Consider the following 57671-nt stretch of genomic DNA (forward strand, 5'->3'; position numbering starts at 1 on the left):
CCTTGAAGATATCGAGGATGTCTTTGACGTAGGGTTTGGCAGCCTCCCTCAGATTTCCCAATCCCACTGCTGCACCGGAACGAACAATTGAGTCAACGGTTTTATCCTTGAAGATGTCGAGGATGTCTTTGACGTAGGGTTTGGCAGCCTCCCCCAGATTTCCCAATCCCACTGCTGCACCGGAACGAACAATTGAGTCAACGGTTTTATCCTTGAAGATGTCGAGGATGTCTTTGACGTAGGGTTTGGCAGCCTCCCCCAGATTTCCCAATCCCACTGCTGCACCGTAACGAACATTTGAATTAACGGATTTATCTTTGAGAATTTTGGCAGCTTTTTGAGCAATATCTTCCGGTTTCTTCCCCAAAGATTTTAAATCTTTGAGATCGTATTCAGCTAATTTGTTGAATGCATATCCCTTAACTCTGTTATATCCATCATCAAGGGCAGCAACGATACCGTTAATCTGCCACGCTTCCGGCTTTGGCTTAGGCAGTTCTTTCGCGCTTACCCAAGGCAGGGCGAGGAGGAGTGTCAACAGCAAGATAAAGGGAAAAAGGAAAAAGGGCGACGATCGCTTTTTAATTATGTGCAAATACATTTGTATAATTCGTAATTCGTAATTCGTAATTCGTAATTTTTTTAGATATAAAGGCTCTTTCTGCCCTTTTTTTAGTAGGGAAAGAGAAGGGAGTTAAGTTTTTTACTAGTAAATCAGGAACCGCTACAGTTATCTTTTTATCGTCTGATAACTCAACCTAGCTAGAAATGGAATATTAATGTAATTATTACAGGTACAGGAATTTAAAAAGATACGCCCAAAGTATAATAATGAGCTTCCTTGAGCGATGGTGCGACGCCGAATAGCCCAGCCCGCACTTCTCTACGAGAGGCTGTGCCAACGACAAGCTACTTCGGCTGCGCTCAGTACAAGTCAGTGACCGTCGTAGACATCGCCTACTCAAACCACTGCACGAGATAATAACAATACCTCGTTTGATTGTTAGCGATCGCTAATGTCTTTTGATAACCTCTGCAAACTCCTGTCCGAAAAACATCCTGCTACCTTTGCCAGTTGGGTATTAGGTACACCGCAAACTTCCGTCACAGTACTCAAAACCGAATTGAGTATCGAACCAATTCGCGCTGATTATGTCACTTTTTTACAATTACAAGGACGCATTCTCCACCTGGAATTTCAAACCAAACTAGAATCTACGCCACCCCTACCCTTGCGGATGCTAGATTATTGGGTACGCTTGTATCGTTTGTATCGTCTACCAATAACGCAAGTTGTCGTATTATTGCTTCCCCCTGCACCAGGAACAGTAATTGAAACTGTCTTCTGTGTCGAAACTACCCGTCATGAATATCGCGTGATTCGCTTATGGGAAGAAAATCCCGAACCATTCCTCAACGATCCTGCTTTGTTACCGTTAGCACCACTGACAGCAACCACGCAACCCCAAACATTATTGCAACAAGTTGTGAGCAAAGTTAATCAACTTGAGCCAAGACAACGACCAGAAATTTCCGCTTATACCCAAATCTTAGCGGGGTTAAAATACAATCAAGACTTGATTCGACAATTATTTCGGGAGGGTATGATGCGCGAGTCAGTAATTTATCAAGAAATTCTCGCTGAAGGCGAACAACGCGGCGAACAACGCGGCGAACAACGAGGACGGGAAGAAGGACGAAAAGCAGAAGGGCAATTGCTCATTCTCCGTCAACTTACTCGACGGGTGGGAGAATTACCCCAAGAGGTGCTAGACCGGATTGAAACTCTCTCTTTAGAACAATTAGAAAATCTCGGTGAAGCATTATTGGATTTTCAGGCGATCGCAGATCTACAAGCCTGGTTTGATACATTAGAGTTCAATTAACTTGAAGCCCCAAGGTTTGAGAGCCGCTAAAGCTATTTCTTCACTTACACCTTCATAAGCTTCCCATTCCAATGGGTGTTCTTTGGGATGTCCGTCGCCGACATTACCTGCAACTTTAATTATTGGACAGTTGGCAATGCGATCGCGCTCTAGCCCTTTTGGAACTACTAATTGGATTTTGTGCCCGATAAACTTCGCTGTACTATCATTAGCTACAGATTCACGGATTAAACAAATATCACCAGCAGTCCCCCAAGTCGTTTGGTAGATGTGGAGGAATGATATATAAGTTGCAGGTTTGATCGCTCTTTTTATAACGTGCATTATCTGTAATCCTTACACTATGAGTCAAAAATCATAAATCCTATAAGTATTTTCTATCACGTTCGTAGGGAAGAATGTTCTTAACTCACATTTTCCACCTAGCCCAGGCGATTAAAAACCGCCTGGTGGAAGATGTAAAGCTCAAAAGACGATAATTGCCCACATACTAACTCCCAAAGCGATCGCTGCTAGGTGTTGCAGTATGAGCGATCGCACTGGTTGCTTGGCAATTTTTTGTGTTAATACCATAGTCATTAACACGGAGAAAATTATTGTTGCACCTTGCAAAAAGGCAATCACAGCAGGGTGAGCAACCAATATTGGCAATTGTTCGCCACTCAAACCAAGTGTCGCAAAGGTTACGGGTAAAATCCGTCCGCCTTCGCTTAAGCCCAAACGCAGATAGTGAGCTAAGTTTCCTCCTAAAACTAATGGGAGATAGCTATATGCAAGCTCTACAAATTTTCGAGGCTTACGGTTAGCGTTGAACAGTTGGAACAAGCTATAAGCGCCAAAGGTAAAAGCTGCTGGAATAATTAACACTAGCAGCGATAATCCCAAGTGCTGCCAAAAATCAGTTAAATCCAGTTGTAAGCCTAACCAAGATTGCAATTCTGGCAAGCGATGTAAATATATACCACCCAACAGCAATAACAATAATGCTACTTCATAAGTACGGGGTACATGAGTTGTCCACAATTCAATTCCAGGGGGACGCAAGTTGAACTCAACGGAACGATGGGGACAAGCTTTCAGGCAAGTCATGCACAGTACGCAATCTCGGTTATCTTCTAATTGGGCTGGATGTGAGTATAAAGGACATCCATTCGTTTCCATACCTTCGCCCTTTTGCGGCCCGCCTTTATAACACTGATAAGTGGTGCAACTGGCAGAACATATCCCTTGCTGTGCCCGGAGTTCCGTCATTGAGAGTTTGGCAAATAAACCATTCATCCCGCCGATGGGACAGAGATAGCGACACCAAAACCGCCGCTCAAAAATAGCCGAGAAAATCATCGCCCCAGCAGTAATTAATAGCAGCAAACAAGCGCTGAGGTAAGCTGTATTTTCTAAATGCCAGAGTTCTTCCCATAAGAAAATTAGGGTAAATAAACCAAAGAGGAACCATCCGCCCCATTTTTCAGCTTGTTCTCTCGGCCAGCGCTTGAGTTTTCGAGGCCACAGCCATAAAGAGAGCTTTTGGGTGATTTCTCCATAAATCATGAAGGGACAAACAGAACACCAAATACGACCCAAAAAGGGAAAGAGAAACAAGAAGAAAGGCCACCACCAAGCCCAAAATAGATTTAAGACGAAATTGCGATCGCGGGTTTGCGGCCCAATAAATAATATTGCCACAATAATCGCAAAAGCCGTTGCAGTAAAACCATAATTAATGCGATCGGGCCACCAGTCACTACGTAAAAATCGCCGCAAATTAGGATAGGCATTTAACAAATTTACCCGAAATCGTTTTTTCTTAGTTTCGGCTTGCCAGAAAATTTCTTCTGTTAATTCATTTGCACCCTCAGCTTGGGCAATCGCTCTTTCTACCAGATTTTTCAATTCCCTGAGATTGCCAGGAAAATCATAAGACTGGAGGCGACGCAAAGCTTCTGGGGTAATGTGCGGTTTAGAAATCCCTCTAGAGCGTGTATAAAGACTGGTATAATATTCGACCTGTGTCTGAATATCAGCTTTCCGCACCCGTAGCGGTGGCACTTTAATAATGTGACCAACAAAACGTTCAACTGTCGGCTGAGTTTTTTCTGAAACAATCAGAATTCTGGCTTGACTGGGACGAGGTTCGGGTGTTGAATCTCCAGAACGACTGACGGGGGTATATTTACCAGTTTTGAGCAGCTCCGTCACCGCAGGTAATAATTCTTCGGGCAATTCTTGGATATTGTTGAGAACTAGAGTACCTTCTCCCAACCATTCCAACAACCCTGGTTTGCCGCCAGCACGACCAAATAAATCTGCACCGCTAGTTTGGAGAATACCACAATTTACTTTAATAATTGGTTCTCGCCGTTTGGGAGAACCAAAGTGGATGAGAGCTGCTATATTGTCTTTTTCTAACCCTGGTTCTCCGAAAATATCTACTGATTTGCGATCGGCAGCTGCTTCTCGAATTTGCTCCCGCAACCGCACAGCATAGCGACTTGTACCGACAATTCCGCGTTGTGCTTTGGTGACTAGATATGGACGCAAGGCAATAGAACGTTCTTGTTCATAGCCAAGTGCAGATGTTACCTGAGCTAATTCTTGAGCCAATTGACGCGAAAAAGCCTGAGTAATTTCGGGGTATTGAGTGACTAATTCCCGAAATTTAGCAGCAGGTACAACCCACAAGTGACATTCGGTTACTGTCGTAATTGTGAATGGAGTTGATTCATCCAACAGCAATTCTTTGAGTTCAATCACTGCACCGGGGAGAAATCCACAAGCTAAAGCTGGGTTGTTTTGATTGGTGGTATTGCTTTCGAGTTGACCTTCTACAAGAATATAAAGGGCTTCTGGAGAATTGCCTTCACTAACTAAGTCAGTTTCGCCTGGTACAACTCGTTCTTCAATTACTTGAGCGATCGCATTTAATACTTCAGGCGAGAGAATTCCTAAAGACGTGCGTTTTTGTAGCCATGTAACCGTTTCTGGAGATGTCATATTTAGTTCTCCCTGTAGGCTGCTGTATAACAAGAATTATCCCTGAAAGGGTATGTCAAAATATCTATATTCAGTGGTTGTGCATTAATACACAATGTGCAATAGACTTATTGTCTAATATTATGTCCGGGTAATTAGTTATGATTTCCATAATCACTGCACCCCACCCCCAGCCCCTCTTTGCAGGCGGGGCTACGAACTGACTTTAACTCGTCCCAATTTCGGGTCATTTACTTCCAAGACAGATGCTGCTTCACCCCATGTAGAGGCTTCATTTAGTTTAAATTTTGCACCATGTTTTCGAGGACGACCCGAACCTTTATAAGCTGGTGGTGCACCCCATAAACACAGATTTGAACGCAACCGTACTCTTATTATCTGTGGCAATCTCAGATGTTTTCAGGATAAACGGGGCACAACCATATTCACTGTCCCAAACAGAAATCGGTCTAGAAGGCATTAGCTCGCATACTTTTTTCAGTTGTCCAACTGCTTTCTCAATCGGACTGTCTCAACTGGTGATTCGCTCATGCCTCAAAGGTAGTGCCCAACTTCCAGAATCTTCTGGAATCCAAGCTATCGTACTGTATCCCTGTCCAATCGTAATTGGTTTATTTCCTGCGATCGCATCCAACCACCAAAAAAAAACCCGTGCTACGCGGGGGTGCTACGGGGTCAAATTGCTGAAAGTATTGATAGAGGCTGCTTTTAGCTTACTTTTAGCTTACAACTATTGGCGGTGACACCCGGTGGTCGCCCGTTGTCTCTTTGTCCACTTTTTTACAAAATCCCACTACTACCCCCTACATTTGTTATATTTGGGACAGCATTTCAAATTAAACCTTCCTGTAGTACTGACTACTCTTCTTCCTCCGTTGCTAGGAACATTTACCCGTTGATCGCTACCGTTAGCTATATCAACTTTTATAGTAACTGTATAAGGACAGCGATTAGTTAGAACAGCTCCATTATCAACATAATCTGCTTGAACACATGGTGGCAATGGGACTCGATCGGTTACTGAACAATTATCAGCTAAAGCAGGTAATGCGCTAAATGTCAAAAAGAAAAATACTAAAGGTGTTGAGAAACGTTTTGAAAAATTCATAACATCTTTCTCTATTCTAGAACTTACGCGTTGACAAATTTTTGATTGTGTGGGAGTTATCACAGCAGACATAAATCACCTTAATAAAGTCGGGGTTTTGTATTAGCGAGGACATAAGCCTTGCTTCTACTTCTTATATCGGGGTAATGAAATCAATTTATGCACACTGCGGAAAATGAACGTGGATTGTAGATAGAGTCAAGCATTTTGCCGTCGCAGTACAATTGATCCGCAAATACAGACAATGTTTCCACGCGATCAAGTGTCAAATCGTTGTAGGCTGTGGATCGCAGGGTCTACAGTCTAGCGATGAAAATAAATCGGCACGGACGCGCCAAAGTTCTAACGCAGTCAGAGATACAGCTAATCTTCAGTCATGGCTTTGACATGATATAACGCCTTCTCGATTGCGTTTCTCAGCTATTTGTCTTTTTAGTAAACGATATATCCCTTGTCCAAGTAGACTCTACTTCAGTCCACTAAACAACGAATGGGCAAACAAAGCGGCTTGAGTGCGATCGCGTAAACTCAAGCGACTGAGAATATTAGTAACATAATTTTTAACAGTGTTTTCTGAAAGAAACAGCGATTCGGCAATTTCTCGGTTATTGGCTCCACAAGCAATTAACCGCAATACATCTAATTCTCTGGCTGTAAGTTGCGCTAATTCTGGAGGAGTTTGCAAAGACTGGACAGGTGCGGTAATCGGCGTGAGTGCTTTCTCAAACAATCCCGGGCCGAGTAGGGTTTGTCCCTTGTAGACGGATCGAATTGCCAACATTAATTCATCTGGTTCGGTGTCCTTGAGCAAATAGCCCTTTGCACCCAGCCGCATCGCCTGGAAAACATACTCATCATCATCGAAGGTGGTGAGGACGAGAACTTTAATGTCAGGATATTGTTGAGCGATCGCTTTTGTGGTGGCAACTCCATCCATTACAGGCATTCGGATATCCATTAGTACAATATCGGGTTTCAATGCGGCAATCTGTTCGAGTGCCCGTTGTCCATTCTCCGCCTCACCAATTACCTCCATCTCTGCATTCGACTCAAGCATACTCTTAAGTCCCTGGCGAATAAGATGCTGATCGTCAACTAATAAAATCCGAATCATAAGCTAAAACACCAACAGCTTTGAGAGTGGTAAAGAAACAGAAATACAGCAACCTGTTCCTAGTTGACTGTGGAGATTTAACTGACCGCCCAGTGCAATCGACCGTTCTCGCATCCCTTGTAATCCAAACCCGGTTGTATTTTGAGTGGGGTTAAAACCTTTTCCATTGTCTTCGATTGACAGATGAATCATCCCAGCGTGAGCCAGAAGTTTAACGGTGACACTTGTTGCCTCAGCGTGTTTGCAAATATTTGTCAGCGATTCTTGCACAATGCGGAATAAAGCCGTGTTTACTTCTGTTGGTAGGGTGTGCGGGAGATCGATTTTACAAGATGGTTCAATACTTGTGGTTTGCTGAAAATCTATCAGCAGTTTTTCAATCGCTGATTTGAGAGATTGCCCTTGCAAAGGATTTGAACGCAAAACCGAAAGCGATCGCCGAATTTCTAACAGCGCTTCAGCCCCCAGTTCTTTTGCCTGTTTGAGAAATGTTAATGCTTTGTCATTATTTGATTGCCAAAACAACAGAGTGTTATTAATCTGAATGGTTTGGGCAGCGAGAGTGTGTCCTAAGCCATCATGAATTTCGCGGGCAATTCGGTTGCGTTCTTGCAAGGTTGCCTGATCTTCAATCCGCAGGGCATACTGGCACAGTTGTTGATTGATGATTTCTAATTGCTGATGGGCAATTTCTAACTGCTCTCGACTTTGGCGCTCTGCAAGCAGGGCGTTAATTAACAATAAAGCGAATACTAACGTTAAGCTAAACAATAATATATTACTTAATCGCCAATCCCAAGACATGAGGATCAGCTTATCTGGCAGAAAATTCTCAGGTACAATCGGTTTTGATAAAAGTAGTGTTCCATAAGTAAGCAGAGATAAAATTAAGACGACCAACTGTCCCGATCGCTTAAATATGAGACAACTCCGCATCACCAATACCAGACACAGCAGGAAAACGGAGCGAGTCGATAAAGTATGTTGAGTGGCTGGTAGCAAAATTAAACCGAATTCCAGGACTGTATAAATTAATTTGCTTTCCAGCTTCACCATTGGTAGTCTCAAACCCATCAAGCTGAAAGTTGCGATCGCCAGAACTCCTAGCGGCAAAGACCAGGACAACTGAAACGGCAGCAGCACTTCCATGAACACTGCCGTGGCTAATAACAGCCACTCTAGGTAAAGCAACAGACGAAAAGATGGGTAGGTCAAGCTAACCATAGAATTCCAACTCAATGGTCTTTGTAACAAAACCATAGGTATTTTCACTATTTTAGAGGGAAATATTGAACTGGGGACTGGGGATTAGGGACTAGGGACTGGGGATTGGGAAGATTTGAATCGGAATTCAGACTCCAACCAAATCTTACTCATAATTTCTTCCCCAGTACCCAGTACCCAGTCCCTAGCACCTAGTACCCATTCTTCTATATAACGAATCTGTCTCTACTATCGATAGAGCCGTTCCGACTAATTAATTATTTCTAAATTAGGAAAAAAGTCACAATAATTTGAGTACTTTTTTACTGGTCAGGTTAGGAATTCTAGCTCATGTGCAAACTCATTTCAACTTCTAAGATTAGCTGGTGTGAGTAAAGCAGCAACTTTTCAAACATCTTCTAAACAGTCATAAACGGAAATTGAGTCAGAACAGTTCTATTACACACAACAAAAACCAGAGAAGTAAATGATTAAAAAACAGATAATTTTACCAACCCTGCTATTTGCATCTATTTTAATTGGAGGAATGACAGGTTGCAGCAGTTCTAAATCTCCAGATGTGTCTCAAGGGAATGATTCTGGCACAAAGGTATCTGATACTTCTACGACAAACTCTCCGGCATCGAATACATCAGAACGCGCTCAAAAGCGCGAAGAAATTCGCAAGCAAGTTGAGGCAGTTCTTACCCCAGATCAGGTAAAGGAATTGTCAACGAAATTACAAAAAGGCGAAAAGATGCGTAAAGCAGTGTTCAGCCTAAATCTTACTGCTGAACAAAAGACTAAAATTCAGGATATTTTTAAGACTGCCTATCCCCACCGTAAAGGAAAATCTCAAGATAATTCGTAATTTGTCATTGGTCATTGGTCACTTGTACTGAGCGTAGTCGAAGTATTTGTCATTTGTCACTCGTAATTATGATTGCATAATGGTTCTATACTTTCCAAATCAATCGTTATTCTCTACCGTTTTGTACAGTTTTATCAAAACAGAATTCAGGAGTAATCTGTGAGAATTTAGAAGAAATTATCTGCAACTATAAGACTCATATTTGATTTTTGAAAAAAACTTAGTACACCTTTATTCCTTCTTCCCAGTCCCCATTACCCCTTATCCCCAGAGCAGGGTGGTTTCATACAACGAGAGAAAAACTAAAAATGGGTTTCAAAGCCTCTCTCCGCTTCGGGGAGAGGTTTGGAGAGGGGTCAAAATCTATCGTTATACATGAAAAATCAAGACTTATATATTTTTCTTTTTTCGTATGAAACCACCCTGATTACCCCTTATCCCCAGAGGGGGCCCCACCATCTCCAGTCCCCAGTCCCTAGTCCCTACGATTAATTCAGAAATCAAATCGGATTGCTATATGAGTTTCAGTCCTTTATGGATTACATTCTGAATTCTGTATTATTCTTCAAAAAATAAAGTATGTTTAAACAAAAATTGCTCGTCAAGATAGAACTGGCTGTTATAGCCACAATCTTTGTAGGAACTAGTCTCTACACTTCCAAAGCTCTAGGTAAACCACAACCTAGCTCTCAAAAACTGGTGGATGAGGTGTGGCAAATCTTAGATAAAAACTATGTTGATGTCAGCTTTAATCATCAAGATTGGCAAGCAATTCGTCAGCAGTATATTAGCCGTTCCTATAGTTCTAAGAAAGAGGCTTATGGAGCAATTGAAGAAATGGTGGCGAAATTAGGCGATCGCTACACCGAATTTTTCGACCCACAAGAATTTAAAGCCCTAAATAACGACATTTCTGGCAACCTCAGTGGCGTAGGGCTGGAACTGGCACAGAATGAAAAAACTAAAGCTTTAACCGTTGTCGCCCCAATTCAAGGAACCCCTGCATTTAAAGCGGGTATTTTGCCGGACGATGTAATTGTCCAAATTAACGGTCAAAAAACTCAGGGGATGAAAATTGACGATGCCGTGAAGCGGATTCTCGGCCCAGTGGGAACCAAGGTAGTACTCATGATTCAACGGGGCAATCAATCGCAAACTTTCAAACTTACCCGCGCCAATATTGCTATCCATCCTGTAACTTATAACACGCAAACAACAGCAGCAGGTAAGATTGGTTACATCCGTTTGCCAGAGTTTACGCAAACTGCTCCCGTAGAGATGCATCGGGCAATTCAAGCATTAGAAAAACAACAGGTACAAGGCTACGTTTTAGATTTGCGTTCCGATCCAGGTGGACTGCTGGATGCGAGTTTGCAAATTGCTAGTATGTGGTTGAAGCAAGGAGCGATCGTGTCTTTGGTAAATCGAGACCAAGTGAAAGAAAGCTACGATGCATCGGGACATCCTCTCACCGACAAACCCTTAGTGATACTGGTTGATAAGGGATCTGCTAGCGCCAGCGAAATTCTATCGGGAGCGCTACAAGACGACAATCGCGCCACCTTAGTAGGAACTCGCACCTTCGGTAAAGGTTTAGTTCAAGCTGTAGAGCCACTAGAAGATGGTTCGGGGCTGAAACTAACGATCGCTAAATACTACACACCGAAAGGTCGAGATATCAATCATGTCGGCATTGCCCCAGATATTAACGTGGCATTAACCGAGGCACAACAGAAAGCCTTAGTGCAAAACCGAACCTTGGGGACATTAGCCGATCCTCAGTATGCTAGCGCTGTTGCTGACCTAAGCAAATTGATTCAGTCTGGGGCTAATCATGTGAGTTTGCAGCGTGGGAAATGAAGCCGGCATGGTAAGTGGTCACTGAGCGTAGTCGAAGTGACCACCTACCTACTTGCAGACTCGCTAACGCTGCGCTATCTGCCTCCTGCCTTCCTTAACAAGCTAGGAACTGTATCTTTTTATCATGTCAACTCGCAAAGCCCAACGACTTCAAATTTGCGAACCAGTCCCAGGTTTGCAAATCCTGGTTAAACTCAGCAACACTCCTTTAATGCGGACAATCATAGCTATTGTTACCCACCATCAGCTAGCAATTGTTGGGTTTGTATTTGTTGCCACCTTGGTTTTTGCTATGCGGGAAAACGCCCCTTGGCTGACAGTACCTAAACAGGTAGCAATTGAATTCTTTTCTGCTGTATCCCAGTCCCTAGCTGCTTTATTGGGTGTGTTAATTGTTTTCCTTACTTTTACTAGTCAGTTGATCGCTCAAAGGAGATATGAGGACTACTATACACTCCAGATTCAGATTGACCAACTGATTCGTCTAACTCAGTCTCTTCCCCCCGAACTCAGTAATTTCGATCAAACTCTGATCGCTCTGATTAACTATTTAGTTCCCTTACATTTAAAGGATTTCCCAATTTGGTCAACTAGCTCTCAGGTCTTACCTTGGGACAAGCTTTTAGATGATTTCAAGAATGAACATGAATTGACGCAAGTGCAGCAAAAATGCTTCTTAGCTACCCATCTGCACCAACAACAAATTTTACTTGTCATCAATAACATGGAAGAAATCCTAGAGAGATTTTCCCGGCTTTACAATCGCATCCTAGAAATGAGTCGGTTCATTCTCGCGATTGTCAAGCTGTCATTTCTTCTAGGAGTTTCGCTGGTATTTTTGCTGCTATTTGGCATTATCGATTTGCAAAGGAAATTTCCCGATCTCAGCCTACCTGTAATTGTTTCATTAGCAATTTGGGTATTGATTGCTCTTTTGGAATTAGTACTTGATACCTGGTTTTTTTATAAAAACCTCTATGGTTCATCAAGTCATTATTTACACTTTTTCCCGAATAAAAAATACCCCAATTAATCGGCAGAGGCTAACTTAAAATGAGTAACTTAACATCATTCCCAGATACTAAAGCTGCTAACACAAGCAAAGCATCTCAATTTACAACTGATACGGTACGTGTTTATCTTCAAGAAATTGGGCGGATACCTCTGTTAACCCAAGAGCAAGAAGTTTTTTTTGCCCAACAAGTTCAGCAAATGATAAAAATACTTGCTGAATCCGAAAAACTGACTGTTGAATTAAATCGTACCCCCACACTGTCAGAATGGGCTGCTCGGATGCAGTTAAGCGAACAGGAACTACTTCAAAAGCTAAATCAAGGGAAAAAAGCCAAGCAGAAAATGATGGCATCTAATCTCCGGCTCGTGGTGTCAATTGCCAAGCAATATCAGAGACGGAACTTAGAACTGATGGACTTAATTCAAGAAGGTACTTTAGGTTTGGAAAGAGGGATTGAAAAATTCAATCCGGCTTTAGGATACAGATTTTCAACCTACGTTTACTGGTGGATTCGTCAAGGAATTACCAGAGCGATCGCTCAACAAGGACGCGCAATTAGATTACCGATTCACATTAATGATAAGTTAAACAAAATTAAGCGCGTTCAGCGAGAGTTATCTCAAAAACTTGGTCGCGTTCCTACCACTACGGAAATTGCTCATGCACTTGCTTTGGAGCCTAATCAGATTCGACAATATCTAACTTTGGCTCGTCAAACTATCTCTCTCGATCTTCAAGTTGGTTCAGAAAAAGATGTTAAGTTAGAAGATTTAATCGAAGATTATAGATATTCTCAAAATGGTTATACTACTGAGCAATCTCTCAATCAGGAACTTGAAGACTTATTGTCAAGTTTATCTAGACAACAACAAGAAATATTAAACTTACACTTTGGTTTAATAGATGGAAATGAACTTTCTCTAGAACAGATTGGTCAGCGCATGGGTATTAGTCGGGAACGAGTCAGACAAATAGAAAAACAAGCTCTCCACCTTCTATATCGGCAGCTAAGAAATAATAAGTAAACGCAAGTGAAAAAGTATCCCTTAAAATAATGAAATATTTTAAATATGATTACTTAAGACGTATTTAAAAATAGATTTGTTTGATTTATAATAAACAAAATCATCATGATTTGACAAGGCACATCGAGCAAACCGGAAAAAACGAATTATTTAGATGTGCCGCCTCAAATGAAATTGGGATCGGCGGCAGTTGAGGTAGTAAAGGATTTCACGGTTTTTAATATTAATTAAAATGCATTGGAGGTTCTGATGAACCATGAAATTTCTAACGATTTGACTGAAAACAGTATACAACCAGAGCTACCGCGATCGCCAAAAAAGAAAAAGATTACTTTGATAATTTTGGGCGTGCTATTACTGGCAGGACTAGGTTTTTTTGGCATCTATGCAGGTGCAGCCAAGTCAGACAAAAGTGAAAAATCGGGGCGTAATAAGCAACAAGTTACACCTGTAACTGTGGCAATGGTGACACAAAAAACGGTTCCGATACAATTGCAGGCGATCGGTAATGTGCAAGCGGGTTCTACAGTATCGATTACACCCCAAGCTAGCGGACGGATTATTGGAGTTTATTTCAAGAAAGGTCAAGATGTAAAAAAGGGACAACTTTTGTTTACCCTAGATGACCGATCGCAAGCTGCTGCAATCCAGCAAGCTCAAGGAACTGTAGCAAAAGATCAAGCCTCGGTACAACAAGCCAGAGATGCATTAACTAGAGATTTAGGTCAGGTAGACCAAGCTAGAGCCACTTTAGTCAAAGACCAAGCTTTAGTGCGACAAGCCCAGGCGAATTTGGCTAAGGATCAAGCGCAAGCAGAATTTGCTCAGGGACAGAGCGATCGCTATACTTCGTTATATAAAAAGGGCGCGATTAGTTTAGATCAAGCACAGCAATACCTTTCCAATAGCAAATCGGCTACAGCAACACTTCAGGCAGATCGAGAAGCGATCGCTAATGCTGAAGCAGTTTTGAAAAGCGATCGCGTGGCGCTGACTAATGCTGGCGCAGTTGTCAAAGGGGATCAAGCTGCGATCGCTAATGCTCAAGCTGTTGTCACTTCCGACCAAGGAGCATTAGAAAATACCAAAGTGCAATTATCTTACGCCAAAATTTATGCGCCGATTGATGGTCGCGCTGGCAATATTCTCGTGACTCAGGGGAATGTGGTACAAGCCAACAGCACCACTCCACTTGTTACCATCACCCAAATTCGCCCGATTCAAGTTGCTTTTTCCATTCCTGAAACAAATCTGCCCCAGGTACAAAAGTATATGCAGAATGGCAAGCTGAAGGTAGATGTAACGTTCCCCGATAATCCATCTCATTCAATACCAGGTACTTTGACGTTTGTCAATAACACAGTTGATAATACCACGGGGACAATTCAACTAATTGGCGACTTTGATAACACTCAGGGACACTTATTTCCCGGTCAATTTGTCAACGCAACCCTAACGCTAACTGAACAACCAAATGCAACGGTTGTTCCTTCCCAAGCCGTGCAGAATGGGCCCGATGGACAGTTTGTCTTTGTAGTTAAGCCAGACATGACGGTAGAAAATGTTCCAGTTACAGTTAGCAGCAGCATTCAGGGGCTAGATGTGATTCAGAAAGGGCCGCAACCAGGCGATAAAATTGTCACCGATGGTCAAGCGAATCTCGTTTCCGGGAGCAAAGTTCGCGTTAAAACAGCCGGCAATTCCCAAGGCGGTGATGACTCAAATCAGCCAAGAAGACATCATTCCCGTAGCTCAGGCGGAGGTGAATCATGAACCTCTCAGAACCATTTATCCGCCGCCCGATCATGACAACTCTGGTGATGGCGGCGATTTTGATTTTCGGTTTCATGAGTTATCGCCTGCTGCCCATCAGCGATTTACCAAGTGTGGATTATCCCACAATTCAGGTAAGTGCTTCCCGACCGGGAGCCAGCCCGGAAACGATGGCAGCATCAGTTGCGCGTCCTCTAGAAAAGCAATTTTCCAGTATTGCGGGACTCGATTCGCTTAACTCAACTAGCACTCTGGGACAGACTCAAATTACCCTGCAATTTAACCTGAGTCGGAATATTGATGATGCGGCACAGGATGTGCAAGCCGCGATATCGGGATCGTCGGGGCAAATTGCGACGGATTTACCTAATCCTCCTACCTATAGCAAAGTTAACCCCGCAGACCAACCAATTCTTTACCTTTACTTAGACTCTCCCACTCTGCCGCTTTCCCAGGTAGATAATTATGCCGAGACTTATCTGGCGCAAAAGCTATCCACAATCAATGGTGTGGCACAGGTAGCCGTCTATGGTTCCCAAAAGTACTCGGCTCGAATTCAACTCGATCCGCAGCAATTGGCAGCGCGGCAAATTGGGCTAGATCAGGTGGCGACGGCGATTCAACAAGGTAACGTCAATTTGCCTACCGGCAGTCTTTCGGGAAATCACAAGAATTTTACAGTTCAAACTAACGGGCAACTTGAGGATGCGGCTGCTTATCGCCAATTGATTGTGTCTTATAAAGATGGAATGCCTATCTATCTCAATCAACTGGGTAGGATTGTTGACAGTGTAGAAAATGACAATGTGGCAAGCTGGTACAACAATACTCGCGCCATTATTCTCACCATTCAAAGACAGCCTGGAACCAATACGGTGCAGGTCGTAGACACGATTAAGAAATTGCTCCCGGATTTGCGATCGCAGATTCCGGCATCCGTGGAAATTGGTATTCTCTATGATGCGTCTCAATCAATTCGAGATTCAGTAGATGATGTCAGATTTACGTTGATTCTGACGATCGCTCTAGTTATCTTAGTGATCTTCATCTTTTTACGGAACCTTTCGGCGACGGTGATTCCCAGTTTGGCATTACCCGTTTCGCTGATTGGTACTTTTGCAGTGATGTATTTGCTGCACTACTCACTAGATAACCTATCGCTGATGGCGTTGACCCTTTCAGTGGGTTTCGTCGTGGATGATGCGATCGTCATGCTAGAAAATATCGTCCGTCACATGGAAATGGGGGAACGTCCTCTAGAAGCGGCGTTGAATGGGTCGAGAGAAATTGGTTTCACAATTTTATCGATGACCCTTTCTTTGGTTGCAGTGTTCATTCCCATGTTGTTCATGAGTGAAGTGCTAGGACGATTATTTCATGAATTTGCTGTAACGATCGCAGTGGCAATTCTCGTCTCTGGTTTTGTGTCTTTGACTTTGACACCGATGTTGTGCAGCCGTTTTCTGCGTCCTGTAGACCATGCTAATCAAAGTCGGTTATATCAAGCTTCCGAATATGTCTTCGATCGCTTCCTCGGTTTGTACGATTGGAGTCTCAAAAAAGTCTTAAAATATCACCGCACCACGATGATTTTATCTGCCTTTCTATTGGCGGTGACAGTTGGGCTGTTAGTGATAGTTCCCAAAGGCTTTATTCCTAGCGAAGATACCGGACAAATTACAGGTATTACCCAAGCAGCCCAAGATGCATCCTTTGATAATCTTGTCCAGCATCAACAGACAGTTGCTAACCTGATTCGTCAAGATCCGAATGTAGATGCAGTCAACTCCAATATTGGCGCAGGAGCGAGTGCTAATGGCAGTGGGGCAGCAGTTGCAGCCAATTCGGGTAGTTTGTTTATTCGATTAAAACCGCGATCGCAGCGCCAGCTAGGAGCCGACGAAATCGTGCAAAATTTGCGAACCAAACTTGCCACAGTTCCAGGCATCCAAGTATTCTTGCAAAATCCTCCAGCGATTCCTATTGGCGCTCAACAAAGCACAGGACTTTATCAGGTTGCACTTCAGAGTTCTGATGTCAAACCCTTGCAGGAATATGTTCCCCAACTTGTTCTCAAGATGAAGAACTTGTCAGAACTCCAGGATGTCAACAGCGATTTACAGTTTGCTTCCCAGATTCAAATTGACATTGACCGCGATAAAGCCTCAACTTATGGGATTACCGCCGAGCAAATCGAAAATACCCTCAGAAGTGCTTACGGTTCCTACCAAGTGTCAACCATCTATGCAGCGACCAATGAGTATCAGGTGATTTTGGAATTAGCACCGCAATATCAGCAAGATATTAATGCTCTGTTGACCTTATACATTAACTCCAGCACAGGAGTAGCAGTTCCTCTGAAGACATTCGCCAAACTATCTCAGGGAGTCAGCCCGTTAATGGTCAATCATAACGGTAGAATGAACGCCGCCACCATTTCCTTTAACCTCGCCCCAGGTGCGTCCTTGGGAAATGCCAACCAAAAAATTGAAGAACTGATTAATCAGGTGATTCCTAAGAGCATTAGCACCAGCTTTCAGGGCGCAAGCCAGGTATTTCAAAGTTCACTGCCGAGTTTAGGTTTACTGTTAGCGATCGCTATCTTAGTAATTTATCTAATCCTGGGTATTCTCTATGAGGATTTCATTCACCCAATTACGATTCTTTCCGGTTTGCCTTCAGCAGGTTTTGGGGCATTGTTAACGCTAATAATATTCCATGTCGAACTTAATGTATACTCCTTTATCGGCATCATTCTCTTGGTGGGCATCGTCAAGAAAAACGGGATCATGATGGTGGACTTTGCTATTGTTGCCCAGCGAGAAGAATTGAAAAAACCGTCTGAGGCAATTTATCAAGCCTGTTTAGTGCGCTTCCGTCCAATTATGATGACGACGATGGCAGCATTAATGGGAACCTTACCCATAGCGATCGGATTTGGGGCTGGTTCAGAATCCCGCCGTCCTTTAGGGATTGCAGTTGTGGGTGGACTGGTGTTTTCTCAGATATTGACTTTGTATTTAACGCCCGTGTTCTATATATATATGGAATCGTGGCGGAAGAAACTCAATCAAGTTAAGTTTCGGCGGGTGTTCTCATTTACAGGGGAGCGATCGTGATATTTAACAATTCAAAATTCAAAACTCAAAATTAAAGACAACACAGACTAAGTACAACATCTCATTAATTCATAGCGAAATCTCTGCGTGCCTCTGCGCTTACCTCTGCGCCCCTTTGCGTTTAAATTTCAACCCTCAATTCGCCATAATTTTACGCAAAGCTGTACTAAGCGATCGCATCGCCACCACATTTCTGGGAGAACAAAACTCATGAACCTTTCAGAACTCTTCATTCGTCGTCCAGTCATGACCACCTTGGTAATGATGGGTATCCTCATTTTCGGTCTCATGAGTTATCTACTGTTACCCATCAGCGCCCTACCCAACGTTGAATATCCTTTTATATCTGTCTCCGCTAGTCTCCCTGGTGCTACCCCGGAAACAATGGCATCTTCGGTCGCCGCACCCCTCGAAAGACAGTTTACCGAAATTGCCGGACTCAATTCATTCAATTCCACCAGTTCCACAGGCAGCACCAACATTTCCCTACAATTTGACTTTAGCCGCAGAGTGGAAGATGCCGCCAAAGATGTACAAGCAGCCATCTCAGCCGCAGCCGGACAGCTACCCGCCGGAATGCCTCACCCCCCTACATACCGCAAAGTTAACCCATCTGTCTCGCCAATTCTCTTCCTCTATATGTATTCCGAGACACAGCCAATCTCGACAGTTGATGAATACGCAGAGGTAACAGTTGGTCAACCAATTTCGATGATTGATGGTGTTGCTCAGGTACAAGTTTTTGGTCAACAGCAATATGCAGTCCGCGTCCAGCTTGACCCGCGAGAGTTGGCATCGCGGGGAATTGGTCTAAATCAGGTAAAAACTGCAATTCAACAGGGAAATGTCAACTTGCCAACTGGTAGTCTTTCTAATACTTACAAAAGTTATACGATTCAGGCGAACGGTCAACTCACCGATGCTGCCAGCTATCGCCAGCTAATTGTAACTTACAAAAATGGTGCGCCCGTGCGGCTCCAAGATTTGGGAGAGGTAATTGACAGCGAACAAAACGTCAAAGTCTCGAATTTGTATAGCGATCGCAAAGTAACAAATCGCCATTCTGTTGTTCTCGCTGTGCAGCCGCAGCCGGGAGCTAATACTGTAAAAATTGTTGATGCTATCCAAGAACTTTTACCTACACTCCGCGAACAAGTTCCCAAATCCATTGAAATGGGGATTATGTACGATCGCTCCCAAACCATCCGAGCCTCTGTTAATGATGTGAAATTTACCTTGGTTCTCTCGGTTTGTCTAGTTGTCTTAGTTATTTTCTTATTTTTACGCGATCTAACAGCTACCCTAATTCCCAGTTTGGCGTTACCTGTAGCAATTATTGGCACTTTTGCTGTAATGTATCTGTCGGGTTTCTCCCTAGACAACCTTTCACTCATGGCTTTGACCCTTTCTGTGGGCTTTGTTGTGGATGATGCGATCGTTGTGTTAGAAAATATTGTCCGTTATCGAGAAATGGGCGAATCTCCGCTAAACGCGGCATTGAAGGGATCGAGGGAAATCAGCTTCACAATTTTGTCAATGACCCTTTCCCTAGTGGCGGTGTTCATCCCGATTATGTTCATGAGTGGAATAATCGGGAAATTATTTCATGAATTTGCCGTGACGATCGCTGTGGCAATTTTGGTTTCGGGTTTTGTTTCCCTCAGTCTCACCCCCATGTTATGCAGTCGCTTTCTGCGTTCGCATCAGCAAAGACCAAATCTGCTGTATCGAGTTTCAGAACGGGCATTTGATTTACTACTGCGGGGATATGATTGGACGCTCAAACCTGTCTTAAAATACCGCTTAATGACACTGATTGGTTCTGGTATTCTGCTGGTAATGACCGTCTATCTATTCGTCATCGTTCCCAAAGGATTTATTCCTACAGAAGACACCGGACAACTGACGGCTAACACCAAAGGAGCGCAAGATATTTCTTTTGATGATATGCGCCGTCATCAGCAAAAAGTTGTTGATATCATTCGTCAAGACCCTAACATTGAAGCAGTTGACTCAATTGTGGGTGCAAGTGGGCCGAATGCCTCGGTGAACTCCGGGCGAATTACGATTCGGCTCAAGCCACGTTCTCAACGTCAACTGAGTGCTGACGAAATCATTCAAGAGTTAACCCCCAAGTTGAGACGTGTAGTTGGGGTTAAGACATTCCTCCGTTCTCCGCCAGCTATTCCCATCGGGGGGCAACAAACCAATTCTACTTATCAGTTCACATTGCAGAGTTTGAATTTACAAGACCTGCGCCAATACGTTCCTAAACTTGTAGATAAGGTCAAAACCCTACCAGGACTCCAGAACGTTGACAGCGATTTACAACTCAGTACTCCCCAAATCCAAGTTAAATTTGACCACAACAAAGCTGCAACCCTTGGGATTACCGCTCAACAAGTTGAACAAACTCTCAGCGCGGCCTATGGTTCTAGCCAGGTGTCAACTATTTATACGCCAAATGACCAATTCTATGTAATCTTGGAAGTAAAACCGGAATTTCAACGAGATCCTAGCGCCCTATCGATGCTCTATGTGCAATCAAGTACTGGGAAACTTGTTCCCTTAAGTGCGATCGCTAATATTACCCAGAGTGTCGGGCCGCTCACGGTTACTCACGTTGCTCAACTCCCCTCTGCAACTATCTCTTTTGACACCCTCCCAGGAACGTCTCTAAGTCAGGCTACAGATGCTATCAAGCAAGCAGCCAGTGAGCTATTACCCTCAACAATTACCCCCAGCTTTCAGGGTTCAGCCCAGACTTTTCAACAGTCCTTCAACGATTTAGGCGTGCTGTTGTTGGTGTCTATTGTAGTCATCTATTTGATTCTCGGTATCCTCTATGAGGATTTCATTCACCCAATCACCATTCTTTCCGGTCTGCCTTCGGCGGGTTTTGGCGCATTATTGACGCTGCTAATTTTCCAGGTTGATTTAAATCTTTACTCTTTCATCGGCATTATCCTGTTAGTGGGCATCGTCAAGAAAAACGGGATTATGCTGGTGGATTTTGCCATTGAATCCCAGCGAAAGGAAGGTAAAAATTCCTTTGATGCCATCTATGCCGCTTGTTTGATTCGCTTCCGTCCGATTATGATGACGACAATGGCAGCTTTAATTGGCACACTTCCCATTGCTTTGGGCACAGGAGTAGGTTCAGAAGCGCGTCGTCCTTTAGGGATTGCGATCGTTGGTGGATTGGTGTTTTCTCAGATATTAACTCTCTATCTGACTCCAGTGTTTTACATTTATATGGAGACATGGCGGAAAAAGCTGAGTATGCAGAGTAGGAAAACTGAAAAAAAACATCTGCCAGCAGTTAAAAGTTAATGATAGTTTTTAGTAAAATCAAGCATGAGTAAAGCGATCGCTTAGAGTCAATAACCATTGAACAAAGTCAGAAACTCTGAACAACTACAACTTCCGTTTCAATAAACTCAGCTTCTCTGCACAATACGCTGCTGAAAAAGCACGACCAAAAGTAAGAAGGCCCCACGAAGTACGAGTTGCCACCAAGGAGTAATGGTTCCCTCAAGATTTAAAAGATTGTACATCATTCCTAGTAAAAGTACACCGACTAGCGTCGGAAACACGCTTCCTTGACCCCCTGCGAGAAACGTTCCTCCCATAACGGTGGCGGCGATCGCATCTGTCTCCCAGCCAAAGGCGGCCACTGGCTGACCCGCTCCTAGACGACCTGCGAGAATAATACCAGCAAGCCCTGAAAGCAACCCGCTAAATGTGTAGACTGCCAGCTTCACTCGGTTTGGGTTCACGCCCATGAGCCGAGAAGCCTCCTCGTTATTGCCAATAGCGAATATGTGCAAACCTAATCGGCTTCTGTGCAGCATAAACCAAGCTGCAAAATATAAGAGTGCAACTATCAGCACAGGTACAGGAATCCAACCAATGAATCCCCTACCCAGCCAAATAAATCCCGATGCTGTCGATGATACTGCAATGGACTTTTCCTCGGTGATGCTCAACGCCAGTCCACGTGCAGCGCTGGCAGTGAATAAGGTAACAACGAACGGCTGAAGCCGTGCGCGAGACACGAGAAGACCATTGACCACACCCAGCAACGTGGTACTAGCAATGCCGGCGGCGATCGCTACGAAGCTTCCTTGTCCGGCAAGCATTGCTGTAACAACACCGCCTAGAGCAACGAGGGAACCCACAGACAGATCGATTCCTCCACTCAAGATGACGACAGTCATGCCTAGCGCCACGATCGCCAGCATACTATTCTGTCGCATGATGTTCATGAGATTGACAGGTGTCAGGAACGTTTCATAACGAAAGGATGCGAAAACAGCCAAACTAAGGAGTATGAGTAGCACGCCCTGGGAGGTGAGGAGCTTGGCAAGATGCCGCAAACCCGTAAGCGCAAGAAACCTTGTAGCAGCCATAACGCGTTAAACCTCCCTCGGACGCTGCAAAAAAATGGCGAAAAGAATGATTACGGATTTCAAAACCAATGACCAGGTAAAGGGAATCAGCAGCATATTGAAACTTGTGGAAATCACCTGCATGAGAAGGGCCCCGACAACAGTGCCGAGGATATTTGCCCGGCCACCGGAGAAGGGCGTACCGCCAACAACAACGGCGGCGATCGCATCAAATTCTGCGTTGACACCGACCTTACTCGGATCGCCCATGCCCAGCCTCGCTGTTTCGATAAGTCCGGCTAACCCAGCAAGCAGGGCGCTAATTATATAGACTATATATTTCACGCGCTCCGCACGGATACCCGCAAGCCGTGCAGCCTCCTCATTGCCGCCAACTGCAACGATATGACGGCCGAAAAGCGTAGAGCGAATACAGAAAAAAGCTGCCGCGATCGCTACTGCCGCAATGACAACTTGAATTGGTATAGAACCGAGATAGCCCTTTCCCAGCGCTTCAAATGTCGGATTGACGAAAGGAACGAGCTTACCGTCCCCGATAACCTGAGCAATCCCACGCCATAAGATCAGAGCCGCCAAGGTGACGATCAAGGCATCAAGTTTCAGACGTGAGATCAGAAAGCCATTGATCGAACCAACCAATAGAGCAGCGCTGAAAGCGAACAAGATGGCAACAGTCATCCCATACTTAATCAGCAATGCGACAATGACTGAAACCAATGCCATAGTAGAGCCAACCGTCAGGTCGATGCCACGGGAGGCAATGACAAAGGTCATACCAACGGCAACCAACATTGTTGTGGATACTTGGAGCAACATATTCAATGTGTTGCTAATTGTTGCAAAACGCGGTGTAAAGATGGCGTTCGCAACATAGAGAATTAAGAGTGCCGCAAATGCACCGAAGTTTGGATTCCACAGGGTTCCCCAACCCAGATCAGACTTCTTGCTCTTCATTTGGGTTTTGCTCTGTTTGGGATTGTCCACCGACGACTTCCTGACGATCTGCGCCTTCCGCCATTGCGTGCAGAATTGCCTTGATATTCTTCTGCTCGCCGCCCAGTTCCGCGATTGACTGCCCGTCACGCAGGACGACGACACGTTGCGAACCTTCAACTAATTCTTCCACTTCCGAGGAAATCATCAGAACTCCCAGCCCTTGCTGTGCTAGTTCGGCAATCAGCTGCTGGATCTCTCGCTTTGCACCAACATCAATACCACGAGTTGGCTCATCGAGGAGAAGAAGTTTTGTATTCTTGCACAGCCATCGCGCCAGAAGCACCTTCTGCTGATTACCGCCCGATAGTTCGTGGATCTTCTGCTCGGCGCTGGCAGCTTTGATATCAAGACGCTGCATGAAACGCTCTACAAGCTTGTTCTGTTGTTTTCTGGAAACGATGCCCCATCGCGTCAGGTTCGGCAGGGCAGCAAGCGTGAGGTTTTCGCGCACCGAAAGCTCAGGGATGATGCCGTCTGCCTTGCGATCCTCGGAAAGGAAAGCGATTCCAGCATCGATCGCATCATGAGGATCGCGCAGAGATAAAAGACTACCTTCGAGTTTTACAGTTCCACTTTCAAGGGGTTCAGCCCCGAATAGGGCACGCACTGTTTCACTACGACCAGAGCCGAGCAAACCTGCAATCCCGACGATTTCGCCATGCCGCATTTCAATGGAAATACCATTGAGCCGTTTTTTATATTTGAGAGCTTCCGCTTGGAGTAGCACTGGCCGATTTAGCGTGTTTTGCGAGTGTCCTGCAAACGCCGTGACTCCTTTGCTCACCTCTTCGGGTTTACGACCTAGCATAAAACAAACGAGTTCCAGACGAGTCAGCGAAGAGAGCGATCGCGTCACGATATTGCGCCCATCACGCAGTACTGTCACGCGATCGCACACGGCATAAAGTTCTTCAAAACGGTGGCTGACGTAGACGATAGATGTCCCTTGCGACTTTAGCCGCCGCATGACATCAAAAAGCACAGAAACTTCAGTTTCCGTCAGCGAACTCGTGGGTTCATCAAGGATCAGCACCCGCGCCCCAAAGGATATAGCGCGGGCGATCGCTACCATCTGGCGATGGGCAATATTCAGCGAACCAACCACTGAGTGCGGGTCGATATACAACCCCAGGCGCTCCAGGATATCGGCGGCCTTAATATTCATCACCCGTCTATCAATGATGCCGAAGCGATGCGGCTCCCTGCCCAGAAAAATATTCTCAGCAACAGTTCTCAAATCCACCAGCTGGATCTCTTGGTAGACAGCTACAATGCCTGCCGCCTGCGCTTCGGTCGGGTTCTGAAATGCCACGGTTTTCTGGTCGTACTCTATAACACCCGAATCCCGTCGGTAAGCCCCCGTCATAATCTTGATCAGCGTCGATTTGCCAGCGCCATTCTCTCCAACCAGTGCATGAATCTCGCCTGCCTTCAGTTCAAAATCCACACCCCAGAGCGCTGGCACGCCGGAAAAACTTTTTTTTATACCCGTCATGCACAGGACATTTCTAGTCGCTTGATTCATCGGCTTTACCTAGTTTTTGTCTTAATTGCCGATAGTGGAGATCCTTCACTTCGCACTATAGTAATCTTTTTTGTCCATCGTGGAAGCTCAGGAAAATTCCAAGTTATCTTTTTTCTATTTTAGGGTGAGAACCAATACTGCTCGGTTAAAGTACTTCAAAGTCGTTTTGAGGTACTGCAAAGTCGTTTTGAGGTACTGCAAAGTCGTTTTGAGGTACTTGAAAGTCGTTTTGAGGTACTGCAAAGTCGTTTTGAGGTACTTGAAAGTCGTTTTTAGGTACTCCAAAGTCGTGTTGAGGTACTCCAAAGTCGTGTTGAGGTACTCCAAAGTCGTGTTGAGGTACTCCAAAGTCGTTTTGAGGTACTTCCAAATAAAAAAACATACAATTTTTCTTGTGGGGTGGACATCTTGTCCGCCCCAAGCCTTGGGCGGGCGAGACGCCCACCTCACAAGATTGGATAATTTATTTCTTGGTAATCCCTAAAACAGGGTTTCAAAGCCTCTCCCCGAAGCGGAGAGAGGTTTGGAGAGGGGTAAAAACCACGCCACAAAACGATAAATCAAGACTTATGTATTTTTCTTTTTTCGTATGAAACCACCCTGCTTCCTTACCAAGGAAGGGGGAGAATTTAAAGCCTCTCTCCTGCAAGGAGAATTGCTATTAGTATGCTTCATCTACGAAATCCTTGGCGTTGGTCACGTCGAAGAGTCTGTCTTTGAGAATAATCCGAGGAGGAATTTTCTTGCCAGCAAAATACTCTTCCATCGTGGCGAAAACAAGCGGGCCAAAACGCGGGTTCGACTCGACACTAACACCAAGCTCACCACGAATTATCGCCTCAAGTGCAGTTTTTTGACCATCGATTGAACCGACCATTACATCCTTACCAGGCTTCATACCTGCGGATTTGAGAGCCTGGATGGCACCCAATGCCATTTCGTCGTTGTGAGCATACACTGCGGTAATGTCGGAACCTTTGGCCTGGATGATGTTTTCCATGACCCGCACTGCCGCAGCTCGCGAAAAATCCGCCGTCTGCGTGGCGATGATTTTCATGTTGGGATAACTAGCGATCGCATTACGAAACCCCTTAGCCCGATCGATTGCAACCGATGAACCCGCTGTTCCTGTGAGTTCCACGATGGATGCCTTACCGTTGGTCGCCTGGGTTAGCCATTCACCAACGCGGCGGCCTTGGGTGATAAAATCCGACCCAAGAAAGCTGACGAAATGTTCGCCTGGTCTTCCTGCTGCTTCACGGTCGATGAGAAAAACCGGTATTTTTGCTGCTCTCGCTGCTTCGAGGGCGGGCGTAAGACCTTCATACTCGCGTGGTGCAAGAAATATCACATCAACTTGTCGTGCGATTAGATCCTCAATGTCGGCAAATTGCTTCGATGTCTGTCCCTGAGCATCTGTCATCAGAAAATCATAAGTTTTCTGACGCTTGGCGGCCTCCTCCTTAATGCTGTTGGTTTCGGCAATGCGCCACGGCCCAATGTTTTCCGTTTGCGAAAATCCGACAATTTTTTTTGTTTTTTCGCGTATACAGCCAGACAGCGAGAAAGCCGAAACAATAATCATAACGTAGGCGCTAAATACCAATAACTTTGGCATATAAGCTCCGATATCTACAGCTCAAAAGCCTAAACTTAGTATAGTACATGTGTATGATGCGTAAATCCTAATTATTTTCTTAAATACTAGATTTATGGATTCTTCTCAAATTGAAACAGGTGCGCCTCTTTCTATAGAAATTGCTCAGATTGCTTCACCATCCACAACACTCTCTCCTAGCTCAACACTCAGTCCTCGTATTCCTAAAGATGCTGTTCGCACCAGTTTGAGTGCTTCTACTATCGATGGTGTTTTCGCAGCACTTTTCTCTATTGGTACTGGCGCAATTTTGCTAGGTAATTTCTTGGTGGAGTTAGATGCCAGTCCAGTGGTATTTGGCATGGTGAGTTCTATCCCCATGTTGGTAAATCTCTTTCAGCCGATGGGTGCTTATTTGTCTGAACGCAGCACTAGCCGTTTTCAGTATTCGCTTCGCACTCATGGGATTGGTCGGCTACTATGGCTGATTTTAGTAATTGGCATTGTTAGCTTTAGTTGGGGAGGGCTTAATTCCAACCAATTAGTGATATTGTCGCTTTTGATTCTCGTATGCAGCAATTTTTTAGGAGGATTAGGAGCCGCATCTTGGTTGAGTTGGATGGCAATGTTAGTTCCACGGCAATTACGAGGTAGATATTTCGGGCTACGCAATAGCCTTGCTAACTTAACCGAGTTGGTCGGTTTGCCAATAGCTGGTCTAGCCGTATCACATTGGTACGGGGGAGCTATTCAAGGTTATGGGGTGGTTTTGTTCTTAGGCATTATCTTTGGAATTGTGAGCTTGGGGTGTCAGTATTTTCAGGTTGATATAAACCCTCAACTACAAAATACTTATTATGCTAACTCATCTCAAACCAGTGAGATTCAGTCGGACTTAGCACCAAATGAACCTGCTGAGATATCTGAACCAATCTCTCTGCCGCAAATGCCAACTTCTCAAAATCAGATAGATAGCAGCATTTGGAAAAACTCTAATTTTTTGGTGTTTCTACTTTATTTCGGCTCATGGACATTTGCTGTTAATCTAAGTGCCCCGTTTTTTAACCTCTACTTGCTAGACACACTGAACTTGGATGTGAGTTGGGTAACTTTCTACAACAGTCTGCGAGCAGGAGCACACATGCTAATGCTGATCGTCTGGGGTAGATTAGCAGATAAAATAGGCAATCGTCCGATTCTAATTTCTAATGGAATTCTCATTGCAGTTATACCTTGGCTGTGGCTGAAGATGGGTTCTAGTCCTCTCGATCTCTGGCTATGGTTGCCGCTGTTACACATTTTTATTGGAGCTAATTGGGGAGGAGTTGACTTGTGTAACAACAATCTTCAGATAGAGATTGCACCAGTGAAAAATCAGTCTATATATTTTGCGATCGCAGCAGCTGTTGCTGGGGCAAGTGGTGCTTTAGGAGCAACTATCGGTGGCTTCATCGCTCAATTTGCTGGGTCTTTTGGCATAGCAGAAGTATTTATTGTATCTGGTGTATTACGATTAGCTTCACTTGTGCCACTCATTGTTAAAAAAGACTTAGGTAGTTAGGATGAAATCTCTTTGTTGCGGATATGAACACAAAAAGTTGTACTCAACTTGGAGATTTATCCGCCTATAGGAAGAACTGCTAACTTCTATCTTTACTTTACAGTAATAAAGATTTATAACTTAGTGACTAAGTTAATGTCAGTAAAGCAGATTCTAGAAATCTGTTATTACATAAATCTGACTTTATTCGTTTTTTCGTAATGCTTAAGGTAGACAAATCAAAAATCACCACCCAACAAGTTGAAGCTTTCGAGCGAGACGGCGTTATCTGCGTCAAAAATGTTTTGGATGACATCTGGGTAGAACGGATGCGAACAGCCGTTGATAAGAATGTATTAATCCCCGGCCCTTTAGAAGTTAAGGGTATTCCCAGACCAGAAGGTCATGTGGAACATACCAGTAGCTTATGGCTCACCGATGCTGATTTCCGTGCTTTGGCTTTTGAATCTCCGCTAGCATCCCTCGCCGCTCAAGTCTTGAAATCAGAAAAACTGAACTTTTTGACCGACGGTTTCTTTGTTAAAAAGCCGAAAACAAACAGCCGTGTTGGGTGGCATAACGACCTACCTTACTGGCCGATACAAGGCTGGCAGTGTTGTAAAATTTGGCTGGCTTTAGATAGTGCCAACCAAGAAAATGGTCGATTAGAGTATATCAAAGCCTCTCATCAATGGGGCAAAGAGTTACGTGAAGGATCAAACCCCTCCTGGTTTGTAGAGCCAGAACCTCGCGAAATTTTGTCTTGGGATATGGAGCCTGGAGATTGCTTGGTTCATCATTTTCTGACAATTCATCATTCAGTAACCAACATATCTTCTACACAACGACGTGCAGTAGTTACCAATTGGACTGGCGATGATGTTACTTACTATCACCGCCCGAAAGCATGGCCTTTCAGACCTGTTGAAGAAATTGATTTACCAGAATTGAATTCATTCAAAACCAAAAAACCTGGTGAGCCGATAGACTGCGATATATTTCCTAGAGTTGAACTGCATCGCTAGTTGAAAATCGCTACTACTGTGTCAAGTTTAAATTGATCGAGAAGCAAGTTCGTAGTAAGTTCGCGCGATCTTCTCCCAAAGGGAGAGGCTTCTCTTTCAGAGACGCTAACCCAAAGCGTCTCCTAAACCAGGGAGTTTCCCTACGAGCGATTAACGAACTCGAAGGGTAATCCCTCTTTTAAGAAACAAGTCAAATCCTCTTCCCTTCTGCCTTCTGCCTTCTGCCTTCTGCCTTCTGCCTCCTGCCTTGTTTCTTAGGAGAGGGATAAGGACTATAGTCCTTATTTTTTCAACACGAAAATGCTTACTACAAACCCTCAAAATATGTAATCGCTAGGATGTAATCTTATCAAGTTCATCAAGAATGTTACTATCTATATCAATGTCAAATTTCCGAGCAAAGTGAGCAGATGATGCAAGTAAATTTAGCAAGTCTTCCATAAGCAATGTCTTGGGATGACAGCCTCCATCTGACCAATCAATGTAGCGTCGTCGGTCGTTTTGCAGCTTCAGATGAGATGCATTAGCAAGTACAGTTTGAAAATACGACTCATCTGTATACTTAAGCTTACTGTAGTACAAGGTTAAGGCATTTTTCTTACTGTGAAAATCGATAATGTATTTAGCAGCTTTACTATTGGCACAAAACCATTGACTTCCACTGAAACAAGCAAGTTGTTTTGAAAAAGGAAGGAATGGTTTTGTCAATAGTGGATGTTCAAAGCATATTTCTAGATTCAGATGTGCCAGATATGTTTTTGAGTAATGAAAAGAAAATGATTTTGTACAGTATCGTTGATAAGAATTTTTCAGCCACAACATATTCGGTTTTAGATCAGATTTATAAGTTTTATATGTGATTTGCTCGTATTGAATATAGGCATCATATTGACTTGAGGCTAGTTCGTCCAATATTTGCTTTGCAGTTTTAATGGGATAGTCTGCGCCACTGAGTAATACAAACCAATCCGGTGGATTTGGAACTTCATACATTAATTGAAGTGCTTGTATTGTGGCTTCTACTAAAGTAAAATCTGCCCACTTTGTTTGTAGATGAGGGCGTACTAATAAAACATTTTTTGACAGGGTATCTACAGATAAATCACATTTTGAAAAATCATGGTGACACACAATTAGAGGATAGTTAAACATACTATTTAACTTATTTATTAGTCTGTAAATTTGTAGAGGTTTTGTATGAGTTAGTAAAATAAAACCTATAGGATTGCTGGGAGAATTAGACATTTGCTTAAGTTGTGTATATTGAAAATATTTTAAAATATGTATGTTTCTGTGAATAATAGTTTCTCTGTTGAGTGAGGTATAAGCTAATCGTCATTTAAATTGCACCATTTTCATGGTAATAAAAGCTGCAAATCTTCCCCCTTGCTCCCTGCCCCCCTGCGATCTCAATGTGCTTTCTTATATGCTTAACAGCTTAGTAACCCCTCCCAACAAGCGAGGAGCTTGCTCTGATGTACCTCATGTGATTAGGAAATGCTATAAACATTTGTTAGTAGTTGAATAAGGGTTTAGTCTAGCTGCATTCAAATAGCGATAGGAGAGCGATCGCTGATTAATGCTGCGATCGCTCTCCAACCCACTACAAGCAGGAAAACCTATAGCAAGAAATCACGAGCAATTCTGCAACACTTTTTGATTACTGCCCAACGTTTCATTGATAGCTGCGATTAATAACTCATCTAAAGGAATTCCGGCTGCTTTCGCCATAGAGGAAATCACACTTTTGGGGGCAAAAGAACAATACAACCCGGCTTCTAAGAACCAAGGTTCTCCCTCTGGGTCAATGCGGAAGTCAAATAAACTGTAGTGGCGACAACCCAAAGCCTGATGACACTTCTTAGCTACTTGCTGAACCTTTTGGGTAATTGGATCGTTAGGGTCTACAATCCAAGACTTTTTATTATCTTTAGCAGCAAAACCCAAGTTGCCATCGTCCGTTTGTTTGAGTTTTTCAGCATGGTTGCGGATGGGTTTGGAATGGGGGTCTAACAGATACTCTTCAAGGGGTAAATTTACTAGTTCCCCATCTCTGACAATAATGCCACATCTGACTTCTCGACCGAGTTCAATAAATTCTTCTACCATCACCTCATCTGAATATTCAAATGCTTTCTTCAGGGCAACATCATAGTCGGTAGCTTCTTTGACTAAATCCATCCCTAAAGAGTTATCGGAACTTACGGGTTTAACGATCGCAGGAGGTGTAATTGTCGGCGTGTCTCCTTGGCGAAGCAGTTCTCCACGAGGCACTTTTACCCCTGCGGCTTCAACAATTGCTTTAGTTCTGCCTTTGTGCGCCGTTATTGCCATGATATCTGGAGTATTGCCAATGTAAGGAATCTCCAGCAAGTCGAATAAAGCGCGGTATTCAGTCATTCCAGGGATACAAAACATTTGTGGTAACACGAGGTCAATGTTTTGTGCTGTTAGAAACTGTATAGCATCAGCCAGAGTCATCGGTTTGGTGTCAGCAATATCTTTAGAGCTGAGGGAAGGAGGAAATCGCCATTGGCGATCGGGTGTGATGTATGCAATTTGAAAATCATATTGCGATCGCTCTGCCATTGCTGCGAGACAGTCTTGGGCATAAAGGCGTGACAAATCACAGTAAAAATTATTGTATGCAGACCCAACTAAATGAAGGATACGAAGTACTGGCATGATTCATCTTCCTATGTATTGTTAGAATTTATATAGCGGTTCTTAGTTGAGTGGGCTATAAGAACCCCACCCCCTCGCTACGGTTGTAGACACATCTTGGTAATGAAGCCCAAACCCTGGATTTACCCCCCTTAATCCCCCCTTTCCAAGGGGGGAAAAAAGAAATCTAGTTCCCTCCCCTTTCCAAGGGGAGGGTTAGGGTGGGGTAAAACCCTGGTTAATCAGCTATTTCAAACTTGTGTGTACACTGTAGGCAAGCGAGGAGGGGGCTATGATGTACTGAATTCTTCTTTAATTTACAAATTATTTAATCGCCACCTAATTCCACCAGTTTGCCAATGTTAAAATCTATTTTTACCCAGCCTTTGAGTTGTTGCAGATTCTTCAGTAAAAGTAAGGGAATCTGCCAATGATGCAAAGTCAAAAATGGTACAGGATCGTCAAGACTGTAAATAGCATCAGTGCCCCGCACTAAAGTATTAACCGATGTTTGCAATTGTTTCCAAGAACGAATACCAGTTAGTCGCCAGATTTCGTGATAGAGGAAGTAAGTCGGCTTGCTACTTGCTAAAGGTTCCAGAGGTGCAGCTAGGGGAGTTTTACCAAGATAGGCGTCTGCAACACCGGGGTGATTGTAGAACATTGTAATTGCCGAATGGGTACGAGGATTGCATTCAATGGCGTAAACTGTACCGTCTTCAGCTTGGATAAAGTCGAAAGAAACTTGTCCAGTCAGTGCCAAACTCTTGACGAAGTGTTGCACCCATTGACGAATTTGGGGATTTTCGACGTTTTCATAGTTGATTTGAAAAGCAGAAGAGTTTGAACAGCAATGCAATCTTAATTCCCCATCCCGCACTGTACTATGTGTGCATAGCTCAATACCCGGAATAAACTCTTGCATAATCCAAGGTTTTTCTGGACTGATGGGTAAACTGTTGACAAAGGCTGCTGTCTCTTCTGGGGTGTCGCAGGGAAGTTTGGTTAAATTTAAGCGGCGAACGGAGTCGTAATCAATACTTTTTAGAATATATTTGCGGGTTTCTTGACTAAAATCGAAATTAATAACTTGTTGAGGGTCTGTAATTTTAAACGATTTGGGGACAGATAAACCAAGCGATCGCGCCCGATCGGTAAAGGCAAATTTATCATCCAACATTTTGGTTATATCTGGATCGAAGTGGAAAACTTCGCAGTATTCTGATAATACAGGCTTTGCTAAAGAGTCATAATAGCTAGCGACAGGACTGCATACAGGTACATAAACGTCAACCTTTTCTTGCTTGACGATTTCTACTAGCGCCTGGATATAGCCTTCTGGGTCTGATTGCGGAGCCGGAACTGTATAAAAACGACTTACCGCTTTTGAGAATCTATGACCAGACAACCAGTATTTGTGACCTTCAATCAAAATAACTCTGTGTCCTGCGGCATGGAAAGAACGGGCAAGTTGCAATGCTTTAGTCATCTTGGCTCCACTTACCAAGATAGTCTGAGGATGAGCAGCTACGACAGCTTTTTTCGTAAATGGCGATTGCACAATGCCCCACAGCAAAGATATCAATACTATCAACGCATTGAACGGCAAGGCTATTAGTAATAATGTCAGAGTACCAAGAGTTTTGAATAGAGCTACTACCTTTACCCTAACACCTGTTGATGATGTTGGAGATTCAGGCAGAGATAAAGAAATTGATTGTGCCATAAGTCTTTCCTTTGTGTTTATTGTAGAGACGTTGCATTGCAACGTCTCTACAAACTTTGTTACACCACGCGTCTAATTAGCGTTATACCATCTCGGATGGGTAATAGAACTTGTTCTACACGAGGATCGGCGGCGACAACGCGGTTGAACTGAGCGATCGCTTCACCGTTGGCGGTGCGTTGTTCGGGTGGTAGGTAAACTTGTCCCTGCAACAAAGTGTTATCCACACAGATTAAACCGTCGAGAGTCAGTAAGTTACTATCCAAAATGATCTGGAAGTAATCTACATACTCTTTTTTATCTGCATCAATGAAGATCAGATCGAATACTTCTTTTCTAGCAGCCAGCTTGTGGAGTGTTTCTAGAGCAGGTGCTACTTCTACAACAATTTTGTCGCCGTGAGGAGACTCACTAAAGCAAGCTTGAGCAAATTCAGCAACATAAGCATCTACTTCGCAACCGATAAGTTGCCCATCACTTGGTAATGCTTCTGCCATTGCTAAAGCTGAATACCCTGTGAACATTCCTACTTCTAGAATGCGCTTTGCTTTGGTGATATGAACAAACATTTTCAATGTCTGTCCTTCCAGATGTCCTGAGAGCATTTCTTGCTCTAGTTGACGCACTGTTTCACCATCACTGAAGCGTTTGCTCCAGTCTTCAATGCTTGTTTTTTGCGCTAATGCTGTTAATGCGCTCGATTCCGGGGTGGTGTAATCATCCAAGTAGGGATCTAAACCCGTCGCTAATTGAACTCCCTGCCGCAAAGAATCTAATATCTCTACAGGAATGTTCTTCTCTTCTGCTAATTTGAGGGTTTGCTGTAGCTGGGCTACTAAGATACTGTGTGGCGTTATCGGTCTAGCTGTTTCTCGCCCTAAAACACTCGTCATATCTTCACACCCCTACTAGCTTGCCTTTTTGACTTTCAATGTATGCGTCAACCCCTTCTCCGCCACGAGGGTATTTAGCACAAAGACGTTTGTGTTCAGCTAGGGCAGCATCAAGTTCTTCACGAGTTAGATCGTTGGCAAAGAAGCACTCACCAATCGGACGAGGCATGGCTGCGCGTTGTTTGCCATCTCGTGTCAAGCTTATAGACTGAGTTGCATACCAGAGCAAATCCCCATCTAAAAGAGGATGATCGAGTGATAAACCGATACGACTCATCAAGTCTAGGATGCGATCGCGCTCTTCTGTGGAGATATAGCCGCGTTGTGCTGCAATGGTTGCAGACAAAGCCATATCTATATTGACCGCATGACCATGATATAGAGGTATCTGAGGTGCTAATTCTAAGGTAGGACTCCAAGTATGACCGTAAGCGATGACGCGATCGAGGTCTATTTCATGCAAGTTAGGAGTCTCTAACTCCAACATAGTTTTGATTGCTTCATAGTTGACTTTATGGGCAATCTCTTTAATTTCAGGTGTTGCATTCACATGTCCAAAGTGAGTGGAAAGCAGTTCTTCGCCATATTCGTATAGCAGTTCAAAGACTTCCAAGTTAGAAACTACCGCAATTTTCACCAACTCTGCCATCCCATTGCGAACTTGAGCAGTTGGCAAGGTTTTTAAGAATGAGAAATCCAGAATCACTTTCAAAGGTGCATGATATGCTCCCAAGCGATTTTTTTCTTTACGATGATTAACTGCTACCTTAATTGCTACACCTGCATCAATTAAACCAATCAACGTGGTAGGAATGCGGATATAGTTGCTCTTGCGACGGTAAGAAGCGCAAGCATACCCAGCCACATCAGTAATTAGACCACCACCAACGACTAAGACTGGTTCTTTACGAACTAAGCCAAAGTCCGAAAAAGCGTCAATAATTTTTTCAAAGGTTGCCAGGGTTTTAGCCGGTTCTGTAATGATGATCGGAAATACTGTCAGTTCAATGTCATAGTGTCTAAAATATGACTTGATTTGATCGCCATAAAGTTCATGAACATTGGCATCAATTACAATCAGACAGCGACCAAATTTGGCGTAGCTATCTGCAATTTCTCGGTTTTCAATATCAAATGCACCGTTCACATAGACAAGACTAAAATCGATTTTTTCGTAACCTTGCACGTGAAACGCAGTTTCGGTAGCTTCAAATGATGCTTGTACCTTATTCATTGTGTTGCCCTTATTCCAATTAAAAAGTTGTGAGATTTCGGTAATAGTTGCGATTTACCCTAATGTATGCCAGCAAACAACTATGCTTTTTACCCTTTCAGATAAAAGACAGGAAAAAATTAGCTTTTAATAAAAAGCTAACGTTTATTACTGACTGGCAATGTTTTTAAACAACATCATTCATTTGAGTAAATTCTGTAGATGGGTTAACCTTTAATTCGGCATAACCTCAAACAAGTCAACTAGCCCTACTAGCAGTATATTCGCACAATACTTGCCTGCTTCTGCTGTGGATTGTTGACTTGAAATTTGGGAAATTAATCTGAATTCAGATTTATTCCACTACATGTAAATATAGTGGCTTTCCAACTGTACCATTCCGCAAAAATTCTAGTCTAGACAACTGATTGTATCGTCGATCTCCAAGCTTCAATTTGAGATTAGAACCCTGATTAATCGTTAGTTCGCTATTTATTAGCATTAGTCTCAAACCTTATATTACTAAACTCGCTACATTCTATTTGCTTCATAATAACAGTGGACTTTTAGTAAGTTTACCTGAATTTTTATTAACTCCAGTATATTTGTCTCTAACAACCTTCCGATCGCTAGACCTTGCAAAACTCATATCTTAGTAAACTACTCATATTGTTTATCATTGTCTATCTCTAGGCTGACATTTGATATGACAGAAATGATTAAACCTCATCTCGCTGTTTTTTTGCAAGTCTCAAACCATAAAATGGCTAAAAACAAAGATGACTTACTGCATTCTATTCAAAATGTCAGCACAATACCTCTTTGATGGGTAAAATTAATACTCAATAATCAGCATACTTTCCTTAGCAACTCCCGAAAATTCTGAATTTAAATGTATCTGAGTTCCTTGTAACAAAAGCTTAACTTTTTTAAGGAATACTTGTGTGTATTAAAGGTTTCTAAGTTTGCTGAAATTGCCTTCTTAGCCCTAAATTAAGCCTTTTCAGCTTAAACCAACAATTAATTTACTAATTGGTAACTGAAAAGTACAACACAAATCATTACATTACATTAATACAAATCATAACATCTGTAAATATATTTAAGTCAATCCACCATGCGAAGTGTACTGGATAACCAAATATCTACAAAAAATATGTCTCAAGATAGATACTTTATACAAGAATATATTATCAAAATCTATATCTAATATCGTGTCCGACTAAAGACTTATCATTTAGATCGCAGTTCTTGCTGGGGGAAAGAGGCTTTTGGGATTTTTGCACAGATGCGGTAATCATAAGTAATTAACCGGACTTGATATAATAGACATCTGGTGAATTTACAGCTATTTTCAGGTAAATAGACCACGCCGTAAGGGCGTAAGTCCTTGCACCCTTACAACAGGTGTGGTTCAAATACATAAAAACTGCTGTAATTATGGGTGATGTTGCTCGAAATCCGTCGCTTTTGCCGGTTATAGATGCACGTACATACAATAAACTTCTTGGCATTGTCGGGAAAAGGGGCGGGGGAAAGGGGGAAAGATTTGTTATTTTCACTTTCCCCAATAAAGATGAGTCATTTTTCCCGCAAGAGTGCAAAAAAACTTTTGCTCATAGGTCTAATGTTTCACATTTGCAGGCAGATTCACGGGTAAAAGCTCGCGATTTCCCGAATGAACTCAACAGTACACTAATTCACATAGATAGTAAAATATTACCACGATATGCGATCGCAAGTGGCGTAGTCTAAGATATTGTGGAACACAGGCTGTTTTTATATCATATCTGCGTTCAAAAATGACAATGTTACTGTTGTCTTAGATCGCTGTCAAAGGAGGGAATGAGTGAGTGCGATCGCTTAGTTACTTTACAATAAAAAGTTAAGTATTTATAAATATTGGGATTGAGTTCATAATTAAAGGGCAACCTATACATAAATAACTCTTAACCCAAGCGTATTGAGTTATGGATTCTAAAGAGTTGCTCAAGGGTTATGCTTGAGTATTTCTCGCAGAAAAAATCTATTTAAATTGCTTTTTATAAAATCTTAAGATTTATTAACTTAGGTTAAAAAATCTTGGTATTAACTTCAGAATGTTAAGAGCGATCGCTTTGTAAAGGTTAGTTGATATTAGTTGTCAAATTGCTTGTGAAGTTAGAAACTAAAGAAATACAACACACGCAATTATTTTATGACTGCTATTTCTAACATTGAATTCAAACGACCAATTTGGCAAACCGCGATCGTATTGACCTTGGGCTTTTGGCTCAGTGCTAGTCTAGTTTTGGACTGGGTAATTATGCCTAGCCTTTATCTTTCTGGGATGATGAGTCAAGCTGGTTTTACGACAGCAGGCTATGCGATTTTTTGGAACTTCAATCGGATGGAATTATTATCAGCTGCTGTAGTGCTGACTGGGGCACTAGCTTTGAGCAAAACCCGATATCACTGGAGTATTGGCAGTATTGTTTTATCTGTGCTGCTGTTGACTATCGCTGTGCTTGACACCTATTTCTTAACTCCGCAGATGTGCGCTATAGGAGTTCAACTCAACCTATTTGAAGCTGCTGCTGCTATTCCATCGACAATGAATTTACTACACGGTAGTTATTGGCTGCTAGAAGTAGTGAAGTTGATAGCTGGTGGTACACTTTTAAGCTGGTGCTGGCGGGAGCAATTTTAAGTAGATGGAGAAAGTATAACGGTGAGAATGTCCACTTATAAATCTCACGCTAAAGACGCAAAGAATTCCTTTGCGTCTTTTCGCTACATATATCTTATGGGTTGATGAATGTGATGTTTACGACAGGCTATGCCTAAGCGTACAATTTTGTATTTATATTTGTGATTTTTCAAACTTAGGATTTTTCGGGTAAATTGCTACTATAGCAATCTGATTTGATTTCTGAATTAATCGTAGGGACTAGGGACTGGGGACTGGGGACTGGGGACTGGGAAGAAGGAATAAAGCTGTACTGAGTTTTTTTCAAAAATAAAATATGAGTCCTATATAAAATAATTCAGTTTTTTATAAGTGTGATTCAATAAGCAAACATATAATTATCTTTTACTATACATTTTCAGCTTTCCCGGACATTTTAACAAATAAATATTTATAACAATTTTCTGGAAAATGATATCAATTAGTTTTCATGTTTACTTTACTGATTATCATGAAGTTTATATATTTCTGCTAATTTTTTTTGGAAATTATAGTAATCTAAGTTTTAGTGAGTATGTTACTTGTTATCTACCATCTAGCTGAAAACAGCTATTTTGCAAGGTATCTACTACTAATCAAGAATTTCCCTGTAAGTTCTTGAATTTATCACTCCAATTTGTGCAGGGTGACTATTTAGGTTCACACAACATTAAAACCCGTTTCCAGTACTTATGAAGAGATTCCCTTCTGCTGATTTAGTCGCCTGCACATCTCACCACACACCATCATGGCGGCAATTATCAGCATCATTCTTGGGCGGAGGTTTACCATTATTGTTGTGCAAGCGATGATTTTGCCAAATCCCAAGACTAATTGCTCTACAATCACAAACTTAAGTAAGATATTGAGCTTTTGGAATGCTTAGTTTTGAATAATACTTTTTTGATTGTGAAGTTGCTCTCAAGAATAAACTTGTTGAAAAAGTACCCAACGACTTTCGTCACGGATATAAAAACATACTTCGTCAGCGCGGAATTAATGCTTATAAGTCTTGATAGAGAAAGATTTACCTTTAGATCGCAGTAAATTTTGGTCGCTCCAGACTTTAGGATTAGGGACAAAACACTTTTGCAAGAGAATTCAAGTATCTATAATTTTAGGCTACAAAATACGGATAACAATGATACTTTTGTGACTGATGGGCGAGAGCCAATGGTCTTTGTGTGGCACTTGAGTTACTGTTAGATTGGCTAGATTAGCTAAAGATACAGAAAACCAATCTAATTTTTGAAATACTATATCCTGGCAACTAGTCGGGCAATTTTGCTATTGGTCAGTAGCATTAATTGGTTTAGTTGTAAGTTGTGGATTATAGCTTAACAGAGATTGGTGAATTAAGAGTTGGGGGGTGTGGAATCTCTGTACTAACTCAAATATGACCGCTATATTTATCTGAATAGTGCTTTCAACAAAGTCACGCTGAATTCCGAAAAGGTAATTCACTAATTTTGCCTGCAAATGTTAATTTTATTTCAGAGCGATCGCAATGAAGACACTTCCGATTAGTAGATACAGATTTTTTCAAAAGCTCCAGCCCCTAACTTTGTTGAAAAAAATCACTGGTAAGTCGGTTACTGGTTGTTTACAGGTGTTTAGCACATCAGGCTCTTGGTCAATATATGTAGATGAGGGGAAACTAATTTATGCCAGCTACTCAGAGAAAATGTTTGAGCCGCTTTACAGAAATTTGCAACGTTTGAGTCAGCAAATTTCTACTCTCCCTGACGGAATCAAAGATCAGTTGCGGGCGATATTTGAAACTGGTATTGAAAATCAGGCAATACCGAACCCAGATTATCTGGCTATTTGTTGGTTAGTCAATCAGAAATATATCAGTTCTTCTCAAGCAGCAATGCTGATAGAGCAATTAGCGCTAGAAGTTCTAGAGTCATTTCTGAATTTAGAGGAGGGAAGTTATGAATTTATTCCTGAGAGTTTTCTGGATGATATGCCAAAGTTTTGTCATTTAAATGTTCGTTTATTAGTTGAACGATGTTTAACGCCCCAAAATGTTCGCGTTAGCGTCTCTGAAAGAGAAGCGGTTTATCGTCAAACATCATCAAGTTATCAATCACATACCTCACAATTTTTCCAAATAAATGAACTACAATCTAAAGCCAAAACTACGCCAAAATTGCCTAAAATACACAGCTTTAAACCAGCAGCCTACTCGATTAATACTAATGAATACAGAGGTCAGCAAATTATCCAACCGCCTGCTGACAGAAAAATTTACACAATCTTGTGTATTGATGACAGTCCTACGGTATTGAATGCGATTAAAAGTTATTTAGATGAGCAAACCTTTTCTGTTATTGGAGTCACTGATTCCTTAAAGGCTCTAATGCAGATTATTCGTATAAAACCCGACATAATTTTGTTGGATATATCCATGCCTAATCTCGATGGATATGAACTCTGCTCTTTGCTGCGTAAACACTCATATTTTAAAAATACACCTGTGATTATGGTGTCAGAAAAAGTAGGATTTCTAGATAGAGCTAAAGCTAAAATGGTGAGAGCATCAGGCTATTTAACTAAGCCTTTTAAACAAGGAGATTTACTAAAAGTTATTTTTCAACATATTGTTTAATTTACTAATATAGCAACTCACTCCATTTAAACATGCCTATTATTTTAGATATTTAAGACAAATAATCAGTTAATCTATATCTTCTTTAAAATTGGTATTAGTTACAAGCCCTAATCGAAAAGTCGGTGGAGTTATTTTTCCTGAAATGTCCAGACTCCTTCATCCCAATCTGATTCTGTTGGGGGTGATTGTAACCAATGCTGACAACGCAACAGATGCAACATAGCAGCTTTGTCCTGGCTGTCTGCTGCCAAAACTAGGGCAAATTCAGCTCTAGCACGGTTAAAATCGCGTTTGAGGTAATATTCGCGTCCTTTGTGATAATGCTCAATCACTTGCAATTTTTCGCTTTCAATTGGATTGGAACGCAAACCCAGTAATTCGTATATGGCTACTGGTTCGTTTCTACCCTTAACACGAATGTAATCTAGTTCCCTAGCCCAAATATTATCTTGGCAAGGTTTAAAAGTGTTATGGCTAATAATAATATCGCAACCATACTGTTTACTAACACTTTCTAATCGGGAGCCAAGATTAACGCCATCACCAATGGCGGTAAATTCCATCCGTTTACTAGAGCCAATATTCCCACTAATCACGGTATCTGAGTTGATGCCAATACCGATTTTAATTCTAGGCTTATTATCTATATGGCGACGTTGATTAAATTCGTGTAGGCGATCGCGCATTTCTAAGGATGTTTGTACTGCCATCCAAGCGTGTTCTTCTAATGGTAGAGGAGAACCAAATACAGCCATGATGGCATCGCCGATATATTTGTCAAGAGTGCCTTTATGTTTAAAAACTGCCTCCACCATTGATTCAAAATATTCATTGAGCATACTCACCACTTCTTCTGCTTCCAAGTTTTCTGTTAATGTGGTGTAGCCGCGAATATCGGAAAATAAAATCGAAACTTCTTTGCGATCGCCTCCTAGTTTAGCGTCATCTAATTTCAGCAATTCTTCGGCTAATTCCTGGGTCATGTAGCGGTACATCGTACTCTTGAGCCGCTTTTCATCACTAATATCTTCCATCACCACCAGCGCCCCCCGGACTTGCTCTTGGTCGCTAGCATCGGCTATTGTGTTAATCGATAAATTAATACTATGCTGCTCTGTACCAGTGCCGATAAGCGTGCGATCGGGGTAATATTGTTGACGACCTTTTAAGTCAACTGCATGTAAAGCATCCTGATACCACTTGCTAAAGTCGCCTTCTTTGATGCCGATCGCGTCAGTAACTAATTTACCTTCTAAACGGTCATCTACTCCCAGTCCTAGCAAACGTTGGGCGCTTTCATTGGCGGCGATAATTAACCCAGTTTTATCAGTGGACACCACGCCATTGGAAAGACTACGCAGAATATCCCGTTGCATTTGTTCTTGTTGCTTGACTGTGGCAAATAACTGAGCATTTTGCAGCGCGACTCCCGCTTGAATATTAAAAGCTTCCATGAACTCTTCATCGTTGCGGTCAAAGCTAGCTTGGAAGCAGTCGGGAGCTTTGGGCCAATCAGCTGGATTATAAGGGGGAAAATCCCCGGATTTCTTTTTATTTACGAGTTGGGTAACACCAATCAGTTGTTGATCGGCATTAAATACTGGCATACAAAGCAAGCTACAGGTGCGATAGCCATTTTGTTGGTCTAGTTTTTGGGCTGTCTCTGAGTCAGGATCGTAGTACAAATCAAAGCCAATATTTAACTTTTTGCCAGAAGCCGCGACTATCCCAGCAAAACCTTTACCTACGGGGACTCGTAACTCTTTGGTTGAACCATCATCCTGAGTGATTTTCGTCCACAATTCATCACGATCGCGGTCTATTAACCATAGTGTACTGCGATCGGCATTCATCAGTTCCTTGGCTTCATCCATCACCCGCTTTAGGGTGTCTTCTAAGTCAAGACTGCTTTGAGAGAGGGACTTGATTGCCTTCATTAGCGCCGCTACTGCTCTTTGTTTTTGAGTAGCTACATAAAAAGAGCGCGAGGACTCTAAAATCAGACAAATCGAAGGAGCAAATTCTTGAAATAATTGTTCGTCAGCACGGGTAAAACCTTTGGTATCAATGCGCTCTGCAAGTGGAGCATCATAATGATTCTTAGATTTTAATTTATTCAGTAATTGCACTACTGCAACTAATTGCCCATGTTCATTTAAGAGTGGCAAAGCTAGCATGGTGTAGGTGCGATAGCCAGTTCTCTTTTCTTGTTCTTGGGCAAAATGCGATCGCGGATCGTTATAAAAATCAAAGGGAATATTGATAACTTCTTTAAAAGTGGCGACTTCACCACCAATGCCTTTATTTGCAGGGATGCGAATTTCTAAAGAGCGACCGCCCTCGCCCTCAGCTAGAATTGACCAAAGTTCTTGTTTTTCTTCATCCAATAAAAATATTGTCGTTCGGTCTGCCCCCAGTAATTCTCCGGTTTTCAAGGTAATCGAATGCAACATTTCTTGCAAAATGGTTTCAAACCCATGCGAATCCAGCATTGATAGGGTTTGATGGACAATCTGTAATTTTTGCTCGACATCCTTAACGACCTGTTTAAAAGTATCTTGAGTCAGGGGAGCAAGAAACGTAGAAAAAGTTCCTTGTCTTGTGGCAAGAGCACCCACAGGAGCAGAATTTGCTGTTAATTCGAGGTTTTCTTGGTTGTTACCACCAATAATTAAATCGGTGGTTTCCCCATAACTTCCTTGATACGCTGGCATAACTGGTATTTTATCTAACAGAATGAGGTTTTAGATTTAACAATGAGATTAAATTTATGTAAGTGGTGTTAAAAGCAACAATTGCTTGACATTATCCATAGTTTAATCGCTTGTTTAGCCAGCGTCATCCTGTGAATAAACGCTCAAGTTGATTACCAACAAGCATGGCTTGACCAAAACCCCTTCCCACCGCGATCAATAGGGGGTTAGACCCCTCATATAAACGAGAAAACAATATTTTCCACAGGCGAGAGATTGTTAGTGTAGCCTCATAATATTTTCCAGAAACAGACTAATGAGCATTGCTGTATCCGTAAGATATAGTCGATTTATCTGAAAATTGCTGCAATTTTTAAGTAATTATACGCAAAATTTTTCAGATCGAGTGCGATCGCTTCTTGTCGCAGATATATCAGCTGGGAAAAGAAAGTGCTGAGTAAAAAATACTGAACCCGCAGATCCCCGACAACTTTTACGAAGTCGGGGATCTTGTCGATCGCGAATGATTTAGGATTGCTATAGATATTAATTTTTATACAGATAAAGTTAATTAAAAATATTAAGCACAATAGCATTTCAGCCAAACATAAATATAAAATCAGATTCAATCTTTGGGCTTTACCCAGGATAGAACATTTTCCCTATTGTTATCAATCCACAGGATTATTTTAATGAAAAAATTAAAGACTCAAGTATTTTTAGGCTTGACAGGTGCATTTTTGGCAGTCGGATCTTCCAGTTTGCTAGCTAGAGAAATTCCCATACAGAGTACATCAAACCTCAGAAAGAATTTAGTAGCGCAATTAGAAACTAATCCAAATGTCAATGAGTATTTGGAGAAAAATAAACCAGAAAGTTATAACGCGCTGAAAAGGCAGTTAGATGCAGCGATTGAGGATGCAAAAAGACCGAGTGAAGATAAAGTAATAAAAAATCTTTGGTCATTGTCAAAAACTAATCCTCAAGTAAAGTGGAGAGAAAATAACGGCAAAATTGAATATTTGATGGCGAGTTGGAAATATGTCAAAAACCCAATAGAGGATTGGAAAGTAGGTACAAAAAAAAGTATAGAAGCACGGACTTGGTTAACAGCCGTTCCTCAAGTTAAGGAATTTTGTCAAAATTGTAAGGGGATCGGTATAAATATTCCCGGTAATATTATGCTTTCTCTAAGGTTACAGCAGTATTTAGGCTTAATTTTAAATAGAAATTCCAATAAGACGCATTTTGTCGAAATGTGGGTGAAAGCTGAAGATTTAAGTAGACCATGTGTCGATCCAGAAATTAATGATTCTAGTTGTAATGTTTTTAAAATCCCGATTTCTGCTAGTTATCCGATTTTGCAAGAGATATACACAACTTCTTATGCCGTTGCTAGTCAAGAACATTATCCTTGGACAGGTTTAGGTTACACCTATGATTGGGGAAATCCGAAAAAACCTCGTGAAGGAGCTAGTGAATTTCTGATCGACGGAACTAAAGAAAAACCGATAGAAGTAGAAGTTGTTTCAGTCACAGCCACGAAAGAATATTGTAATAATCAATATTTAACGCTAAAAAATTAGAAATGAGCGCTCATGAAACACCTTGAAGGTAAAGTGGCTTTGGTAACAGGTGCTACGCGGGGAATTGGTAGAGGAATTGCCATTGGTCTTGGTGAAGCAGGTGCAACTGTATACGTCACGGGTCGCAGCCTCAACAACTCTTCCAGTGAGGGGGTTTCAGGAAGTCTTAGTGAAACGAAATCAGCCATTGAGGAAGTCGGTGGTGTATGCATTCCCGTCCAAGTAGACCACAGCGAGGATGAGCAGGTGCGTTTGCTTTTCGATCGCATTCAAGATGAGCAAAATGGCCAACTCGACCTACTGGTAAATAATGCTTACTCAGGAGTTCAGGCAGTAAAAGACGCTTATGGGCAGCCATTTTGGGATTCTGAACCAAGTCTTTGGGATGCTAGCAACAACGTTGGTCTTCGCAGCCACTATGTTGCAAGTGTTTTTGCTGCTCGGATGATGACTAAGCGTAACTCTGGACTAATTTGCACCATTTCCTCATGGGGCGGGATGTCTTATTTCTTTGATATAGCTTATGGTGTTGGCAAAGCAGCTTGCGATCGCCTAGCTGCTAATATGGCTGTTGAGTTAGAACCCCATAACGTCACTTCTGTTTCTATTTGGCCGGGTATTGTTGGTACTGAGCTTTTTTCTAGTTTTGCTTCCCAAATGAATCAAACAAATGCTACTGACCTGAAAAACTCATTTTTAAGCGATCGCTACAACTGGGAAACTCCCTTATTTACTGGACGAGCGATCGCTGCACTTGCTGGTGAGCCAAATGTTATCCGCCGTACAGGACGCGTGCAGATTGTTGCCGAACTGGCTAAGAAATATAATCTTGTAGATGAAAATGGGCATCAGCCCGCATCATTACGCTCTCTGCGTTTTGTACTGCCTGTTGCATTGCCTGTACTGAGAAAGTACTTATGGCTCATACCCGATATTAAAGTGCCGTGGTCGCTACTATTATTGAATGCCCTCGGTTCGCCTAAAATTTAAGGGGCATTGGGCATGGAGCCAGAAGAGATGCGTCTTAAATAATGCAACAATAAGTCTTTGATACTCGTGCATGAGTATTTGAACTGGATGAATCCACCTTTTTACTCCGTTAACGAGTATTTGAACTGGATGAATCCACCTTTTTACTCCGTTGACGAGTATTTGAACTGGATGAATCCACCTTTTTACTCCGTTGACGAGTATTTGAACTGGATGAATCCACCTTTGATACTCGTGAATCAAAATACCTGCAAAAACCTTGATGTATCCTTTCTGCTCACCTACTGTCTGCCCCTTTTAAGATAAGCAAATTTTGCCACCCCTTCAGCAAACAAGCTGTTTGAGATTGTAAAACTTTGTATTCTGAATTAATAGGTCTTAATAGTTCTTTTAAAACTGGTGCAAGAAGATTTTCGGTTAATTGTTGATTTAGTTTTAGTTCTAGGCGTTGCAGCCTGTGGCGGACTATTAGCGGCACTTTTACGACAACCCGTGCTGCTGGGGTATCTCATTGGGGGGATAGTCATTGGGCCAACGGGACTGGGATTGATTAAAGAACTGATTCAAGTAGAGACTCTGGCACAGTTCGGGGTCGCCTTTTTGTTATTCGCCTTGGGTGTGGAATTTTCCTTTGCGGAACTCAAGAAGGTAAAAGCGATCGCTCTTGGTGGAGGTGGACTCCAGATTGCTTTGACGATTTTGGTGACAGTTTTAGTCTGCGGGTTAAGTGGAGCCTGGGGAGCCTTACCTGCAAAGGGGATGTTTTTGGGGTGTATTCTGTCCCTGTCTTCCACAGCCGTTGTCCTTAAGTGCTTGATGGAGCGTAACGAAACAGAAACGCCCCACGGGCAAGTGATGCTGGGAATTTTAGTTGTTCAGGACTTGGCACTAGGACTAATGTTAGCAGTCTTACCAGCCCTCAACCAACCAGCAGAAACTATTGGCATTGCTGTCCTAACAGCGTTAGGTTCGATTGCTTTATTTGCTGCTGGGGCTGTAGCTGTGGGGATTTGGCTGATACCACCTTTGTTGCAACTGCTAGCCCGTACCGAAAGTAAAGAACTATTTTTATTAGGGGTTGTAGCCCTGTGTTTGGGTATTGCCCTGTTGACAGAGCATTTGGGACTGTCCATTGAAATGGGGGCATTTGTCGCGGGTTTGATGATTTCTGAGGTAGAGTACGCCGACCAAACCCTGACTTATGTCGAACCACTGCGAGATATCTTTGCCAGTTTGTTTTTTGCCGCCATTGGGATGTTAATTGACCCAGTGTTTTTGTGGAACAACCTGGAATTAATTTTGGTATTAGTGGCAATAGTTTTCGTCGGTAAATTTTTGATTATCACGCCCTTAGTGAAACTGTTCCGCTATCCTTTGAAAACAGCCATAATCGCCGGTTTGGGATTGGCGCAAATTGGGGAATTTTCTTTTGTTCTCGCCAGTGAAGGGCAGTCTTTGGGGCTGGTGTCTCGACAAATATACTTATTAATTTTGGGAACTACCGCAGTCACTCTGATGCTGACTCCTTTTGTACTGCGGCTAGTGCCATTTTTATTTAACTTTGCCGAATCAATGCCTTGGTTAAAACCGTACTTAGAAGAAGATGAGGTGCAGGATGTATCGGAAGATTTGCCTCTCAAAGACCATGTAGTAGTTTGTGGCTATGGGCGAGTCGGCAAGAATTTGGTGAAGTTGTTGCAGCAACACGACCTACCTGTGCTAGTAATCGACCAATCGGAGAGGAGAATTCAGCAGTTGCGCGAGGCTGGGGTGTCTTATGTCTATGGTAATTGCGTTAGTTTACACGTTTTGGAAACTGCCGGGGTGAATCATGCCAAAGGAATGGCGATCGCACTCCCAGATCCCATAAGTACTCGTCTTTGCTTGAAACGCGCTTTAGAATTGCGCCCAGAATTAGATTTGGTTGTCCGTGCTACCCAGGATAAAAATATTGAGGTGCTGTATCAATTGGGAGCCAGGGAAGTTGTGCAACCAGAGTTTGAAGCCAGCTTAGAAATGGCAACCTATTTATTAACTGGCTTAGGCTTGTTGTCGCCGCCTGTAGTCCAACGAGAAATGCAGCAAATCCGCAACGATCATTATTTAGATTTGCGCCCAGAGCGCTCTGCAACTGAAGTTGCTCGTGATTTGCGCCAAGCCACCCGCGATTTAAATCAGCGCTGGTATCCTCTGCCATCGAATTCGCCCTTAATTGGCATGAGCATAGAAGAAGCAGATATGCGCTATTTAACAGGAGTGAGTTTGATGGCAATTCGCCGCGCTAACGGCGAAGAAATCGATTATCCCAAAAATCAAACCAAATTGGCAGAAGGCGATCGCTTGCTGGTAGTGGGAGCTGATGAAGAACTGGCAGCTTTGGCAGAATTCGCTAAGGGACAAGTGGCTGTTCCCGGAGAAAATAGTGCTTGTCAGTGGGTTACAGTCAATGCAGACGCGCCAACACTAGGTAAAACCCTTGCAGATTTAGATATCGGCAAGCAATATGGAGTCCAAGTACAGGCGATCCGGCGAGATGGCAAGTTTATCCGCTATCCTGATGGCGGCATGGATTTGCAAGTCGGCGACCAAGTATTGTTATGTGGTGGTTTGACAGGTCTGAGTCAACTACAACAATTGTTTGCGATCGCAAATTCAGTACCCCTGTCTATCCCAGTGGTAAAAGCTGGTGAAGCAGAAGCGCTCAAAGACTTTTTACCTGCCGATAGAGTGACTGATTGAATTTTAAGACTCCGCAAATTTAAAATTCGGCTTGCCCCACACCCTCGTGGTTCGGGTCAATCCAAAATCCAAAATCCAAAATCCAAAATTGATTGACTGCTCTAAATTTACGTGAGTTCGATGAACCTCTCCCTCCCACAGGGAAAGGGAGCAACGAGGAATTAGGGTTTTAGCTCTTTTCTGGGTGTCCAAGAGGGGTTGGGGGAGAGGTCAAAAAAGGGCTTGTCGAACTCACGTTAAATTTTGATTCTCTTTTGCAGAAAAGTATTTAATGGGGTCATCTGCTTGATTTTTGTCAATCGCAGAAGTTTTTGGTCTATTGAATTTGATTACCTTGTTTGAGAAGGAACTTCCAAGAAATAAATTATTCAAATAAACGAACCACTCCAGACACAGAGAACACAGAGGAATAAGGAGGAGAGAGTTTTTTCGCCAGTTTTTTGAGTGAGTATTTTTTTATTTGGAAGTCCTTAACTGAATCTATCTAAGAACTGAGTTTTATTTTTTACAAATTTATTCTGTCTTTACAATACTTTTTTATCTCATATTTTCAGTTATCAGATACTTTGGCGATAATGATATTTACTGTACTGTATTTACAGTACTTTATCCCAAATTATTTGTGATAAAGCTTTTTAAGACTTAATGACAAAAGTCAGATGAAGAGAAGCGATCGCGAAACTTTATTACGCGATAATGGTTATAAACTAAGAAAAACTACGTTTTTACATCGTTGTAGCTGTATCTTTTCATTTTAAAAAAATTCCTGAAATTATACTTATAATGTTGTACACAAGTTTACGTATTATTACTAGAGCATCTGCTAATTTACTCTGTAAGCTTTTAGGACAGCCTAGTGTTAGTAATTTAGAAACTCAACTCCATGAGAAACAAGTTCAAATTCAGCAGCTAGAAGAGCAAGAAAGGGCGCTTTACCGAGTTATTAGTAAAATTCGAGCTTCTCTTGAGTTAGAAACAATTTTTCGTACAACCACAAAGGAAACTTGCAAGTTACTCCGAGTCGAACGGATTGCCGTTTATCGTTTCTATGAAAACTGGGGTGGAGAATTTGTTAGCGACTTTGAGTTTGCAGAGACTGGATGGGATGATGTAGATACATTAGGAAAAAATACAGTTTGGAATGACTCTTATCTACAAGAAAATCAAGGTGGACGGTATCGTAATAATGAAACTTTAGTTGTTTCAGATGTTTACGCAGCAGGCTTATCTCAATGCCATTTAGAAATTTTACAACAGTTCCATATTCGAGCTTATGCAACTGCATCAATTTTTGTGGGAAAAAAACTGTGGGGAGTGCTTGCTGCTTATCAGCACTCACAGCCACATGAATGGAAACAATTAGAAATTCAGTTTTTGTCTCAGATTGCGACGCAGTTAGGATTTGCAGTTAAACAAGCAGAATTTTTAGCTCAAGCAGAACAAAAAGCAGCAGAACTGTATAAAGCAAATCAGCAGCAGGATATTCTGTTTAATTTAGTTGCTGAAATTCGTGAATCTCTGAATATAGACATTTTATTTAAGACTACTGTACGAGAAATTCGTAAGGCTCTCCGTAGCGATCGCGTCAGTATCTTTCGATTTGATCTGGGATCGAACTATACCTCTGGTGAATTTGTCTCCGAGAATGTATTGCCTGACTACGATTCTACGATCGCCATCAAGGTAAAGGATAATTGTTTTGGTGAAAAATATGCAGTTGCTTATCACCAAGGGCGTATACAGGTAGTATCAGATATTTATCAAGCTGGGCTAAAAGATTGCCACATTCAACTGTTAGAACAATTTCAAATCAAGGCACAAATTGTTGCACCTTTAATGAAAGGAAAAGCTTTATGGGGATTACTATGCGTTCATCAGTGCCATTTTCCGCGCGAATGGAAAAAGTCGGAAATTCAATTTATCCACCAGTTAGCTGCTCAGTTTAATGTAGCTTTAGAACATTCTGAGTTATTAGAGCAATTCCGCTCTCAAGCTAATCAACTTGCTCAAGCAAACAATGCTTTAGAAATAGCAAATTCTCAGCTAGAAAAACTTAGTAAACTAGATGCTCTAACCCAAATCGCCAATCGTCATTGTTTCGATCAGTTTTTAGATCGGGAATGGGATCGACTAATACTAAATGAAAATTATTTATCTTTAATTATATTTGATATTGACTATTTTAAGGATTATAACGATTCTTATGGACATCTAGCTGGGGATGAATGCTTAATACAAGTTGCTCGTGCAGCACAATCTGTATTAAAGCGTCCTACCGATCTACTAGCTCGTTATGGTGGTGAAGAATTTATTGTAATTTTGCCAAATACGAACGAATCAGGTGCGATTAAAGTAACTAAGTTGATTCAAAAATCTATTCAAGAATTAAAGATTCCCCATAAAAAGAAGAATAATTTTCAATATTTTGTGACCGTCAGTTTAGGTGTTGCAATTCAGAAACCAACAGATAAAACTTCATCTCAAGATTTAATTAATGCCGCCGACAAAGCTTTATACAAAGCTAAAGAACAAGGACGCAATCGGTGGGTTTGTGCTGCAAAAACCTGGGTCTAGTGATGAAATAATTAAAAATACACAACTTTAATTATGGGATACAAGCCCACAATAAATAAAGAATTGCTTCGAGATGCGAGGTGCAAGGCATCTTTATTCCAAGCCCACGGCTTAAGCCGTGGGCTTGAATTTTTAATCCGAGTGAAGCAAATGATAAAGCGATAGGTTGTGGTGTTTCTGCCTCACTCCTAACTCACTTTCGGCTTGATATAGGCGATCGCTTGTTTCCAAACGGTGGTTTGCTGACTATTTTCATCCGCAAGAGAGATACACTGTGGATCTTGCCATAAAACTTTTCCTGTGAGTACATCACCAGTCAGCAGCTTTAACTCTACTGGCGTTGTTTGTTTAATCAGGTTTTGGACTTGTCTAATACTGGGTAAAGTGGTGTCAAATTCGGTAAGCATTTTTAGTAAAGATGAACCTACAAGGCAAAATAAAGAGTAACTAATCCTTGATAATTCATCCTTGAAGAAATGGCAATCGAATTTACTAAGTATCATGGTCTAGGCAACGACTTTATTTTGATTGACAATCGCTCGTCATCAGTGCCTGTAGTGACTCCAGAGCAAGCCATCAAGTTGTGCGATCGCCACTTTGGTATCGGTGCTGATGGTGTAATTTTTGCCCTACCTGGAGAAAACGGCACTGACTACACCATGCGGATTTTTAATTCTGATGGTTCTGAACCAGAAATGTGTGGCAATGGCATTCGCTGTTTAGCTGGCTTTTTAGCAGATTTAGAAGGGGAATCCCGAAATCAAGACTCATATCGCATTCATACTTTGGGTGGTGTAATGACTCCCCAACTTTTATCTGATGGTCAAGTTAAAGTAGATATGGGTTTACCCAGGTTACTCGCTAGCGAAATTCCTACCACTCTCGCACCCGCCCAACAAAAAGTTATTTCTGTGCCCTTAGAGGTGGTGGGGCAAACTTGGGAAGTCACCTGTGTAAATATGGGAAATCCTCACTGCATTACCTTTGTGGAAGATGTCGCAGCAATTGAGTTAGAAACCATCGGCCCGAAATTTGAGCATCACCCAGTTTTTCCTCAACGCATAAATACGGAATTTATTCAAGTGGTACGTCGTGACTATTTGAAAATGCGGGTATGGGAACGGGGTGCTGGAATTACCTTAGCTTGCGGGACTGGTGCTTGTGCTTCCTTGGTAGCTGGTGTGTTAACTGGGAAATGCGATCGCACCGCCACTGTCGAATTACCTGGTGGCCCCTTGCAAATTGAATGGTCAGAAATCGACCAACGAGTTTACATGACAGGCCCGGCTGAGAAGGTATTCACTGGTAAACTATAACCGACTTACTATTGGCATTACTCAAGTAGTAGTGCCATAGAAGCCTTGCAGCGATGTCTGTGGGGAGCTGGGCCATCATTTCTTATAGCTATTCAATAATATTGCAACACATCCTTGGGTAAAGACGCGATGAATCGCGTCTCTACAATATGGTCTATTTGTCGCATTATTTTTTCAAATTGGTATTATTTTGGGGAACTGGCGATGAATCTATTTCTGCTGGAGATTGAATCTGGGGATTAATTTTAGATTGCACAGCTTCTTTATTAGAAATTGCGAGATATATACCCCCTAAAATTAGAGCCAATCCTAACAAGTTAAAAATACTCAAGTTTTCCGAGAAAAGTATCCAAGCAAGAATCGCAACAATCACTGGATTGAGTAGTAAGAGTAAAGAGATAAATCCTGATGAAAAATTTTTCAGGCTGTATACAATTAGCCCATGACCCAAGGCTTCGCAAATAGCAGCTAGCGCAAATACTACTAACCACCCCGACAAAGTAACTGGGAAAATTTGTTTTTCTAAGATTAGCACTATTGGTATCATCAATGAAGTTGCGATCGCACAACGCCACAGGAGAATGGTGATAGTTGAAAACTTATTGCCGATCTGCTCGATAAGTAAAAAGTTTGCTGCATAAAATATCGATGATGTTAGGGCAACAGCATCACCTGTAATATTATTATTAGAACGCAATAAATCTTCAAATCCGACTGCGATCGCACCGATTATAGCTAAGAACAGACCGATGATAAATTTGCGCCCAAAAATTTGATTAAAAAATAGCCATCCCCCTAAAGTAGTAAATAGCGGATTGAGGCTACCTAACGCATTAGCATTCGCAGCACCAGTCTGAGTTAACGCCCAAGTCCAAGATAATCGACCTAATACATGAACTAGACCCACTGCGATTAAAAGCGCTATCTCTTTGATTGGATAAGGCTGCTGTGGTAATACAGGTTTATCTTCTGTAATTTGAGTCCGTACTTGATTAATTCCATTCCATAAGCCAAAGATAATAGTCGCTATCCATAAACGATTAAAGAATGTAGCAACAGCGCTCATTTCTCTAACAGCGACTTTAATAAATATTGCTGTTGAAGATAAAGCTAATAATGCAATTATTACTATGATTATCGGCAGGATTTTTGAAGTTTTATCATTTTCTGGTGTTAGGCTTAATTGAGTTTCTGCCATTTAGTTTATATTTATTATACGAACTGCCATCTATCTCTACGAGACGCTTCTGGGTTCGCGCAGCGTCTGGTTAGAGAAGTGAGCAATTATTTGGGATTACTTAGGTAATAATGCCATAGAAGTCTTGCTGCAACTGCTCGCCACGGTCGCCAGTGCTGTGTCATTTCTTCTAGTTGCAATGGTGTTGGACGCGTCGCCAAGTTTTTGAGTTTTTGTAGAGCGATCGCGATCGCTAAATCGCCTTTAGGAAAGACATCAGGACGTTGCAGCGCCATGAGCAAATAAATATCAACTGTCCAGTCTCCGATACCTTTGAGACGCTTTAGCTCAGTTCTGATCGTATTTTCGTCCATTCTTTCCAGCTTGCTGAGGTCAAGCTGACCAGTTGCAATAGCATTCGCCAACCCACGACAGTATAAAATTTTTTGCCGACTGAATCCAATCGCTCTTAATTGAACATCATCCAATATCAGAAAATTTTCTGGTGTCAGAGTGACAACAACCCCACATAATCTGGTAAATATAGCCTTTGCAGCCGCTACAGAAACTTGTTGTTCCAGAATGATGCACAGAAGTGTTGTAAAACCCGCTTCTCTTTTCCACATCGGTGGAGGCCCCAGTGTTTCTAAAATCCGAGCCAAATCGCGATCGAGTTTGGCAAGCACCATTAAACCACGGGTAAGACTTTCTTCTGTCAACGATTCTAGTTCAGGTGTTTGAGTCATCTTTGAGAAATTTCGATTCTTGTGTAAGCAGTTTTTGTTTGCGCTCAATTCCCCAGTGATAACCACCAAGACTGCCATCACTCCGCAGCACCCGATGACACGGTACAATTAGCGCGATCGGATTAGCCCCACAAGCATTACCTACAGCGCGGACTGCTTGGGGCTTGGCAAGATTACGGGCGATATCAGTGTAAGTGCGGGTTTCGCCATAGGGAATTTTTTGTAATGCTTGCCAAACCTGTTTCTGAAATGCTGTCCCACGAACATCAAGTGGTAAATCAAGATTTGTTTCACCTCCTGCAATGAAGTCGAGGATTGCTTGTATCCATTCCTTGTGTGTGCGATCGTCACGCACGATCTGCGCTTGGTAAAATTCCTGGTTCAAAATGTGTTCAAGCTTGTCTGCTTCATCACCTAGTTTAACGGCACAGATACCCTTCTCTGTTGTTGCCACCAGCAAATATCCTAGCGAACATGGAGCGATCGCATAAACAATGTTGATTGTTTTTCCAGCTTGTTGGTAAATTTTTGGTGTCATTCCTAATTGTTTAGGTGCTTTCTCATACAGTTGACTACTTGAACCATACCCAGTATCGTAAACTGCATCAGCAATTTCTTCCCCCGACTGAAGACGCTGTTTCAATCGCTGGCTACGCAGCGCATCTGCATATTGAAAAGGCGATACACCAATTATCTGCTTGAATATTCTTTGTAGGTAACTGGGACTCATTTCTACCTGAGAGGATAATTCCGATAAGGTTGGTATGTGGTCAACTTGTGCTTCAATATATCGACATACTGCTAAGATTTTGGCTGTATTTGGAACTATTTCAGATTGTGGTTGACAGCGCTTACAAGGTCGAAAACCTGCAATTTCAGCATCTTGTACCGACTGGAAAAAACAAACTTGATTCCGATTCGGTCTGCGACTAGGGCAAATAGGTCGGCAATAAATGCCTGTAGAGCGAACACCGTAAAAAAACTTACCTTCAAAAGCGGAGTCTCGATTGAGAACTGCTTCCCATAGTGTTTCTTCTAAAAGTTGTGTCTGTTGTAATTGCATTCATCGCTCCTCAAATCTATTGCAAAGTACCCCGACTTTGGATTGCCCATGATTAGTTTTTGCCTTTAGGTAAAACTAGATTAAATGTATCGTTCAACTACTTTCTATCTGATTGTTGCGATCGAAGTTGATTATCTCAGGGTATTCTGTCAGCACTCCTGAAGTCATTCGCTCTTTGACAAATGGTTCACCCGATTGGGTGAATGCGATCGCAGCATCCAGAACTACGCTGAAAGTAGAGCCACTTTTTTGCTCTTAGTGACCGCGCTGACAGCTAAAAAACTTTTACAATGGCTATGATTACCTTGAATATTATGCCAATTGCTTATATATCAAAGGGTCTAAGAGTGGATGAAATTGTAAAATCATCGCAGAAACCAGATTTTCTACCAGAGAAGATCCCTCTGCTGGAAACAATTGCTGCCAATTTACCGGGAATGATTTTCCAAATTCTGCAACGGCAGGATGGTTCTGTATTTATTCCTTATATTAGTTCTGGTTGTAAATATTTGTATGAATTAGAACCAGAGGCTATACAGCCAGACTTTCAGATGTTATGCAAACTGATTTATCCACAAGATATAAAAGCTTTTACAGAATCTATTGCTGTTTGTCGTACTACTCTTACACCTTGGCATTGGGAAAGTCGGATTATTACGCCTAGTGGCAAACTTAAATGGATTCAAGGTACTTTGCAGCCAGAATTACAAGCAGCAGGTGATTTTCTTTGGCATGGTTTGGTTATGGATATTACAGACCGAAAGCAAGCCCAAGAAAAATTGCTTGAGAGTGAGGCACGATATAAAGCAATTTTGGATGCTATCCCCGATTTGATGTTTCGCATCAGCCGCGATGGCGAGTATCTAGATTTGAAAAGTGAGGGTGCAAATATCACTCTTTCGAGAGAAGAAATAGTTGGAAAAAATTTGCAAGAGTTATTGCCGAGTGATGTTGCAGCCATTAGCCAAGTAGCGATCGCTAAAACTTTAGATTCGGGAATTTTGCAAACTTGTGAATATCAACTACCAACATCTTTGGGAAACAGAGATTATGAGGCGCGATTGGTAGTTAGTGGTACAGATGAGGTACTAGCAATTGTCCGAGACATCACAGATCGCAAACAAGGGGAAGTCGCCTTACAAAATCTTGCCCAAAAATTTGCGAAAGCTTTTAGTTGCAGCCCCGATTCAATTACCATTAGCACGCTGCAAGAAGGACGCTTTATCGAAGTTAACGACAGTTTTGTGAATCTTTCCGGTTATGGGCGAGATCAGGCAATTGGTAAAACTTCTTTTGAATTAAATCTTTGGGTAAACGATCGCGATCGCCTAAACTTAGTGCAAGAGTTGCAAAGCACGGGAGTTGCTCGTAACTTAGAAATTGATTTTCGGAAAAAATCTGGCGAGATAATTACAACGCTGCTGTCAGCCGAAGTCATTGATTTGAATGGTATTCCTGCCATTTTAGCAGTGCATCACGACATTACAGAACGCAAACAAGTAGAAGCACAATTACGCTTTTGTGCCCAACGCGATCGCTTGTTGGCAGAAACCCTAGTGCGAATTCGATCTTCACTGAAATTAGAGGAAATTCTTCAAACCACCGTGACGGAAGTCAGGCAATTTCTGCAAGCAGATCGAGTTTTCATTGGTTTAAATAATGCTAATTTAGGAGTCAAAACTCTTGCTGAATCAGTAGATCCTAAATATCCATCAGTTTCAGGTTGGTCTACTAAAGATGAAGCTTATCTACAAGAATTAAGAAACTTATTAAAAGATAATCGTGTGCGTGTGGTTGAAGACGTAACGCAAATATCAGCATCTCCCAAAGTAAAAGCACACTGTCAAAAATTCCAAACGAAGGCTAGCTTGGCTGTACCAATTATGCTAGGCAATGAATTATTTGGG

40 protein-coding genes (1 of these 40 running past the window's edge) are annotated in these 57671 nt (G+C 42.2%); 19 read left to right on the forward strand and 21 right to left on the reverse strand.

Features of this window, described 5'->3' with window-relative positions; translation table 11 throughout:
- A partial coding sequence (locus RMZ95_RS01305) for a HEAT repeat domain-containing protein (protein ID WP_409882126.1) occupies positions 1–601 on the reverse strand: 601 nt, incomplete at its 3' end.
- A gap of 415 nt (positions 602–1016) precedes the next feature.
- Here RMZ95_RS01305 and RMZ95_RS01310 point away from each other — a divergent pair.
- Positions 1017–1886 carry an Rpn family recombination-promoting nuclease/putative transposase gene (locus tag RMZ95_RS01310; protein WP_322682192.1) on the forward strand — a complete coding sequence of 290 codons (870 nt, stop codon included), beginning with the start codon at positions 1017–1019 and terminating at the stop codon, positions 1884–1886.
- On the opposite strand, the gene RMZ95_RS01315 is transcribed toward RMZ95_RS01310, so the two are convergent.
- Together RMZ95_RS01315 and RMZ95_RS01320 are read right to left on the reverse strand one after the other, a co-directional pair.
- A complete protein-coding gene (locus RMZ95_RS01315; RefSeq protein WP_322675499.1) occupies positions 1872–2210 on the reverse strand; it encodes a hypothetical protein in 339 nt (112 codons plus the stop codon). The genes RMZ95_RS01310 and RMZ95_RS01315 overlap by 15 nt on opposite strands.
- A 141-nt stretch (positions 2211–2351) precedes the next feature.
- Positions 2352–4877: a sigma 54-interacting transcriptional regulator gene (locus RMZ95_RS01320; RefSeq protein ID WP_322682193.1), complete on the reverse strand. Its 2526-nt coding sequence runs from the start codon at positions 4875–4877 to the stop codon at positions 2352–2354.
- 353 nt (positions 4878–5230) lie between these two features.
- On the opposite strand from RMZ95_RS01320, the gene RMZ95_RS01325 reads away from it, so the two are divergent.
- Positions 5231–5620, forward strand: coding sequence for a hypothetical protein (locus RMZ95_RS01325; protein WP_322682194.1), 390 nt, complete (start codon positions 5231–5233; stop codon positions 5618–5620).
- 53 nt (positions 5621–5673) lie between these two features.
- Here RMZ95_RS01325 and RMZ95_RS01330 read toward each other — a convergent pair whose 3' ends face one another.
- The 3 genes from RMZ95_RS01330 to RMZ95_RS01340 all read right to left on the reverse strand — a co-directional run bounded on the left by RMZ95_RS01330 (position 5674) and on the right by RMZ95_RS01340 (position 8323).
- Positions 5674–5985 (reverse strand): hypothetical protein, encoded by a 312-nt coding sequence (locus RMZ95_RS01330; RefSeq protein ID WP_322682195.1) that lies wholly within the window; start codon positions 5983–5985, stop codon positions 5674–5676.
- Between the two features lie 466 nt (positions 5986–6451).
- Positions 6452–7099 carry a response regulator transcription factor gene (locus RMZ95_RS01335; protein WP_322682196.1) on the reverse strand — a complete coding sequence of 216 codons (648 nt, stop codon included), beginning with the start codon at positions 7097–7099 and terminating at the stop codon, positions 6452–6454.
- Positions 7100–7102: 3 nt separating this feature from the next.
- Positions 7103–8323 (reverse strand): sensor histidine kinase, encoded by a 1221-nt coding sequence (locus RMZ95_RS01340; protein ID WP_322682197.1) that lies wholly within the window; start codon positions 8321–8323, stop codon positions 7103–7105.
- A gap of 466 nt (positions 8324–8789) precedes the next feature.
- Between RMZ95_RS01340 and RMZ95_RS01345 the strand changes: the two genes are divergently transcribed.
- From RMZ95_RS01345 to RMZ95_RS01375, 7 genes are all read left to right on the forward strand, one after another.
- Positions 8790–9173, forward strand: a complete 384-nt coding sequence (locus RMZ95_RS01345; RefSeq protein WP_322682198.1) for a hypothetical protein — start codon at positions 8790–8792, stop codon at positions 9171–9173.
- A gap of 579 nt (positions 9174–9752) precedes the next feature.
- On the forward strand, positions 9753–11033 hold the full coding sequence (locus RMZ95_RS01350) for a S41 family peptidase (protein WP_322675493.1): 1281 nt from the start codon (positions 9753–9755) through the stop codon (positions 11031–11033).
- Positions 11034–11157: 124 nt separating this feature from the next.
- Positions 11158–12066, forward strand: a complete 909-nt coding sequence (locus RMZ95_RS01355) for a hypothetical protein (RefSeq protein WP_322682155.1) — start codon at positions 11158–11160, stop codon at positions 12064–12066.
- Between the two features lie 20 nt (positions 12067–12086).
- On the forward strand, positions 12087–13073 hold the full coding sequence (locus RMZ95_RS01360; RefSeq protein ID WP_322682154.1) for an RNA polymerase sigma factor, RpoD/SigA family: 987 nt from the start codon (positions 12087–12089) through the stop codon (positions 13071–13073).
- 249 nt (positions 13074–13322) lie between these two features.
- Positions 13323–14846, forward strand: a complete 1524-nt coding sequence (locus RMZ95_RS01365) for an efflux RND transporter periplasmic adaptor subunit (RefSeq protein ID WP_322682153.1) — start codon at positions 13323–13325, stop codon at positions 14844–14846.
- Positions 14843–17965: an efflux RND transporter permease subunit gene (locus RMZ95_RS01370; RefSeq protein WP_322682152.1), complete on the forward strand. Its 3123-nt coding sequence runs from the start codon at positions 14843–14845 to the stop codon at positions 17963–17965. The genes RMZ95_RS01365 and RMZ95_RS01370 overlap by 4 nt, the downstream gene beginning before the upstream one ends.
- A 210-nt stretch (positions 17966–18175) precedes the next feature.
- The gene (locus RMZ95_RS01375; protein ID WP_322682151.1) at positions 18176–21298 is read left to right on the forward strand and encodes an efflux RND transporter permease subunit; all 3123 of its coding nucleotides are present in this window, start codon (positions 18176–18178) and stop codon (positions 21296–21298) included.
- Between the two features lie 107 nt (positions 21299–21405).
- On the opposite strand, the gene RMZ95_RS01380 is transcribed toward RMZ95_RS01375, so the two are convergent.
- From RMZ95_RS01380 to RMZ95_RS01400, 5 genes are all read right to left on the reverse strand, one after another.
- Complete coding sequence (locus RMZ95_RS01380) at positions 21406–22224, reverse strand: ABC transporter permease (protein ID WP_322682150.1); 819 nt, start codon at positions 22222–22224, stop codon at positions 21406–21408.
- Between the two features lie 159 nt (positions 22225–22383).
- Entirely contained in the window at positions 22384–23361 is a 978-nt protein-coding gene (locus RMZ95_RS01385; RefSeq protein ID WP_322682149.1) for an ABC transporter permease, read from the reverse strand.
- The gene (locus tag RMZ95_RS01390) at positions 23312–24898 is read right to left on the reverse strand and encodes a sugar ABC transporter ATP-binding protein (RefSeq protein ID WP_322682148.1); all 1587 of its coding nucleotides are present in this window, start codon (positions 24896–24898) and stop codon (positions 23312–23314) included. Before RMZ95_RS01390 ends, RMZ95_RS01385 begins: the two co-directional genes overlap by 50 nt.
- Positions 24899–25043: 145 nt before the next feature.
- Positions 25044–25280 (reverse strand): hypothetical protein, encoded by a 237-nt coding sequence (locus tag RMZ95_RS01395; protein ID WP_322682147.1) that lies wholly within the window; start codon positions 25278–25280, stop codon positions 25044–25046.
- Positions 25281–25559: 279 nt separating this feature from the next.
- The gene (locus RMZ95_RS01400) at positions 25560–26516 is read right to left on the reverse strand and encodes an ABC transporter substrate-binding protein (protein ID WP_322682146.1); all 957 of its coding nucleotides are present in this window, start codon (positions 26514–26516) and stop codon (positions 25560–25562) included.
- 94 nt (positions 26517–26610) lie between these two features.
- Between RMZ95_RS01400 and RMZ95_RS01405 the strand changes: the two genes are divergently transcribed.
- Both RMZ95_RS01405 and RMZ95_RS01410 read left to right on the forward strand, forming a co-directional pair.
- Entirely contained in the window at positions 26611–28056 is a 1446-nt protein-coding gene (locus RMZ95_RS01405; RefSeq protein ID WP_322682145.1) for an MFS transporter, read from the forward strand.
- 200 nt (positions 28057–28256) lie between these two features.
- Positions 28257–29060 carry a phytanoyl-CoA dioxygenase family protein gene (locus tag RMZ95_RS01410; protein WP_322675533.1) on the forward strand — a complete coding sequence of 268 codons (804 nt, stop codon included), beginning with the start codon at positions 28257–28259 and terminating at the stop codon, positions 29058–29060.
- A gap of 333 nt (positions 29061–29393) precedes the next feature.
- Here RMZ95_RS01410 and RMZ95_RS01415 read toward each other — a convergent pair whose 3' ends face one another.
- From RMZ95_RS01415 to RMZ95_RS01435, 5 genes are all read right to left on the reverse strand, one after another.
- Positions 29394–30305: a beta-1,6-N-acetylglucosaminyltransferase gene (locus RMZ95_RS01415; RefSeq protein ID WP_322682144.1), complete on the reverse strand. Its 912-nt coding sequence runs from the start codon at positions 30303–30305 to the stop codon at positions 29394–29396.
- A 387-nt stretch (positions 30306–30692) separates the two neighbouring features.
- Positions 30693–31745: a D-alanine--D-alanine ligase gene (locus RMZ95_RS01420; RefSeq protein WP_322682143.1), complete on the reverse strand. Its 1053-nt coding sequence runs from the start codon at positions 31743–31745 to the stop codon at positions 30693–30695.
- 307 nt (positions 31746–32052) lie between these two features.
- Positions 32053–33450 carry an ATP-grasp domain-containing protein gene (locus RMZ95_RS01425; RefSeq protein WP_322682142.1) on the reverse strand — a complete coding sequence of 466 codons (1398 nt, stop codon included), beginning with the start codon at positions 33448–33450 and terminating at the stop codon, positions 32053–32055.
- Positions 33451–33509: 59 nt separating this feature from the next.
- Positions 33510–34343 carry an O-methyltransferase gene (locus RMZ95_RS01430; protein ID WP_322675537.1) on the reverse strand — a complete coding sequence of 278 codons (834 nt, stop codon included), beginning with the start codon at positions 34341–34343 and terminating at the stop codon, positions 33510–33512.
- 4 nt (positions 34344–34347) lie between these two features.
- The gene (locus tag RMZ95_RS01435) at positions 34348–35577 is read right to left on the reverse strand and encodes a sedoheptulose 7-phosphate cyclase (RefSeq protein WP_322675538.1); all 1230 of its coding nucleotides are present in this window, start codon (positions 35575–35577) and stop codon (positions 34348–34350) included.
- Positions 35578–37753: 2176 nt separating this feature from the next.
- Here RMZ95_RS01435 and RMZ95_RS01440 point away from each other — a divergent pair.
- Together RMZ95_RS01440 and RMZ95_RS01445 are read left to right on the forward strand one after the other, a co-directional pair.
- Positions 37754–38245, forward strand: coding sequence for a hypothetical protein (locus RMZ95_RS01440; protein ID WP_322675540.1), 492 nt, complete (start codon positions 37754–37756; stop codon positions 38243–38245).
- 1525 nt (positions 38246–39770) lie between these two features.
- On the forward strand, positions 39771–40877 hold the full coding sequence (locus RMZ95_RS01445; RefSeq protein ID WP_322675541.1) for a response regulator: 1107 nt from the start codon (positions 39771–39773) through the stop codon (positions 40875–40877).
- A 131-nt stretch (positions 40878–41008) separates the two neighbouring features.
- On the opposite strand, the gene RMZ95_RS01450 is transcribed toward RMZ95_RS01445, so the two are convergent.
- Positions 41009–43594: a GAF domain-containing protein gene (locus RMZ95_RS01450; RefSeq protein ID WP_322682141.1), complete on the reverse strand. Its 2586-nt coding sequence runs from the start codon at positions 43592–43594 to the stop codon at positions 41009–41011.
- Positions 43595–44265: 671 nt separating this feature from the next.
- On the opposite strand from RMZ95_RS01450, the gene RMZ95_RS01455 reads away from it, so the two are divergent.
- The 4 genes from RMZ95_RS01455 to RMZ95_RS01470 all read left to right on the forward strand — a co-directional run bounded on the left by RMZ95_RS01455 (position 44266) and on the right by RMZ95_RS01470 (position 51462).
- Entirely contained in the window at positions 44266–45159 is an 894-nt protein-coding gene (locus tag RMZ95_RS01455; protein ID WP_322682140.1) for a hypothetical protein, read from the forward strand.
- Between the two features lie 12 nt (positions 45160–45171).
- Positions 45172–46149, forward strand: coding sequence for an SDR family NAD(P)-dependent oxidoreductase (locus RMZ95_RS01460; protein ID WP_322682139.1), 978 nt, complete (start codon positions 45172–45174; stop codon positions 46147–46149).
- 399 nt (positions 46150–46548) lie between these two features.
- The gene (locus RMZ95_RS01465) at positions 46549–48888 is read left to right on the forward strand and encodes a cation:proton antiporter (protein ID WP_322675151.1); all 2340 of its coding nucleotides are present in this window, start codon (positions 46549–46551) and stop codon (positions 48886–48888) included.
- A 783-nt stretch (positions 48889–49671) separates the two neighbouring features.
- Positions 49672–51462: a diguanylate cyclase domain-containing protein gene (locus RMZ95_RS01470; RefSeq protein ID WP_322682138.1), complete on the forward strand. Its 1791-nt coding sequence runs from the start codon at positions 49672–49674 to the stop codon at positions 51460–51462.
- Positions 51463–51650: 188 nt separating this feature from the next.
- Here RMZ95_RS01470 and RMZ95_RS01475 read toward each other — a convergent pair whose 3' ends face one another.
- Positions 51651–51869, reverse strand: coding sequence for an Hfq-related RNA-binding protein (locus RMZ95_RS01475; RefSeq protein ID WP_322675153.1), 219 nt, complete (start codon positions 51867–51869; stop codon positions 51651–51653).
- 69 nt (positions 51870–51938) lie between these two features.
- On the opposite strand from RMZ95_RS01475, the gene dapF reads away from it, so the two are divergent.
- Positions 51939–52778 (forward strand): diaminopimelate epimerase, encoded by an 840-nt coding sequence (dapF, locus tag RMZ95_RS01480; RefSeq protein WP_322682137.1) that lies wholly within the window; start codon positions 51939–51941, stop codon positions 52776–52778.
- Positions 52779–52944: 166 nt separating this feature from the next.
- Here the strand turns inward: dapF and RMZ95_RS01485 are convergent, their stop codons facing one another.
- The 3 genes from RMZ95_RS01485 to ada all read right to left on the reverse strand — a co-directional run bounded on the left by RMZ95_RS01485 (position 52945) and on the right by ada (position 55764).
- Positions 52945–53976: a DMT family transporter gene (locus RMZ95_RS01485; protein WP_322682136.1), complete on the reverse strand. Its 1032-nt coding sequence runs from the start codon at positions 53974–53976 to the stop codon at positions 52945–52947.
- Between the two features lie 86 nt (positions 53977–54062).
- Positions 54063–54701, reverse strand: a complete 639-nt coding sequence (locus RMZ95_RS01490) for a DNA-3-methyladenine glycosylase 2 family protein (protein WP_322682135.1) — start codon at positions 54699–54701, stop codon at positions 54063–54065.
- Positions 54685–55764: a bifunctional DNA-binding transcriptional regulator/O6-methylguanine-DNA methyltransferase Ada gene (gene ada / locus RMZ95_RS01495; RefSeq protein ID WP_322682134.1), complete on the reverse strand. Its 1080-nt coding sequence runs from the start codon at positions 55762–55764 to the stop codon at positions 54685–54687. The genes RMZ95_RS01490 and ada overlap by 17 nt, the downstream gene beginning before the upstream one ends.
- A gap of 290 nt (positions 55765–56054) precedes the next feature.
- On the opposite strand from ada, the gene RMZ95_RS01500 reads away from it, so the two are divergent.
- A protein-coding gene (locus RMZ95_RS01500; RefSeq protein WP_409882127.1) for a PAS domain S-box protein crosses the window boundary here: on the forward strand, positions 56055–57671 show its 5' portion. 1005 nt of this gene lie beyond the right edge of the window; only the first 1617 of its 2622 coding nucleotides appear in the window; it begins with the start codon at positions 56055–56057; the stop codon falls past the right edge of the window.

This window comes from Nostoc sp. DedQUE07, from assembly GCF_034530975.2.
GTDB lineage: Bacteria > Cyanobacteriota > Cyanobacteriia > Cyanobacteriales > Nostocaceae > Nostoc.

Bases quoted from the DNA above. Each gene is read 5' to 3' on its own strand.
- RMZ95_RS01370 (WP_322682152.1), top strand. From the start codon at position 14,843: ATGAACCTCTCAGAACCATTTATCCGCCGCCCGATCATGACAACTCTG.
- RMZ95_RS01365 (WP_322682153.1), top strand. From the start codon at position 13,323: ATGAACCATGAAATTTCTAACGATTTGACTGAAAACAGTATACAACCA.
- RMZ95_RS01315 (WP_322675499.1), bottom strand. From the start codon at position 2,210: ATGCACGTTATAAAAAGAGCGATCAAACCTGCAACTTATATATCATTC.
- RMZ95_RS01420 (WP_322682143.1), bottom strand. From the start codon at position 31,745: ATGCCAGTACTTCGTATCCTTCATTTAGTTGGGTCTGCATACAATAAT.
- RMZ95_RS01345 (WP_322682198.1), top strand. From the start codon at position 8,790: ATGATTAAAAAACAGATAATTTTACCAACCCTGCTATTTGCATCTATT.
- RMZ95_RS01380 (WP_322682150.1), bottom strand. From the start codon at position 22,224: ATGCGACAGAATAGTATGCTGGCGATCGTGGCGCTAGGCATGACTGTC.
- RMZ95_RS01410 (WP_322675533.1), top strand. From the start codon at position 28,257: ATGCTTAAGGTAGACAAATCAAAAATCACCACCCAACAAGTTGAAGCT.
- RMZ95_RS01460 (WP_322682139.1), top strand. From the start codon at position 45,172: ATGAAACACCTTGAAGGTAAAGTGGCTTTGGTAACAGGTGCTACGCGG.
- RMZ95_RS01335 (WP_322682196.1), bottom strand. From the start codon at position 7,099: ATGATTCGGATTTTATTAGTTGACGATCAGCATCTTATTCGCCAGGGA.
- RMZ95_RS01475 (WP_322675153.1), bottom strand. From the start codon at position 51,869: ATGCTTACCGAATTTGACACCACTTTACCCAGTATTAGACAAGTCCAA.
- RMZ95_RS01395 (WP_322682147.1), bottom strand. From the start codon at position 25,280: ATGTTTTTTTATTTGGAAGTACCTCAAAACGACTTTGGAGTACCTCAA.
- RMZ95_RS01450 (WP_322682141.1), bottom strand. From the start codon at position 43,594: ATGCCAGCGTATCAAGGAAGTTATGGGGAAACCACCGATTTAATTATT.
- RMZ95_RS01360 (WP_322682154.1), top strand. From the start codon at position 12,087: ATGAGTAACTTAACATCATTCCCAGATACTAAAGCTGCTAACACAAGC.
- RMZ95_RS01425 (WP_322682142.1), bottom strand. From the start codon at position 33,450: ATGGCACAATCAATTTCTTTATCTCTGCCTGAATCTCCAACATCATCA.
- RMZ95_RS01435 (WP_322675538.1), bottom strand. From the start codon at position 35,577: ATGAATAAGGTACAAGCATCATTTGAAGCTACCGAAACTGCGTTTCAC.
- RMZ95_RS01320 (WP_322682193.1), bottom strand. From the start codon at position 4,877: ATGACATCTCCAGAAACGGTTACATGGCTACAAAAACGCACGTCTTTA.
- RMZ95_RS01350 (WP_322675493.1), top strand. From the start codon at position 9,753: ATGTTTAAACAAAAATTGCTCGTCAAGATAGAACTGGCTGTTATAGCC.
- RMZ95_RS01430 (WP_322675537.1), bottom strand. From the start codon at position 34,343: ATGACGAGTGTTTTAGGGCGAGAAACAGCTAGACCGATAACGCCACAC.
- RMZ95_RS01405 (WP_322682145.1), top strand. From the start codon at position 26,611: ATGGATTCTTCTCAAATTGAAACAGGTGCGCCTCTTTCTATAGAAATT.
- ada (WP_322682134.1), bottom strand. From the start codon at position 55,764: ATGCAATTACAACAGACACAACTTTTAGAAGAAACACTATGGGAAGCA.
- RMZ95_RS01470 (WP_322682138.1), top strand. From the start codon at position 49,672: ATGTTGTACACAAGTTTACGTATTATTACTAGAGCATCTGCTAATTTA.
- RMZ95_RS01390 (WP_322682148.1), bottom strand. From the start codon at position 24,898: ATGAATCAAGCGACTAGAAATGTCCTGTGCATGACGGGTATAAAAAAA.
- RMZ95_RS01440 (WP_322675540.1), top strand. From the start codon at position 37,754: ATGACTGCTATTTCTAACATTGAATTCAAACGACCAATTTGGCAAACC.
- RMZ95_RS01355 (WP_322682155.1), top strand. From the start codon at position 11,158: ATGTCAACTCGCAAAGCCCAACGACTTCAAATTTGCGAACCAGTCCCA.
- RMZ95_RS01445 (WP_322675541.1), top strand. From the start codon at position 39,771: ATGAAGACACTTCCGATTAGTAGATACAGATTTTTTCAAAAGCTCCAG.
- RMZ95_RS01485 (WP_322682136.1), bottom strand. From the start codon at position 53,976: ATGGCAGAAACTCAATTAAGCCTAACACCAGAAAATGATAAAACTTCA.
- RMZ95_RS01400 (WP_322682146.1), bottom strand. From the start codon at position 26,516: ATGCCAAAGTTATTGGTATTTAGCGCCTACGTTATGATTATTGTTTCG.
- dapF (WP_322682137.1), top strand. From the start codon at position 51,939: ATGGCAATCGAATTTACTAAGTATCATGGTCTAGGCAACGACTTTATT.
- RMZ95_RS01455 (WP_322682140.1), top strand. From the start codon at position 44,266: ATGAAAAAATTAAAGACTCAAGTATTTTTAGGCTTGACAGGTGCATTT.
- RMZ95_RS01340 (WP_322682197.1), bottom strand. From the start codon at position 8,323: ATGGTTAGCTTGACCTACCCATCTTTTCGTCTGTTGCTTTACCTAGAG.
- RMZ95_RS01415 (WP_322682144.1), bottom strand. From the start codon at position 30,305: ATGTCTAATTCTCCCAGCAATCCTATAGGTTTTATTTTACTAACTCAT.
- RMZ95_RS01375 (WP_322682151.1), top strand. From the start codon at position 18,176: ATGAACCTTTCAGAACTCTTCATTCGTCGTCCAGTCATGACCACCTTG.
- RMZ95_RS01490 (WP_322682135.1), bottom strand. From the start codon at position 54,701: ATGACTCAAACACCTGAACTAGAATCGTTGACAGAAGAAAGTCTTACC.
- RMZ95_RS01330 (WP_322682195.1), bottom strand. From the start codon at position 5,985: ATGAATTTTTCAAAACGTTTCTCAACACCTTTAGTATTTTTCTTTTTG.
- RMZ95_RS01310 (WP_322682192.1), top strand. From the start codon at position 1,017: ATGTCTTTTGATAACCTCTGCAAACTCCTGTCCGAAAAACATCCTGCT.